The organism is Paraburkholderia sp. XV, from assembly GCF_020177535.1.
Lineage (GTDB): Bacteria > Pseudomonadota > Gammaproteobacteria > Burkholderiales > Burkholderiaceae > Paraburkholderia > Paraburkholderia caribensis.
Genome location: NZ_JAGUUD010000040.1, coordinates 1 through 57,671 on the forward strand (window position 1 = coordinate 1; position 57,671 = coordinate 57,671).

General features: G+C 61.6%; 43 protein-coding genes and 1 pseudogene (1 of these 44 running past the window's edge). 18 read left to right on the forward strand and 26 right to left on the reverse strand.

Features of this window, described 5'->3' with window-relative positions; genetic code table 11:
• Positions 1-100 precede the first annotated feature (100 nt).
• Positions 101-511, reverse strand: coding sequence for a cupin domain-containing protein (locus tag KFO72_RS19735; RefSeq protein WP_060610300.1), 411 nt, complete (start codon positions 509-511; stop codon positions 101-103).
• Between the two features lie 187 nt (positions 512-698).
• Here KFO72_RS19735 and KFO72_RS19740 point away from each other — a divergent pair, with 187 nt between their 5' ends.
• Positions 699-1,295, forward strand: coding sequence for a hypothetical protein (locus KFO72_RS19740; protein WP_060610297.1), 597 nt, complete (start codon positions 699-701; stop codon positions 1,293-1,295).
• Positions 1,296-1,303: 8 nt separating this feature from the next.
• On the opposite strand, the gene KFO72_RS19745 is transcribed toward KFO72_RS19740, so the two are convergent.
• Positions 1,304-2,245 carry a pseudouridine-5'-phosphate glycosidase gene (locus tag KFO72_RS19745; RefSeq protein WP_225032810.1) on the reverse strand — a complete coding sequence of 314 codons (942 nt, stop codon included), beginning with the start codon at positions 2,243-2,245 and terminating at the stop codon, positions 1,304-1,306.
• Positions 2,246-2,475: 230 nt separating this feature from the next.
• On the opposite strand from KFO72_RS19745, the gene KFO72_RS19750 reads away from it, so the two are divergent.
• From KFO72_RS19750 to KFO72_RS19760, 3 genes are all read left to right on the forward strand, one after another.
• Positions 2,476-5,220, forward strand: coding sequence for an MGH1-like glycoside hydrolase domain-containing protein (locus KFO72_RS19750; RefSeq protein ID WP_225032811.1), 2,745 nt, complete (start codon positions 2,476-2,478; stop codon positions 5,218-5,220).
• A gap of 66 nt (positions 5,221-5,286) precedes the next feature.
• Positions 5,287-5,838, forward strand: a complete 552-nt coding sequence (locus KFO72_RS19755; protein WP_225032812.1) for a thioredoxin family protein — start codon at positions 5,287-5,289, stop codon at positions 5,836-5,838.
• A 95-nt stretch (positions 5,839-5,933) separates the two neighbouring features.
• Positions 5,934-6,935, forward strand: coding sequence for a helix-turn-helix domain-containing GNAT family N-acetyltransferase (locus tag KFO72_RS19760; protein WP_225032813.1), 1,002 nt, complete (start codon positions 5,934-5,936; stop codon positions 6,933-6,935).
• Here the strand turns inward: KFO72_RS19760 and KFO72_RS19765 are convergent.
• The 7 genes from KFO72_RS19765 to KFO72_RS19795 form a co-directional block, all read right to left on the reverse strand.
• A complete protein-coding gene (locus KFO72_RS19765; RefSeq protein WP_054931774.1) occupies positions 6,922-7,536 on the reverse strand; it encodes an HAD-IA family hydrolase in 615 nt (204 codons plus the stop codon). The two genes, KFO72_RS19760 and KFO72_RS19765, sit on opposite strands and share 14 nt — an antisense overlap.
• Positions 7,537-7,659: 123 nt before the next feature.
• Positions 7,660-8,463, reverse strand: a complete 804-nt coding sequence (gene hpaH / locus KFO72_RS19770; protein ID WP_225032814.1) for a 2-oxo-hept-4-ene-1,7-dioate hydratase — start codon at positions 8,461-8,463, stop codon at positions 7,660-7,662.
• A gap of 33 nt (positions 8,464-8,496) precedes the next feature.
• Positions 8,497-8,895 carry a 5-carboxymethyl-2-hydroxymuconate Delta-isomerase gene (locus tag KFO72_RS19775; RefSeq protein WP_224099868.1) on the reverse strand — a complete coding sequence of 133 codons (399 nt, stop codon included), beginning with the start codon at positions 8,893-8,895 and terminating at the stop codon, positions 8,497-8,499.
• A gap of 20 nt (positions 8,896-8,915) precedes the next feature.
• A complete protein-coding gene (gene hpaD / locus KFO72_RS19780) occupies positions 8,916-9,779 on the reverse strand; it encodes a 3,4-dihydroxyphenylacetate 2,3-dioxygenase (protein WP_225032815.1) in 864 nt (287 codons plus the stop codon).
• 52 nt (positions 9,780-9,831) lie between these two features.
• Positions 9,832-11,289 carry a 5-carboxymethyl-2-hydroxymuconate semialdehyde dehydrogenase gene (gene hpaE / locus KFO72_RS19785; RefSeq protein ID WP_225032816.1) on the reverse strand — a complete coding sequence of 486 codons (1,458 nt, stop codon included), beginning with the start codon at positions 11,287-11,289 and terminating at the stop codon, positions 9,832-9,834.
• Positions 11,290-11,305: 16 nt separating this feature from the next.
• Complete coding sequence (locus tag KFO72_RS19790) at positions 11,306-12,064, reverse strand: fumarylacetoacetate hydrolase family protein (protein WP_225032817.1); 759 nt, start codon at positions 12,062-12,064, stop codon at positions 11,306-11,308.
• On the reverse strand, positions 12,061-12,825 hold the full coding sequence (locus tag KFO72_RS19795) for a fumarylacetoacetate hydrolase family protein (protein WP_062917708.1): 765 nt from the start codon (positions 12,823-12,825) through the stop codon (positions 12,061-12,063). The genes KFO72_RS19790 and KFO72_RS19795 overlap by 4 nt, the downstream gene beginning before the upstream one ends.
• 333 nt (positions 12,826-13,158) lie before the next feature.
• Here KFO72_RS19795 and KFO72_RS19800 point away from each other — a divergent pair, with 333 nt between their 5' ends.
• On the forward strand, positions 13,159-13,575 hold the full coding sequence (locus KFO72_RS19800) for a heme-binding protein (RefSeq protein WP_054931768.1): 417 nt from the start codon (positions 13,159-13,161) through the stop codon (positions 13,573-13,575).
• 56 nt (positions 13,576-13,631) lie between these two features.
• Positions 13,632-15,812, forward strand: a complete 2,181-nt coding sequence (locus KFO72_RS19805; protein WP_225032818.1) for a malate synthase G — start codon at positions 13,632-13,634, stop codon at positions 15,810-15,812.
• Between the two features lie 74 nt (positions 15,813-15,886).
• On the opposite strand, the gene KFO72_RS19810 is transcribed toward KFO72_RS19805, so the two are convergent.
• The 3 genes from KFO72_RS19810 to KFO72_RS19820 all read right to left on the reverse strand — a co-directional run bounded on the left by KFO72_RS19810 (position 15,887) and on the right by KFO72_RS19820 (position 19,521).
• Positions 15,887-17,326, reverse strand: coding sequence for an MFS transporter (locus KFO72_RS19810; RefSeq protein WP_062917706.1), 1,440 nt, complete (start codon positions 17,324-17,326; stop codon positions 15,887-15,889).
• 96 nt (positions 17,327-17,422) lie between these two features.
• On the reverse strand, positions 17,423-18,574 hold the full coding sequence (locus KFO72_RS19815; protein WP_225032819.1) for a CaiB/BaiF CoA transferase family protein: 1,152 nt from the start codon (positions 18,572-18,574) through the stop codon (positions 17,423-17,425).
• A gap of 8 nt (positions 18,575-18,582) precedes the next feature.
• Positions 18,583-19,521, reverse strand: a complete 939-nt coding sequence (locus tag KFO72_RS19820; protein WP_054931764.1) for a hydroxymethylglutaryl-CoA lyase — start codon at positions 19,519-19,521, stop codon at positions 18,583-18,585.
• 191 nt (positions 19,522-19,712) lie between these two features.
• On the opposite strand from KFO72_RS19820, the gene KFO72_RS19825 reads away from it, so the two are divergent.
• Positions 19,713-20,630, forward strand: a complete 918-nt coding sequence (locus tag KFO72_RS19825; RefSeq protein WP_054931763.1) for a LysR family transcriptional regulator — start codon at positions 19,713-19,715, stop codon at positions 20,628-20,630.
• An 8-nt stretch (positions 20,631-20,638) separates the two neighbouring features.
• On the opposite strand, the gene mdtD is transcribed toward KFO72_RS19825, so the two are convergent.
• Positions 20,639-22,027 carry a multidrug transporter subunit MdtD gene (gene mdtD / locus KFO72_RS19830; RefSeq protein WP_412101788.1) on the reverse strand — a complete coding sequence of 463 codons (1,389 nt, stop codon included), beginning with the start codon at positions 22,025-22,027 and terminating at the stop codon, positions 20,639-20,641.
• Between the two features lie 209 nt (positions 22,028-22,236).
• Between mdtD and KFO72_RS19835 the strand changes: the two genes are divergently transcribed.
• Both KFO72_RS19835 and KFO72_RS19840 read left to right on the forward strand, forming a co-directional pair.
• Positions 22,237-22,482 carry a hypothetical protein gene (locus tag KFO72_RS19835; RefSeq protein ID WP_225032820.1) on the forward strand — a complete coding sequence of 82 codons (246 nt, stop codon included), beginning with the start codon at positions 22,237-22,239 and terminating at the stop codon, positions 22,480-22,482.
• Between the two features lie 446 nt (positions 22,483-22,928).
• The gene (locus KFO72_RS19840; protein ID WP_225032821.1) at positions 22,929-23,798 is read left to right on the forward strand and encodes a hypothetical protein; all 870 of its coding nucleotides are present in this window, start codon (positions 22,929-22,931) and stop codon (positions 23,796-23,798) included.
• Between the two features lie 145 nt (positions 23,799-23,943).
• Here the strand turns inward: KFO72_RS19840 and KFO72_RS19845 are convergent, their stop codons facing one another.
• The 4 genes from KFO72_RS19845 to KFO72_RS19860 form a co-directional block, all read right to left on the reverse strand.
• Entirely contained in the window at positions 23,944-25,698 is a 1,755-nt protein-coding gene (locus KFO72_RS19845; protein ID WP_225032822.1) for a ShlB/FhaC/HecB family hemolysin secretion/activation protein, read from the reverse strand.
• 65 nt (positions 25,699-25,763) lie between these two features.
• Positions 25,764-26,159, reverse strand: coding sequence for a hypothetical protein (locus KFO72_RS19850; RefSeq protein WP_225032823.1), 396 nt, complete (start codon positions 26,157-26,159; stop codon positions 25,764-25,766).
• A gap of 431 nt (positions 26,160-26,590) precedes the next feature.
• The gene (locus KFO72_RS19855) at positions 26,591-26,875 is read right to left on the reverse strand and encodes a hypothetical protein (RefSeq protein ID WP_225032824.1); all 285 of its coding nucleotides are present in this window, start codon (positions 26,873-26,875) and stop codon (positions 26,591-26,593) included.
• Entirely contained in the window at positions 26,872-36,468 is a 9,597-nt protein-coding gene (locus KFO72_RS19860; protein WP_225032825.1) for a hemagglutinin repeat-containing protein, read from the reverse strand. Before KFO72_RS19860 ends, KFO72_RS19855 begins: the two co-directional genes overlap by 4 nt.
• Before the next feature lie 142 nt (positions 36,469-36,610).
• Here KFO72_RS19860 and KFO72_RS19865 point away from each other — a divergent pair.
• A pseudogene (locus tag KFO72_RS19865) lies at positions 36,611-36,763 on the forward strand (LysR family transcriptional regulator); the annotation flags it as partial.
• An 18-nt stretch (positions 36,764-36,781) separates the two neighbouring features.
• Here the strand turns inward: KFO72_RS19865 and KFO72_RS19870 are convergent.
• Both KFO72_RS19870 and KFO72_RS19875 read right to left on the reverse strand, forming a co-directional pair.
• A complete protein-coding gene (locus KFO72_RS19870; protein WP_054931756.1) occupies positions 36,782-37,471 on the reverse strand; it encodes an HAD family hydrolase in 690 nt (229 codons plus the stop codon).
• A gap of 415 nt (positions 37,472-37,886) precedes the next feature.
• The gene (locus KFO72_RS19875; protein ID WP_225032826.1) at positions 37,887-38,942 is read right to left on the reverse strand and encodes an AraC family transcriptional regulator; all 1,056 of its coding nucleotides are present in this window, start codon (positions 38,940-38,942) and stop codon (positions 37,887-37,889) included.
• 167 nt (positions 38,943-39,109) lie between these two features.
• On the opposite strand from KFO72_RS19875, the gene KFO72_RS19880 reads away from it, so the two are divergent.
• The 4 genes from KFO72_RS19880 (at position 39,110) to KFO72_RS19895 (ending at position 41,826) form a co-directional block, all read left to right on the forward strand.
• Complete coding sequence (locus tag KFO72_RS19880; RefSeq protein WP_225032827.1) at positions 39,110-39,544, forward strand: GFA family protein; 435 nt, start codon at positions 39,110-39,112, stop codon at positions 39,542-39,544.
• 149 nt (positions 39,545-39,693) lie between these two features.
• Positions 39,694-40,527, forward strand: coding sequence for a class I SAM-dependent methyltransferase (locus KFO72_RS19885; protein WP_225032828.1), 834 nt, complete (start codon positions 39,694-39,696; stop codon positions 40,525-40,527).
• Between the two features lie 306 nt (positions 40,528-40,833).
• Positions 40,834-40,968, forward strand: coding sequence for a DUF3563 family protein (locus tag KFO72_RS19890; protein ID WP_082433877.1), 135 nt, complete (start codon positions 40,834-40,836; stop codon positions 40,966-40,968).
• A gap of 48 nt (positions 40,969-41,016) precedes the next feature.
• A complete protein-coding gene (locus KFO72_RS19895; RefSeq protein WP_054931754.1) occupies positions 41,017-41,826 on the forward strand; it encodes an alpha/beta fold hydrolase in 810 nt (269 codons plus the stop codon).
• Positions 41,827-41,934: 108 nt separating this feature from the next.
• Here the strand turns inward: KFO72_RS19895 and KFO72_RS19900 are convergent, their stop codons facing one another.
• Entirely contained in the window at positions 41,935-42,885 is a 951-nt protein-coding gene (locus KFO72_RS19900; RefSeq protein ID WP_225032829.1) for a hypothetical protein, read from the reverse strand.
• A gap of 125 nt (positions 42,886-43,010) precedes the next feature.
• Between KFO72_RS19900 and KFO72_RS19905 the strand changes: the two genes are divergently transcribed.
• The 4 genes from KFO72_RS19905 (at position 43,011) to KFO72_RS19920 (ending at position 49,809) form a co-directional block, all read left to right on the forward strand.
• Positions 43,011-43,856 carry a M15 family metallopeptidase gene (locus KFO72_RS19905; RefSeq protein WP_225032830.1) on the forward strand — a complete coding sequence of 282 codons (846 nt, stop codon included), beginning with the start codon at positions 43,011-43,013 and terminating at the stop codon, positions 43,854-43,856.
• 166 nt (positions 43,857-44,022) lie between these two features.
• Complete coding sequence (gene tssM / locus KFO72_RS19910; RefSeq protein WP_225032831.1) at positions 44,023-47,871, forward strand: type VI secretion system membrane subunit TssM; 3,849 nt, start codon at positions 44,023-44,025, stop codon at positions 47,869-47,871.
• On the forward strand, positions 47,868-48,857 hold the full coding sequence (gene tagF, locus KFO72_RS19915) for a type VI secretion system-associated protein TagF (protein WP_054931750.1): 990 nt from the start codon (positions 47,868-47,870) through the stop codon (positions 48,855-48,857). The genes tssM and tagF overlap by 4 nt, the downstream gene beginning before the upstream one ends.
• A gap of 4 nt (positions 48,858-48,861) precedes the next feature.
• Positions 48,862-49,809, forward strand: a complete 948-nt coding sequence (locus KFO72_RS19920; RefSeq protein ID WP_225032832.1) for an OmpA family protein — start codon at positions 48,862-48,864, stop codon at positions 49,807-49,809.
• Positions 49,810-49,822: 13 nt separating this feature from the next.
• Here the strand turns inward: KFO72_RS19920 and tssA are convergent, their stop codons facing one another.
• The 6 genes from tssA to KFO72_RS19950 form a co-directional block, all read right to left on the reverse strand.
• Complete coding sequence (tssA, locus tag KFO72_RS19925) at positions 49,823-50,962, reverse strand: type VI secretion system protein TssA (protein ID WP_225032833.1); 1,140 nt, start codon at positions 50,960-50,962, stop codon at positions 49,823-49,825.
• 14 nt (positions 50,963-50,976) lie between these two features.
• Positions 50,977-53,631 (reverse strand): type VI secretion system ATPase TssH, encoded by a 2,655-nt coding sequence (gene tssH, locus KFO72_RS19930; protein ID WP_225032834.1) that lies wholly within the window; start codon positions 53,629-53,631, stop codon positions 50,977-50,979.
• A gap of 46 nt (positions 53,632-53,677) precedes the next feature.
• Positions 53,678-54,763, reverse strand: a complete 1,086-nt coding sequence (gene tssG / locus KFO72_RS19935; protein WP_054931746.1) for a type VI secretion system baseplate subunit TssG — start codon at positions 54,761-54,763, stop codon at positions 53,678-53,680.
• A complete protein-coding gene (gene tssF / locus KFO72_RS19940) occupies positions 54,727-56,565 on the reverse strand; it encodes a type VI secretion system baseplate subunit TssF (RefSeq protein WP_054931745.1) in 1,839 nt (612 codons plus the stop codon). The genes tssG and tssF overlap by 37 nt, the downstream gene beginning before the upstream one ends.
• 55 nt (positions 56,566-56,620) lie before the next feature.
• Complete coding sequence (tssE, locus tag KFO72_RS19945; protein WP_225032835.1) at positions 56,621-57,100, reverse strand: type VI secretion system baseplate subunit TssE; 480 nt, start codon at positions 57,098-57,100, stop codon at positions 56,621-56,623.
• A gap of 75 nt (positions 57,101-57,175) precedes the next feature.
• On the reverse strand, positions 57,176-57,671 hold the 3' portion of the coding sequence (locus KFO72_RS19950) for an Hcp family type VI secretion system effector (protein WP_035995719.1). 8 nt of this gene lie beyond the right edge of the window; only the last 496 of its 504 coding nucleotides appear in the window; its start codon lies beyond the right edge, outside the window; the stop codon is at positions 57,176-57,178.

Genomic DNA, 57,671 nt, shown 5'->3' on the forward strand with positions numbered 1-57,671 from the left:
GCCCCGCACAGGGGCGACGCCTGAAGCACGCTAACGAATCGCGGATGCCAGCGAAAAAGCAAAAGCAAAAGCAAGGCAAAAGCAAAAGCAAAAGCAAACATCACCCCCCAACCTCATACGGCAAAACCTGCTCCATCTCATCAGCCCGATTCCGCGCCACGACGGCGCGCGCCGGCATCGTCATGCTGAGATTAAAAGGCTGATGCGGCACCCCCGGCGGAATAAACAGAAAGTCCCCTGCTTCCGCGATAATCGCCTGACGCAGGCCAGGCCCATACCGCGTCTCCACGCGCCCTTCCAGCACATAAATTCCCGTTTCATAACCGCAGTGAATGTGCGGCTCGGCATGGCCGCCGGGCGGAACGACGACAAGATGCATCGACAGGCCCTGCGCGCCCGCCGTCGTCGACGAAATACCGACGAAGTACGGCAAGCGCTGCATCGTGGCAATTTCCCTGTCGGGACGCACGACCACGAGTTGCGCGACTTCGCTTTGTGAATCGTCTTCCATATGCGACTTCCCCCATTCAATGGGACGCTGAATACCGAGCGATTCTACGCCGGAGCATCACGAGAAAAAGCACCCCAGCCCGCACTTCATGAAGCGCTCACTGAACATGCTGCCGGCAACGCCAGATACCTGTTGCCGATGTATAAGATTCGAAAATCAAACGACGACCTCCGCGGAGCCATTGAACATGAATAAACGTCAGTTCCTGACCAGCGCCGCTGCCATCGGCGTCAGCATCACGCCAGCACTCGGCGCTACGAATGCGAAAACGGCCGCATGCGCTGCGGCTCCCGCAATACTCACCGTGTCCGGTGCGATCAAGCGCACGAATCGCGGCGCGCTCGACCCGGCATTCGATCCACTGATGGCCAGGCATCTCGTCAAATTCACATCGGCCTATACATTCGACTATCCGTCTATCACCAGCCTGCCCACCGTCACCATCAAGCCAACCATCGAATACGACGCGAAGCAGCACACGCTAACCGGCCCATTGCTCGCCAATGTACTCGAGCAGGCCGGCGCGCCCAGCGCTGGCGACACCAGGATTTCGTTGCGCGCCGTCGACGGCTACGCGGTGCTGACCACGCTCGACAACATCCGCGCATGGCGCTTCATCGTCGCGACGCATATGGACGGCAAGCCAATGCCCCTGGGCGGCCTCGGTCCGCTATGGGCGATCTACGATGCCGACAAGATTCCGGAACTCGCCGCAAAGCCGCTCAAGGATCGCTTCGTATTGTCGCCGTGGGGCCTTTACCAGATCCAGGTATCCGAGACGTAACGGCATGTTCATGCCGCTGTGCGTCCTTGATTGGCCAACGCGAGTGCCAGCCGCGCGCCGACCTCGGCATTGTGCTTCACCAGCGCGATATTGGTTGCAAGGCTGCGCCCGCCCGTCAGCGCCTTGATGCGCGCCAGCAGAAACGGCGTCACGGCCTTTCCAGTGATCCCTTGCGCAGCCGCTTCTTCCAGCGCCTGCCGGGTCAACGTGTCGATCTCGTCGGACGGCATCGCAGCCGCTTCGGGCACGGGCGTGCTCAACACCACGCCGCCCGCGAGACCCAGGTCCCACTTCGTGCGAATGAAGCGTGCCTGGGCTGCCGCATCGTCGAGTCTGAAATCCGCGCGAAAGCCGCTGTCGCGTGTATAGAACGCAGCGAAATTGTCCTGCTCGCAACTGAGCACGGGCACGCCATGCGTTTCCAGATATTCCAGTGTCAGCCCAATGTCGAGAATCGATTTCGCGCCCGCGCACACGACGGCAACCGACGTTTTCGCCAGTTCCTGCAAGTCCGCTGATATGTCGAAGGTTTCCGGTGCGCCGCGATGCACGCCGCCAATGCCACCCGTGACGAACACTTCGATCCCCGCCAGCGCCGCACATATCATCGTGCCCGCCACCGTCGTCGCGCCGAGTCCACCGCTTGCCAGCACGGCCGGCAGATCGCGGCGGCTGACCTTGTGCACGTTGTCGGAGCGCGCAATCAGTTCGAGTTCGTCGTCCGACAGTCCAATGCGGATACGCCCGCCGATCAGCGCGATGGTCGCGGGCTGCGCGCCGGAATCGCGGATCACCGCCTCGACTTCACGCGCCGTGCGCACGTTCTGCGGGTACGGCATGCCATGAGCGATGATCGTCGACTCGAGCGCCACGATCTGGCGGCCAGCCGCCTGCGCGGCCGCCACGGGGGCGCTGAACGTCAACCACGAGCGTGCGAGCTTCGCATCCATATCGACAGGTTCCGCAATGTGTTGCGCTCAAGTATGCAGCAGAATGCTCGCGCGAAATGACAACGCTGTACCGCGACGGCCCTCAACGGATAGCTACGCCCTTCGATCGCCATGCAGCGCGTTGGCGCATATCATCATGATTCCGTTCGCGCACGCCACGCTCAGGACGGAAAAGCACAGACGTTCATATCCGGAACGGGTCGGACGATCGATGTCGGCCGGGAGGTGCCATGCAGCCTGCAAGCGCAATCAATCTGCTCCAGTCGAAGGAAGGTTCGCGTCTTCATGGACCGGACCTCGCGCGTTGGCGCCGCTGGGGACCTTATCTGAGCGACCGTCAATGGGGCACCGTGCGCGAGGACTACAGCGAATACGGCACCGCATGGGACTACTTTCCGCACGACCATGCGCGCAGCCGGATGTATCGCTGGGGCGAGGACGGCATCGCCGGCTTCGGCAACGATCCGCTCGACTGGTGCGTGTCGCTCGCACTCTGGAACGAACGCGACCCCATCATCAAGGAACGACTGTTCGGCCTGACGAACGCGCAGGGCAATCACGGCGAGGACGTGAAGGAGCTCTACTTCTATCTGGACGGCACACCGACGCACTCGTACATGAAGATGCTCTACAAGTATCCTCACGACGCGTATCCGTACCAGGACCTGATCGACGAAAACGCGCGGCGCGGCGCCGGCCAACCCGAATATGAAGTGCTCGATACGGGCGTGTTCGACGACGACGGGTACTTCGACGTCTGGGTCGAATATGCGAAGCACACACACGACGATATCGTCATGCGCGTGACTGTCGAAAACCGCTCGGACCTACCCGGCACGCTGCATGTGCTGCCGCAGTTCTGGGCGCGCAACCGCTGGGCGTGGTCGGGCAAGCCCGGCAAGCCGTCGCTCACGCTGGAGCCGAATGCGGCAGAAGGCGCGCGGATCATCGCACGCCATCCCGCACTCGACACGATGATCGTAACGGCAACCGCGCAGCAGCCCATCGAATGGATCTTCTGCGAAAACGAAACCAACGTCCGCCGCATTTTCGGCATCGACGGCGAAGGGCCGTTCAAGGACGGCTTCAACGACTATCTCGTCGATGGCAACGAACGCGCGATCCGCCGCGACAAGGGCACGCGCGCCGCCGCGCATACGGTTCTCCAGCTTGGCCCGCACGAACAGTCGGTACTGTATCTGCGCTGGCGTCCCGAATCCGTTGCCGAGGCCGCGCCGCTCGACATGCCGGCGCTCTTTGCACGCCGCCAGGCTGAGACCGACGAATTCTATGCGGCGCTTCAGCACGACATCGCCGATGCCGACGCGCGTCTCGTGCAACGTCAGGCGCTCGCCGGGATGTTGTGGTCGAAGCAGTACTATCAGTTCGACGTGACGCGCTGGCACGACGGCGATCCCGGCCAGCCTGTGCCGCCGAAAGGCCGCAGGCGTGGCCGCAATGCGGACTGGCGACACATGTGCAACGGCGACATCGTGTCGATGCCCGACAAATGGGAGTACCCGTGGTATGCATCATGGGACCTCGCGTTTCATGCTGTCGCGTTCGCGATCGTCGACCCCGACTTTGCGAAGAAGCAATTGCAACTGCTCGTGAAAGAGCGCTACATGCATCCGAACGGGCAACTGCCCGCCTACGAGTGGGCATTCGGCGACGCGAATCCGCCCGTGCATGCGTGGGCAACGTGGCGTGTCTACGAACTCGACCGCGAGATCACGGGTGTCGGCGATCACGAGTTTCTCGAAGTGATGTTCCATAAGCTGCTGCTCAACTTCTCGTGGTGGGTCAACCGCAAGGACGCCGACGACCGCAACATCTTTCAGGGAGGGTTTCTCGGGCTCGACAATATCGGCATCTTCGATCGCTCGTCGCCGCTGCCCACGGGCGGCCGCATCGATCAGGCAGACGGCACCGCGTGGATGGCCTCCTATGCACTCGATCTGATGCAAATCGGACTCGAACTCGCGATGACGAACCCGGCGTACGTCGAAATCGCGGTGAAGTTCTTCGAGCACTTTCTGTATATCGCGGAAGCCGTCAGTTGCGGCGAAGGTTGCAATACAGGACTGTGGGACGGTCACGATGAATTTTTCTATGACGTGCTGCATCTTCCCGATGGAACGCGCGTGCCGATGCGCATCCGGTCGATCGTCGGATTGATTCCGCTTTTCGCGGTGCATGTACTCGACGAGCAGATACATGGTCATTTGCCGGGATTGCGCGAGCGGCTCGCATGGTTTCTCGATCACCGGCCGAATCTGGCCAAACTCGTCTCGCGCTGGACAGAATCCGGCAAAGGCAACACATCCCTGCTCTCGCTATTGCGCGGACACAGAATGAAATCGCTGCTCAAGCGCGCGCTCGATGAAAACGAATTTCTCTCGCCCTTTGGCGTGAGGGCGCTCTCGCGTGTTCATCTTCATGAACCGTATGTTTTCGATCACGACGGCGTGCATGTCTGCATCGAATATCAACCTGCCGAATCGGATTCGCGCGTGTTCGGCGGCAATTCGAACTGGCGCGGCCCCGTATGGATGCCCGTCAACTATCTGCTGATCGAATCGCTATACGAATTCCATCGCTACTATGGCGACGAGTTCCGCATCGAGCATCCGACAGGATCGGGGCACAGTTCTTCGCTCAGCGAAGTCGCCGACGATCTCGCGCGGCGTGTCACGACACTGTTCATGAAGAACGAGCGAGGCGTGCGGCCCGTGATGGCCGCGTATCCGATGCTGCAGGCCGACCCGCGTTCACAGGACCTGATTCTCTTCCATGAGTACTTTCACGGCGACAACGGACGTGGTGTGGGCGCTTCGCATCAGACGGGGTGGACGGGACTCGTTGCGCTGCTGTTGCAACCGCGCATGATGAGGCTGTCCCACGTCGCGCCCGATGCAATGCCCGTCGCAACGCAAATGAAGGAAGACACGATGGCGGCCGCAATGGGACGTTAGCGCGTTGGCGTTATAACTACGGCAAGCAACAAGGTTCTTCGACATTTCGAATCAAGGAGTGAGTGGATGGCTACCGAATCGCCTCCAGGTGAACTGGGTACTGCAGCGCCCGCGTTCCTGCTGCCCGCTACCGACGGCCGCACCTATGAACTCGCCGACGTGCGTGGGCCGAAGGGACTCGTCGTGATCTTCATGTGCAACCATTGTCCGTACGTGCAAGCGGCGTTGCCGCGTATCGTGCGCGACGCGCGCGATCTCGCGACACTGGGAATCGGCACCGTCGGAATCAACTCGAACGACAGCATGACCTATCCAGAAGATTCGTTCGAACGCATGGTGGCGCTTTCGGCCGACTGGCAGTTGCCCTTCCCCTATCTGTTCGACGAAACGCAGCAGGTCGCGCGCGCCTGCGATGCCGTCTGCACGCCGGAGTTCTATGGCTTCGATGCCGGACTGCGGCTGCGATATCGCGGCAGACTGGACGCCTCCCGCAAAGACCCGCTTCCCGATGCGCGACGCGACCTGTTCGAGGCGATGCAGCAGATCGGCCAGACGGGTGCCGCACCCGACACGCAGTATCCGGCATTCGGCTGTTCGATCAAGTGGAAGATGGAGTGAGCCGGCAGCCTCCGCTAACGCACGTCAATATCCAGACTTGCAAAAGTTGCGCTTCGCAACTATAGTAGTTGCGAAGCGCAACTACAGCACAAATCATGGACATCGTCGACACACCCATCCAGTCGCGTGAGTCAACCATCCTGGAACTGCGCGAGTTCTCGCGCAAACTCGTGCGCGAACTGGGTTTCATGCGTTCCACGCTGGCCGACAGCGATCTCGCGCCGTCGGCGGTGCACGCCATTCTTGAAATCGGCGCAACGCCGGGCATTCAGGCACGCGATCTCGCTCATCTTCTGCGGCTCGACAAGTCGAACGCGAGCAGACAGGTCGCCAAACTGGAAACGTCCGGGCTGATCGAACGCATGGCGTCGAGCGATGATGCACGCTCGTCGGAGCTTTATCTGACCAAAGCGGGTCAACAACTGCGCAAAAAGATCGACAAGTTCGCGACGGATCAGGTGTCGAGCGCGCTACGCAAGCTTGCGCCATCCGATCAGCAGTCGTTGGTGCGCGCACTCTCGCTGTACGCAAGCGCGCTCGAGCAGGACAACGATGCCAAAGAGGCGCAGCAGGCAACTGCATCCGGCCTGCAAATCGTCGAAGGCTATCAGCCCGGTTGCATTGGCGACATCGCGAGTCTTCACGCGCGCTATTACTCACAGCATTCCGGCTTTGGCGCGTACTTCGAGAAACTCGTTGCAACAGGGTTGGCCGAGTTTGCGGAGTCGCTTCCCGATCCCAGCCGACAACTGTGGCTCGTGTCCGACAACGGGCGAGCGCTGGCATCCATCGCCATCGACGGAAACGCGAAGAGCCGCGTTGCGCATTTGCGCTGGTTCATCGTCGACGATTCGCTGCGCGGTTTGGGCATCGGCAGGCAGTTGATGACGCGCGCCATGGCGTTCGTCGACGAACGCTTCGACGAAACGTATTTGTGGACGTTCAAGGGCCTCGATGCCGCGCGTCACTTGTACGAAGCGTTCGGCTTCCAGCTAGCCGAGGAGGCCGAGGGCACGCAATGGGGAGAGGCTGTCGTCGAGCAGCGCTTCATCCGGCGCAAATCGCCGGCTGGACAATCCCGCGCTAAAGCAGATTGAAGCGCGTCAGTTCTTCCGCCAACGCGCGGGCAGTGGTGAACTTGCAGGCGCGTAGCCCCGCGTCGAGGGCGCCCGTGACATTGGCATCGGAGTCGTCGATGAAGAGCGTCGCGTCGGCATCGATACCAAGCTGACGAACGCAGCCCAGATAAGCCTGGGCGGCGGGTTTCGCCGCCCCGAACGCCGCCGACGGATAAACGTGCGCGCCAAACAGCCGCGCGACGGGCGGATTGAGATAGCCGATATGGTCGGTGACGAGCCGGCAGTTGTTGGTCAGCACGGCGATCGGATGGCGATCGGCCACCTGAGCGGCGAGCGCTAACGTTTCCGTGTCCGGCGTGATCGACGCGTGCCGCGCCGTCAGCCAGTCGTCGCGGCTGACGGCGCAACCCAGCATGTCTCCAAGCTCGCGAAGATACGCGTCGTCGGTAATCTCACCGGCATCGGCACGCGCTTCGAGGCCCGACTCCCAGATGGCGTGGCGCACGGCTTCGGGCGGCTTGCCCGTCAACTGGGCCATGCGTTGCGTGCGCGCCGCGCGATCGTAATGCGACAACACGCCTTCCATATCGAATAGCACGAGCTTGATCGATGACCTCATGGTGCCGGCTCCACACAATGAGCGCATTCCGCCGTGTTGCGTCGAACGCGCGACCTTCCGATTGTGCCTTGATGTGCGGCTGCCTGGTAGTTTTCAAAAAATGCCGCGATGCACGGGGCCGCGCTAGACGAAATTCAACGCAATGCCGCCAAGCGGACCGTAATCGACATGAAACGTATCGCCCGCGCGCGCAGCAATGGGACTTGTGAATGAGCCGCTGAGAATCACGTCGTTCGCGTTCAGCATTTCGTCATAAGGGGCGATCTTGTTCGCGAGCCACGCAACGCCCGTCGCCGGATGATTGAGCACGGCAGCGGCAAGACCGCTCTCTTCGACGGCACCGTTCCTGTAAAGCAACGCGCCGACCCAACGCAGGTCGACATCCATCGGACGCACGGGACGACCGCCCATCACGATGCCGGCATTCGCCGCAAAGTCGGAAATCGTATCGAACACCTTGCGAGGTGCCTTGGTCTCGCGGTCCAACTGCTCGATGCGCGCGTCGATGATCTCGACAGCGGGCGTCACATAGGCCGTCGCGTCGAGCACGTCGGTGAGTGTCACGCCGGGCCCTTTGAGCGGACGCGCGAGAATGAACGCCAGTTCCACTTCGACACGCGGCGCGATGAAGCGATCGGCGCGAATGTCCTGTCCGGCTTCGATGAACATGGAGTCGAGAAGCGGCGCGTAGTCCGGTTCGTCGATCTGCGACGACCGCTGCATGGCGCGCGACGTCAAGCCTATCTTGCGGCCTTTGATCACATGCCCTTCCGCCAGCTTCATCTTCACCCATTCGCGCTGGATTGCGTAACCGTCCTCGATTGTCATCTCGGGATAGGCAGCGGAAAAGTGCCGCAACTGCGTACGCGTTTTCTCGGCCTGATCGAGTTTCCCGGCGAGTTCGCGGATAGTCGTCTGATCTAACATGTCGAGTTCCCGATGGTCGCGCGCAGCCCTTTATCAGCTCTTTAGCCGGGCGTGCAGATTGTTGTGCTTCCAGGTACCGGCTTCGCTGAACTCGTTGATCTCCAGCGAAAGCGCCAGCCCGTATTGCTCGAAGGCATCGGCAAAATGCTGCTTGATGATGTCGAATAGCGCGTCGCCTGTGGCCGTCTTTGCATTCTCGGAGCGGCCCGCGCCGATCTTCAGGTTCGCGTGCAAAAACGCGGCATCCGGCCTGCCGTCCGCGATGCAGTACTGTTCGCAGCGCACCGCGCGCACGCGTATGCCACCGGGTGGATACACACGTTGATCGTTCTCGCGTTGCGCATCGAGGCATTGCGCAAGCTTGCGGCAAAGCGCTCCAATGCTGTCTTCGCTCGCCAGATTGGCGCTGTATTCGAGCGTGAGATGTGGCACGTCAACTCTCCATTGATCGATCAGGCGGGCAGCGGCGTAACGGGGAAAATTGCATTGATCTGCCCCGTGCCCGAACTGCCGAAATAAGGCGTCACCACTTCGACCTTGCCTTCATAACGATCCCAGCCGAGCGCACCTAGCAACATCGCCGTGTCGTGCATGCCGCCTTCGCCCCAGCATTTTTCATTGTAGAGCGGCAGCATGCCGCAAAACGCTTTCCAGTCGCCCTGTTCCCATAACGACACCACGTGCCGGTCAGTCTGTTCGAGAAACGGGTCCCACACCTTGTGCATGAACTGCTCGGCCGTGCCGTTGTTCGCGAAGTGATGACTCAGCGAGCCGCTCGCGAGAATCGCAACCGTGCCTTCATAGCGTTCCTCGATGGCCTTGCGCACGGCGAGCCCGAAGCGCGCGCTGGTTGGCAGGTCGTGCCACATGCACCACCCTGCAATCGATATGGTCCTGAAGCGCTGGTCTGCATTCATGTATCGCATCGGGACCAGCGTGCCGTATTCGAGTTCGAGCGAGGTTTCGCTATGGGCGCGGCTTTTCACGCCCATTTCGTTCGCGACTTCGGCAATCAGCTTGCCTAGCTGCACATTGCCGGGATAAGCATAGGCCATGTTATTGATGAAATGCGGCAGTTCGTTACTCGTATAAACGCCTTCGAATTTCGGCGCGCAGTTGATGTGGTATTCGCTATTCACCAGCCAGTGAACGTCGAACACGATGATCGTATCGACGCCAAGCTCGCGGCAACGCCGGCCGATTTCATGATGCCCGTCGATCGCTGCCTGGCGGCAGCCTTTATGCGGCCCATCCAGTTCCGACAGATACATCGAAGGCACGTGGGTCACTTTGGCGGCCAGTGCGAGCTTGCCCATCGTGTTCTCCTTTCAGAAACCAATGCCTGGAATCGCGTGTCGTGCGGAAAGCTCAGACGCCCCAGCGCGGAATGTGATGCGAGCCGAGCGATACGCAGATGTTCTTCGGTTCGAGAAACACTTCATCACTCCATGTGCCGCCCTCACGTCCCACGCCCGATGCCTTCGTGCCGCCAAACGGCTGGCGCAGATCGCGCACGTTCTGGCTGTTCACGAAGCACATGCCAGCCTCGATCGCGGCTGCGACGCGATGCGCGCGGCCCGTGTTTTCCGTCCACACGTAGCTGGAAAGGCCATATGAAATATCGTTGGCGAGGCGAATCGCTTCGGCTTCGTCATTGAATGGAATCAGGCACGCGACGGGTCCGAAGATCTCTTCCTGCGCGATTCGCATGCGGTTGTCGACGTCGACGAATACGGTCGGCGTGACGAAATTGCCGCGCTTCAATGCATCGGGCAGCGCTGGCGCATCGAGCCCGCCGCACGCGAGCGTCGCGCCTTCTTTCGGACCCAGCTCGATATAGCTGCGCACTTTCGCCAGATGCGCCTGACTGATCATCGGGCCGATGATCGTCTGCTCGCTGAGGGGATCGCCCACGCTCAGACGCTTCGCGCGTTCGATAAAGCGTTCCGCGAACCTCGCGTAAATCGACTTCTGCACGAGAATGCGCGAACCCGCCGTGCAGCGTTCGCCATTGTTCGAGAAGATCATGAACACGGCGGCATCGAGCGCGCGTTCGAAATCCGCGTCGTCGAAAATCACGAATGGCGACTTGCCGCCCAGTTCCATCGAGAACTTCTTCAAGCCCGCTGTCTTGACGATCCGGTTGCCCGTGGCGGTGGAACCGGTAAAGGAAATTGCGTGCACGTCGGGATGCGCGACGAGCGGCTCGCCCGCGTCCTTGCCATAGCCGTGCACGATGTTCAGCACGCCCGCAGGAATGCCCGCCTCCAGCGCAAGATTGCCCAGCATCGACGCCGTCAGCGGCGACAGCTCGCTCATCTTCAGCACGGCCGTATTGCCGAATGCGAGGCATGGCGCCACTTTCCATGTCGCCGTCATGAACGGCACATTCCACGGCGAGATCAGCGCGCACACGCCGACGGGATGAAACAGCGTGTAGTTCAGATGCGAATCGGTCGGATACGTGTGGCCGTCGACGCGCGTGCACATCTCGGCAAAGTACGTGAAATTGTCGGCGGCACGCGGCACCAGCTGCTTGCGCGTTTGCGAAATGGTTTGCCCCGTGTCGCGCGTTTCCGTATCGGAGAGTTCGGGCACGTTCTTCGCGATCAGTTCACCAAGCTTGCGCACGAGCCTGGCGCGCTCGCTAGCGGGCTTTGCGGCCCACGCGGGAAACGCGTCTTTCGCGGCGCGCACTGCGGCCTCGACATCCTCCGCCGTACCGCTCGCGACTTCGGCGAGTACTTCCTGGGTGGCCGGGTTCACCGTTTCGAAGTAATCGCGCGCGGCCTTCGGTTTGCCGTTGATCAGATGTTCGATTCGCATGACGGTTCCTGAATGATCAGTCGCGGTTGAAGTCCGCGTCGGAAGCGATCGCGTTGACGAGACGGCCCAGGCCGTCTATTTCGCAGACGACTTCATCGCCCGCATTCACATTGACGACGCCCTCGGGCGTTCCCGTCAGAATGATTTCGCCGGGCGCGAGCGTCATGAAACTGCTGAGGTATTCGATCAGCGCGGGAATGCTGGTCACGAGATCCCGCGTGTTGCCCTTCTGATGCAGCGTGCCGTTCACATACGTGCGCAATTCGAGTTGCGCGACATCGTCGATATCCGCGGCATCGACGAACCAGGGGCCGAGTACCGTGCCGCCGTCGCGATTCTTCACGCGCAGATTCGGCCGATAGTAATTCTCCAGGTAGTCGCGAATCGCGTAGTCGTTCGCGATCATGTAGCCCGCCACGTATTGCATCGCTTCGTCGCGGGTCACCTCTTTCGCTGGCCGGCCAATGACGACGGCCAGCTCGCACTCGTAGTGCATGAACGTCACATCCGCAGGACGCCGCGTGACGCCGCGATGACCGATCACGCTGCCCGCGCCCTTGAGAAACACGAGCGGCTCTTCCTGTTTCGAGAACTGCAGTTCCTTTGCGTGCTCCGCGTAATTCAGTCCGAGCGCGAAGATCGTGCCGGGTTGAACGGGCGCGAGCCACACGACTTCATCTTCGCGGCACACGCGGCCATCGGCGAGACACACGCCGCGTTCATGCGGATACGCTTCATGAATCGCGCCTGCGTAGGCAACACGGCCGCGCATCATTGTCCGCCTCCCTCTTTCGCGGTCATCGAGAAACACAACGGCGGCCAGTCGCCAATTGCAACGCCGATCTCGTCGCCCACATGGGCGATCGGCGCGCCGTGCGGGGCGCCCAATGTCAGCACGTCGCCGGGGGCGAGCGTCATGAAGTCGGTCACGTCGGCAATCAGACGCGCAACGTCGCGAATCGACGTGGACGTGTTCGCGACGAACGGCTCTGTTCCTTCGATACTGATCGCGACACGCAGCGCATCGGGATCGCTCACATGCCGGCGCGCGACGACAGCAGGGCCGATCACACAAAAGCCATCGCGTGCGCGGAATCTCACCGAGGGGCGATACACGCTTTCGTGAGGCACGCAAAGGTCGGCCACGACCGTATAGCCCGCGACGTAATCCAGTGCGTTCCCGACGCGGACACGGCATGCCGTGCGCCCGATCACGACACCAAGCGAGCCGCCCACCTGCACGCCTTGCTCATCGTCCGGCACCACGACGCGGGCACGATGACCGGCAAAGGTATTGCGCGGCTTCACGTACAGCACGGGCGCTTTCGGCGGCGCTTTGTAGGGCGCCGCGTTGACCGCGCCGCCGAGTGCATCGAGCGCGGCGCGGTCGTTCAGCAGCGTTCCGTAAACCGTCCCGTCGACAGGCGGCCTGCACGCCGCCCCACTCGCAAGCAATGCGCTCACGGCCCGCGCATCGACATCGCGTGCAAACGGCTCGGCTGCGAGATGAATCCGGTGATCGTCGAGTGCGAACATGGGTTGCCTGCATCCGCTATTCACTAATATCTTAGTAGTATTCGCGCCGTGCCGTCTGCGGTCAAGCGCATCGACTTGCAGCGCGGGTTTTCCCTGGCGCAGCGCCTGCCAGTGCTTCGAGCCGAAAAAGAAACAGAAAAAACTGGTATGACCAGTGTTCCACCGGGTCGACAAGTCGCCAGGAACCCGGAACAATGGGCACCAAGTCATATATAAGACTGGACCTCGCGTGCACGTTTGCAGTGCGCGCGCGCACGTCGGCTGACATGTGCATGCGCGGCTTGCGGCCAGTCTGTCGGTGGAATTCATTTCAATCGTTTCAGGAATCGCAACATGCAGACAAAATCCGTGCTGACGGTCGCAGAGTCGACGAAAATCATCGAAGCGGCGCGCGCCGAAGCCGAACGTAACCAGTGGGCCGTCACGATCGCCGTGGTGGACGACGGCGGCCATCTGCTGTCGCTGCTGCGCCTCGACAACTGCGCGCCCGTCGGCGCCTACATCGCGACGGATAAGGCCCGCACCGCCGCGCTCGGCCGCCGCGAATCGAAGCAGTACGAGGACATGATCAACAACGGCCGCACTGCATTCCTGAGCGCGCCGCTGTCGGGCACGCTGGAAGGCGGCGTGCCCGTTGTCGTAGATGGCCAGGTGATCGGCGCCGTCGGTGTTTCCGGCGTCAAGGCCGATCAGGATGCGCAAGTGGCAAAGGCCGGTGCCGCGGCCGTTGCCAGCCACGCGAACGGCTGAATGCCGCGCTGACAAAAATAATTTGCCCCCCGAATTTGCCCCTCTTGGAACAGCCCATGACTCAATTGACCCAACGCGGCGGATTGCAGGTCGCCGCGAACCTCGAACAGTTCATCGAAAAGGAAGCCCTGCCTGGCACCGGTGTCGATAGCGCCGCGTTCTGGGCCGGTTTCGATGCCCTCGTGCACGATCTCGCGCCGAAGAACCGCGCGCTGCTCGCCGAACGCGACCGCCTGCAGGCCGAACTGGACAAGTGGCATCGCGCGAATCCGGGGCCCGTGCGTGACCTGCGCGCGTATCGCGGCTTCCTCGAAAGCATCGGCTATATCGTGCCGACGCCGGCCGGCGTAAAAGCGACGACCGACAACGTCGACCGCGAAATCGCCGAACAGGCGGGCCCGCAGCTCGTCGTGCCGCTATCGAACCAGCGTTACGCGCTGAACGCGGCGAACGCGCGCTGGGGCAGCCTGTACGACGCGCTGTACGGCACCGACGCCATCGACGAAACCGACGGCGCCGAACGTACCGCGAAGTTCAACCCGGTGCGCGGCGCGCGTGTGATCGCGTTCGCGCGCCAGTTTCTCGACGACGCCGCGCCGCTCGCGAATGCCTCGCACAAGGACGCGACCGGCTATCGCGTCGAGAACGGCAAGCTGAGCATCGCACTGAAGAATGGCACGGCCGCACTGGAGGACGAGGCGCAATTCATCGGCTATCGGGGCGACGCGAATGCACCGACGGCCGTGCTGCTCAAGCACAACGGCCTGCACTTCGAAATCCAGATCGACGCGAACGATCCGATCGGCAAGACCGACCCCGCGCACGTGAAGGACGTGCTGATGGAAGCGGCCGTGAGCACGATCATCGATTGCGAAGACTCGGTCGCCGCCGTCGATGCCGACGACAAAGTACTGCTCTATCGCAACTGGCTCGGCCTGATGGTCGGCAACCTGACGGAAGAAGTCACGAAGGGCGGCAAGACGTTCACGCGGCGTCTCAACGCGGACCGCGAATATCAAGGCGCAAACGGCCAGCCGGTGAAGCTGCATGGCCGCTCGCTGCTGTTCATCCGCAATGTCGGCCATCTGATGACGAACCCGGCCGTGCTCGACCGCGACGGCAATGAGATTCCCGAAGGCATTCTCGACGGCGTCGTCACCACGCTGTGCGCACTGCATGACCGCACGCACAAGCTCAATTCGCGCACGGGTTCGATCTACATCGTCAAGCCGAAGATGCATGGCCCCGCCGAAGTCGCGTTCGCGAGCGAGCTGTTCTCGCGTGTCGAGGATCTGCTCGGGCTCGCGCGCAACACGATCAAGATGGGCATCATGGACGAGGAGCGCCGCACCAGCGTGAACCTCGCTGCATGTATCGGCCAGGCGTCGGCGCGAGTCGCGTTCATCAACACGGGCTTCCTCGACCGCACGGGCGACGAGATGCACAGCTCGATGGAAGCGGGCCCGATGCTGCGCAAGGGCGATATGAAGTCGAGCAAGTGGATCGCCGCCTATGAGCGCAGCAACGTGCTCGTCGGCCTCGCTGCGGGCCTGCGCGGCCGCGCGCAGATCGGCAAGGGCATGTGGGCGATGCCCGACCTGATGAAGGCGATGCTCGAGCAGAAGATCGGCCATCCGAAAGCAGGGGCGAACACGGCATGGGTGCCCTCGCCCACGGCCGCGACGCTGCATGCGCTGCACTATCACCAGGTCGACGTGCAGGCGGTGCAGAAGGAACTGGAGCGCACGGATTTCGCCGCGGTGCGCGACGAACTGCTGGACGGGCTGCTGACGATTCCCGTCGTCGAGCGCGCGCAATGGAACGAGCAGGAGATCCGCAGCGAAGTCGAGAACAACGCGCAGGGCATTCTCGGCTATGTGGTGCGCTGGATCGATCAGGGCGTCGGTTGCTCGAAGGTGCCGGACATTCACAACGTCGGCCTGATGGAAGACCGCGCAACGCTGCGCATTTCGAGCCAGCACATCGCGAACTGGTTGCGCCATGGCGTCATCAAGGCGGAGTTCGTGCGCGAGACGATGGAGCGCATGGCAAAGGTCGTCGATCAGCAAAACGCAAGCGATCCGGGCTACAAGCCGATGGCGCCGAACTTCGACAGCTCGATCGCGTTCAAGGCGGCGTGCGCGCTGGTGTTCGAAGGTTGCGCGCAGCCCAGTGGTTATACGGAGCCGCTGCTGCACAAGTTCCGTTTGCAATTGAAGGCAGCGGGCAAAGCGTAACGTCACACGCTTATTCGCTGCACGAAGTTAAAACGCCGGCCGGGTCTCGAAAGACCCGGCCGGCGTTTCTGTTTTCAGTGGCATAGTTCTTCCAGCCGCTTGCCGTTCGTCTTCGGACCGAAACCGCCAATCGAGATCATCACCACGAGCATGCACGCCGTGATTCCGACGAACACGCCCGCCACGCCGAACTCGCGCAGCAGATGCGCGATCATGAAACCCGACATCATCGCGCCGACGCGGCTCGCGGAATAGACGATCCCATTCGCCCGGCAGCGGACGCGTGTCGGAAACAGTTCCGCCTGGTACGCGTGATAGCAAACGGAAATCGTCTGTCCCGCGAGGCTGATGAGCACGCCCAGCACGATCAGCGGCATGACTGTTTTCACCTGGCCGAACATCAATCCGAACACGACGACCGCAAACGCGGAGCCGACGATCAGCCATTTGCGCTGCACCTTGTCCGCGAACAGCATGGCGAGCAACGGCCCGCAAGGGAGCGCGATTGCGATGACAAACGAATACAACAGGCTCTTCGTCACCGTGATGCCCTGTCCGATCAGCAGCGTCGGCACCCAGTTCGCGAATCCGTAGTAACCGATCGCCTGACAGAAGTTGAAGACGATCAGCATGATCAGGCGCGAGCGGTACGGCGGCTGCCACAATTCCGCCAGCGAAGCGCGGCGATGCACAGGCTGCTCGACGATGGGGAGCGGCGCGGAGAGCGCGCGGCCCGTCTGCCTCACGGCCATCTCTTCCATTTTCCTGACCACGCGCTCGCCGCGCTCGACATGTCCGTGACTTGCCAGCCAACGCGGACTTTCCGGCACGGCCAGCCGGATGAACCACACGATCACCGCCCCAGCCGAGCCCAGCAGCACGACCCAGCGCCAGCCGTCGATACCCCCCAGCGTGATCGGCACGAGCCAGTACGAGAGGATCGCGGCGGCAGGCGCGGCGGCAAACATCACGGCCTGATTGAACGCCATCGCGCGGCCGCGCATATGCTGGGGTACGAGCTCGGTGATATAGCTGTCGATCGTCACGATCTCGATGCCAACGCCGATACCCGTAATAAAGCGCCACAAGATCAGCCCTTCCGGCGAGGTCTGAAACGCCATGATCGCAGAGCCGATCGAATACCACAACAGCGAAACGGTGAAGACCTTGCGCCGTCCAAATCGATCCGGCAACCAGCCGAAACAGAACGTGCCGACAAACAGGCCCGCGAAAGTCGATGCGATGAATCCAGCAATGCCTTGAAGGCCAAAGAACGATTCCGTCGTGGTCTTGAGCAACCCGCTCTTCGCCATGCCCGGCGCGATATAGCCGGTGAAAATCAGATCGTAGACTTCGAAGAAGCCACCAAGCGAGATCAGCAACACGAGCATCCAAAGATGCCGCGTGACAGGCAAGCGGTCCATCCGCGCCGACAACGACGCAGCGGCACGCAAATGGGGCTGTGTATCGGAAGGCGCAAACGGGGGATGGTCTGCTGTGATCGTGCGCTGCATGAATGTCTCCTGAAGTTCACCATCGGTCTGTAATTGCTTTGGATACCTGATGGTTTTCGATTCGTTCGTGTCTTTGCCTGCCCGGCCACTACGCGTTCAGGCGGCCGCTCTGCCTGTCAGCCGCGCGAGTATCTCCTGCGTATGCTCGCCGACCTTCGCCAGCGCCTGACGCACGCCGGGCCTGCGGCCGCCCATCGTCAGCGGAAGCAACACTACTTCCGTCGTGTCGCCGTCGTCGGTCTGCATCGGCACGAGGCCGCCGCTTTGCTTCAGATGCGGATCGTCGAACAGTTGATCGGGACGCACGATCGGCGCGTAAGGAATGCCCGCTGCTTCGAGCTTCGGCGCGAGTTCGTCGATGCGATGCTGTTTGAGGATGTCGCCAAGCCGCGCAAGCAGTTCTGGGCGCGCGGCGACGCGCATCGCGTTATCCGCGAATTGCGGCTCATCGGCGAGATCGGGCCGGGCGATCACGTCACAGAGCGTGACGAACTGCTTGTCGCTCACTGCGCCGATAAACAGTTGCTCGTCGTTCGCCAGCGTGAACACGTCATACACGCTCCACGCCGAGACGCGCGACGGCATCGGCGGCGGTGCTTCGCGCGTCATCGCGTATTGCTGCATGTGCTGGCCAGCGAGAAACACGCAGTTCTCAAACAGGGCGCTTTGCACTTCCTGACCGCGCCCGGTGAAATCGCGCTCGCGCAGCGCAGCCAGCACGCCGATCGCGCCGAACATGCCGCCCATGATGTCGTTGACGGACGTACCTGCACGCAACGGCCGCCCCACTGGCCCCGTCATATAAGAGAGCCCGCCCATCATCTGCACGACTTCATCCAGCGCGAGGCGTTTTTCATACGGCCCCGGCAGAAAGCCCTTGTGCGATACGTAAATCAAACGCGGAAATTTCTTCGACAAGATGTCGTAATCGAGCCCGAGTGTCGTCATCAGGCCGGGCCGGAAATTTTCGAGCATCACGTCGCACTGACCGATCAGTTCTTCAGCGGCTGCATGGCCTTCGGGCGTGTTGATATCGAGCACGACGCTCTTCTTGTTGCGATTGAACGTGCGGAAAAAGCCAATGCCCAGTCCCGGCAGCCTGCGCGTCTTGTCGCCGCCCGGCGGCTCGATCTTGATGACCTCCGCACCGAGATCCGCGAGGATCATCCCGCATGTCGGGCCCATGACCATGTGAGTGAATTCGATGACGCGCACGCCGTCGAGAGGCAGTCGAGTGGAAGCGTTCATGGCGGCCCTCAGGCAATAGCAGTGTGATTAGCAAAGGTTTTGGGCAAGCCCGCGAGCCACAACGAGCCGCGCAGCGTTTCGTCCGGCAGCCAGCGCGCGACCTTCGCACGCAACGCGAGAAGCCGTTCGATGTCGATGCCCGTTTCGATGCCCATGTCCGCGAGCATGAACGCGAGGTCTTCGCTCGACGCATTGCCGCTCGCGCCCGGCGCATGCGGACAGCCGCCGATACCCGCGAGCGTCGCATCGAAGCGCGCCACGCCCGCTTCCAAAGCCGCATATACGTTCGCGAGCGCGAGGCCGCGCGTGTCGTGGAAATGGCCGCAGCAGAAGCGCTCGCCCGCGATGCGCCGCGCCTTCTCGAACAGATCGCGCACGGCGGCCGGGCTCGCATAGCCGACGGTGTCCGCGATGCTCACGCAATCCGCGCCTGCATCGAGCAGCGCCTGCATGCAACGCAGCACGTCGGACGGATCGACGGCGCCCTGAATCGTGCAGCCGAACGCCGTGCCGATGCCGCCTTCGATCCGCGTCTTCGAACCCGCAGCGTCGCGCGCCGCCCGCATACGCGCGACGTCGGCGATCACTTCGTCAGGCGTCTTGCGCAGATTCGCGAGGCTGTGGGCGCGACTCGCGGAGAGCGGCACGAGCATCAGGTCGGCGCGTGAATCGATGGCGCGCTCGGCGCCTTTCAGGTTCGGCACGAGCACCGACACGCGCAAATCCGGCAGGGTCTTCGCGTACGCGACGAGTTCCGCCGTATCGGCCAGTTGCGGCAACAGACGCGCGGGCACGAACGAACCGACTTCGATTTCGCGCTGACCGGCGGCATACGCATCGGCGATCCATTCGATTTTCCGTTGCGTCGGAAGAATGGTCTGGATGCTTTGCAGGCCGTCGCGCAAGCCGACTTCGCGGATCACGACGCTCGATGGGAATGGGGGCATGGAAGGTGTCTCCAGTGTCGACAGGAGTTAGCGCTTCAGCGCTTACTCCTGTCCCATGCAACAAAGTTGCGTGCGTGCCGGTCGTGGTCATGCCGGCGTTGTGCTAACTTTAGACATTCCATCCGATACATAAAGCGCTATTTTGGAAGCGCCAGGTTTCCGGAACGGAAACCCACAAGGAGACGCAGCGCATGCGCGACATCGACCTGAAAACCTTGCGGCTCGTGGTGGCCGTGTGCGAGCACAAGAACATGGCGCGCGCAGCGCACGACCAGCACATCGAGCCTTCCGCCGTCAGCAAGCGGATCGCGCAACTGGAAAGCGATCTGGGCGTGCCGCTGTTCACGCGCTCGCGGCGTGGCGTGCAACCCACACCTGCCGGCGTCGCGCTGCTCGAACATGCGCGCAGCGTGCTGTTTACGATGGACCGGATTGCCAGCGACGTCGCCGCGTTCGGCAGCGGCCTGCGCGGCAGCGTGAGCGTATGCGCGTCGGCATCGGCGATTGCGGAAAGCCTGCTCGACGATGTCGCGTCGTTCATGAGCATGCCCGCGCATGAAAACATCCGCGTGCATGTCGAAGAGTGGCTGTCGCACGATCTCGTGCGGCGCTTGCGCGAAGGCGCCGCGTCCGTCGGTGTTTGCTGGGACAACGTGGATCTCGAAGGACTGAAGCATCGGCCGTATCGCGAGGACCGGCTCGCGCTCGCCGTGCATCCCGATCATCCGCTGGCGAAGCGCTCGACGCTCCGCTTCACCGAAACGCTCGGCTACGAGCACGTCGGACTGCCGCCGACGACATCCGTGCACATGATGTTGCAGCGCGCCGCGGCACGCGCGGGCGGCACGGTGTCTTACCGGGCCGTGGTATCGAATTTCGATGCTGCGTTTCGCGTGGTGGCCGCGAAGCTCGGCATCAGCGTGATTCCGCAGGTGGTCGGCGACACCTACGCGCGCATTCTCGACGTGCGCGTCATTCCGTTGACGGACGAATGGGCGAAGCGGAATTTCGTGGTCTGCTTTCGCGATTTCGAATCGCTACAGCCTGCTGCGCAGCGCATGGTGGATCATCTCGTCGAGCGCGCGCGGAGCGCGCACGCGCCACGATGAAATGCGCATCAGCGCGCCGTGCGCGCCGCGACGGCAGGCCGCGCAGGCGCAACATCGAGCCGCCGGAACACGAGCGCCGACAGCAGCGTGATCACGCCGACGCAAACGAAGCTCAGCATGAATCCCGTCGACGCCGAGCCCACGCCCGCCGAAAACAGGTTGACCAGCCCGCCGCCGATCGACACGCCCAGCGCGATCGCCAGCATCTGCACCATCGAAAACAGGCTGTTGCCGCTGCCTGCATCCGCATGCGACAGCCCCTTGAGGGTCACGCTGTTCATCGCGGCGAACTGCATCGAGTTGGCCGCGCCGAACACGGCGAGCAGCGCGATTTCCAGCAGCGGCGTCGACTGTTTCGACACGAGCGCGAACGCGATGATCGTCGAGCCGACAATCATCGTATTGACGAGCAGAAACGCCGAATAGCCGAAGCGCTTGATGAGCGGCGCGATCCATCGCTTCGACACGGTGCCGGCGATGGCGGCGGGCAGCATCATCAACCCCGAGCGCAGCGGCGAATAGCCGAGCTGCACCTGCATGAGCAGCGGCAGCATGAACGGCACCGCACTCGATCCGATCCGGCACAGCAGGTTGCCGATCAGGCCGACGCTGAAATTCGGTTCGCTGAATAGCGCGAGCCTGAACAGCGGCCGCGCGCTGGAGCGTGCATGCGGAATGTAAGCCAGCGCCGCGACGACGCCCGCCATCGCAAGACCCACCGACCATTCGACACGATAGGTGCTCATCGGCGGATCGATCGCGAGCGACAGCAGGATCATCGCAAGCGACAGTAGAGCGCAGCCGATGAAATCGAACGGCGGCGGGTGGCTTGCGTTGTCGTGCGGCAGAAAGCGCTGCACGGCGATCAGCCCGATTGCGCCGACGGGCACGTTGACGAGGAAAATCCAGTGCCACGAAATGGCTTGCGTGAGCCAGCCGCCCAGCGTCGGCCCGACGATCGGCCCGACCTGCCCCGCAATCGAAACGAAGGCAAGCGCCGATACGTACTGCTCGCCCGGCACGCTGCGCAACACGGCAAGCCGCCCGATAGGCAACAGCATCGAACCGCCGACGCCTTGCAGCACGCGCGCAACGACGAGTTGATCCAGCGTGTGCGCGCCCGCGCAGCACACCGAGCCGAGCACGAATACGAGAATCGCGGCGAGGTACACGCGGCGCGTGCCGAAGCGGTCGGCGAACCAGCCTGAGGCGGGTGTGAGAAGCGCCATCGTCAGCGAGTACGAGACGACGACGGGTTGCATGGCGAGCGGCGACGCGTGCAGGCTTTGCGCCATCGAAGGCAGAGCAGTGTTGACGATGGTCGTGTCGAGCGCCTGCATGAAGAATGCAGCGGCGACGATCCAGAGCAGTGCGGTGTGTGAGGAATCGCGGGTCATGATGATGTTCGGAGAGGCGCGGCGGAAGCCTAAAACATGGTGTTGCCATCACAGCGCCTCGGAAACGGGCGTTTCGCCGAACCGGCGATCGGGCCGATTCGTCCAGATCCAGATGCAGCGTTCATGGTATCGGTTTCACCGGCAATCGGGAAGTCACTGAAGGTGTTGATTGTCATCGCCGTACGCAGACACGCGATTTATCCCAATTCATGCCTTTGGAATATAAGCGTGTGGCAACAGCATGCCCTGACTTTGCTGCCTTCCAGAAAAATATGGCCGCACTTGGCCTGCCCGCACCGAAGAGTCTTTTCGAAACGGTGCAAACGGCAACTGCAAACGTCGCTGCAATGCTTGACGGATTTAAGTCGGTCGGTACGCGCGCGACCATGTCCGAAATCATCGGCGATCGCATTAACATTTACATGGCACGCGGCGTAGGCTTTTACCAACTCTAGACCAGACGACACGCACGTTCCCGCCGGCCCTTCCGCCGCAGAGACAGGCCAGGTGGTTTGCGCAATGCGAGCATTAGAGGAATATCGCAAGTCATTATTTTGTAAGCGCCGTGCTCGCGCGAAGAACAAGCAAAAGCCCGGACAATTCGATTCTTGATGTCATATCGCTCTTCCACATCTGAAAATCCAAGCCCCCTGAGCCGATAGCGAGTCTTACCGACTTTCTGTTTTGTTGCTCATTAGATGGATTAATACTCAAGTTTTCAGTTCTGCATCCGTTTACATCTATAGCGCGAGTCCGCCGTGTAACTCATGGCTGGCAAATACGCATTATCTTGTCCGGTGGCGATGTGAAAAGGGACAAGGACTGCTTCAGCGGTGGATTCGTGCTTTTCTACAATCTATAAACGGAGTGCGCGACGGAAGAGAGTCCGTCCGCATTGAACATGAACACGAAAATACAGACCCCGTTCCTGCTTTCCCTTATCGCAACTGTTGCACTGACCGCTTGTGGTGGCGGTGGCGGAGATTCCTCGACCGCAAGCAAATCGACGACGCCGGCTCCTACGTCGACACCCGCCAGCACGCCCTCGCCCACCCCCGTTGTGGACGGCGAATCGCTGCCCGATCTGGCGCATCCGCAAACGGGTTCAACAGCCGATGCGGGCAATGGACTCGAAGGCATCTGGTCCACATCCGGTACCAGTCACACGTACGCGACCATCGACCCGACAAATAATCTTCAATACGTCGATGGCATCGCGACTATTGCGACAACCGAGTTCTTCGGTTCGATTGTGCCAACGAGTACAACGTGGGTGCTCAATACCGGCGTCAAATATTCGGGGGGATTCTTCTACACGGCCTCATCGGGCAGCGGCGCGTTTGCGGCCAAACAGACGTTTAGCGGCAGTTACGTTGCAAACGGCAGCACGGTGAACCTCGCCTGGAACTACGACGCGGCGAATGCACTTGCAGTGACCCAATCAAGTGTCACCGGTACCTGGACAGAGACTAACACCTCGCTGACCGTGGACAATGCGGGTGCGGTATCCGGAACGATGTCGAACTGCCCTGTGTCAGGCACGCTTGTGCTGACAACGCCGTTGTCGAACAAGAACCTGTACACGTTTACGGTGACCGTAAGCGGGACGGCGAGCTCGTGTTCGGCTCCGTCGGGAACAACCTTTAATGGTCAGGCGGCAATCGTGTTCCTGCCGATTTCGGGTAGCAGCTTATACAGGCGGACAATTTTTTACGCGGCCAAGACAGCGGACAACTCCCGATATGCGATTGGGCAGGTGGCGAAGCCGTAAGGTTAGCGGCTATTTCACCTGAGTCCAGGATCAGGCTGTTGTTCTCTTCCACACAGTTGTTGGGAGTGAAAGTGTTCAACAGCCTGCCTGCCGTTGTCGAATCGGCTCCTGAAGGAGATCTGGTGCCGCCACTGGCGATATCTTTTCAGAATTGAGCTGTCATCTGAAATCCTACTGTTACGCGAGCCGTTGGAAACCCGTCCGGCTTGTAAATGGGCGTGCCCGCAAACAGATCGTACGCAAACCCGGCGACACGCGTTGGCAAGCTGCCGCGAATGCCGATGACTGCGCCCGCCAGTTGGGTCCCGGCGAGAAATGCCGTGTTCTGACCGTAGACGTGTCCATAGTCGATTCCGGCATAGAGTGCTTGCCCCGTCTGTCCAATCGCCCATTGCAGTTCATTGCGCCAGTAAAACCCCTTTTCCGCCGCGAGCATCGTCTCGCCATCGAAACCGCGAACCGTATAGCGGCTGCCGATAGTCAGGTCGTCGATATAGAACAAGGTGTCGTTCGTGAACTGGCCGTGCACTGTGCTCACGTAGCGCAAGTTCTGCTTTGCAACAGCGAAGGGTACGGAAAGATTCGCGTCGACCACGGCCATATGGAAGCGATACGTCGGACCATCAGGATACGGATCCGACGTCGCGCCCAGACCGCCGACGCCCTGACGATACGCAAGCGTGCCGTCGAATTGCGCAGCACCAAAGTAATGGCGATCAGTCAGGCCAGCTTCGATGAAGGTGTTGTCGCGCTTCTGCGTCGGAATGCTTGTGTCGTCGATAAAGCTTTCGCCGAAGCGCTTCGATAACTGAAGCTGCATGCCGAACACATCGTTCTGGCTGCGAGAGAGAACGCGCGCCAGCCTGAACGCTGCAGTCTGCGAATTGCCGCTCGACACAAACGTCTGGTTCACGCCGGCGATCTGCTCGTAGTAGGTATTGGTATTGCCCGAGAGCGTCGCTGTCCAGTAACCCCATGGCACGGAGTAAGAGCCATTGAATCCGTGCGAGCCCAAATGCTTGTCGCCCAACTCAAGATCCTGATTGGCGCTCAGTGCAAGCACGTCGTTAAGACCCAGCGGATTGTCGAGGCCAAGGCTCAGATTGCCCTGCAGTTTGCCCGTCGCGCGCGTGCCCGAGTTGTCGACGGATGCGACGACACTCCATGGCTTCGTGCGCTTCACGTCGATCACCACTTCGCTTTCTCCTGGCGATGAAGTTGGCTCGACCTTCATGTTAACGTCCTGACTCGCGACGCGCTTCATCTGTTCGAGGCCCTGTTCGAGATCGCGCAGATTCAGCATGTCGCCGTCGCGAGCGGGAAATGCTGATTTCCATGTGCCGCGCGTGTCCGGATTCGCGAAACGAAGATGACGGACGACTCCGGGTACGAGTGCGACTGCCAGCGTGCCTTTCGATACGTCCTGCTCGGGCAGTAACACGCGGGTCGTGACGTAACCGCGACTCAGGATGAGTTGCTGCACGCCCTTGGTGAGAATGTCGAAGCCCTGCTTTCCGATGCATTGGCCCGCGTAGTGATTGAGCCATTCCCGCGCGAATGCAAAGCGGTCGAGTGGCAACGCTGATGCGCCCTGCTTGCGGATCGCGTCGGGTAATGTGTCGGGCACGTCGAGCGCGAATGTATCGATGCGAAAGCATGGTGATTCGGTTGGAAGCATGGGAAAGCCGTCAGCTTTCGGTGCCGTCGAGCGCACTGCCGGCGCGTTGACCGCCTGGGCTCGCTGTTGTGCGTCGCGTTGCTGCTGCACCTGCTGGTTCTGTTCAGCGCTCGCGCGTGCGGCGGCAGCTGTGTCCGCAGGAGTTGGCGCCTGCTGCGCCTGGCCCGTTAGTGATATCAAGGCTGTGAGCGGGAGTGCCGCCAGCCTCTTCATGCTGTTCATTGTCTGTCTTCCGAGAATCATCCCTGCGTGCGGCGAAAGCCCCCGTTGCCGCTCCATGCAAGGTCCTACTTGTTACCTGCCCGACATTCACGCGCTACGCCCATCCGCACTGGTTCGTCGAGACCGTGATCATCAATTTGCCGAGCCTCGATTTCGCATTGACGCCCTTGCTGCGTTAGAAACACGTCATAGTCGCGGCCTGCTTCCGGTGTCAATACCACCGAGGAAGCGACGCATCGACGGGTCGTTCCATACTGACCCGAATACACTACCCATCCCATCGAATACGTAATCGATTGCCCTGCCGGAACCACGTATTCGCGTATGAATGTTTTTCCCGTCAGGCCCTGCACCCGCATCCATGGTCTCGGGCTCGGCGGCATGCCAATCAGCACGCTGCGGGTTGAGTACCGAAAGCTGCCAGCCATTCCGTCATCGACGCGTGTGCCATCGAACTTCATCCAGCTCTGGTAGCAATCGCCTGACCGAAATACTACGTAGGGTTGATTGTTCTCAGACGAAAACACACGCACGCGCGCTGAACTCGCCATTTCATACTTCGGCGATTCCACTTCTATTTGATGTGCCGGCTGTGGCAACAACGAACAGGCAGATAGACAACATGAGGTGACGAAAGTGGTAAAGCACGCCCGATACAAAAGTGTCATTTTCGAGATTCAGTTTTCAACGCTACGATCTATTGAGACTCTAATGCTTTCACCAATACTGCAGATCCGGCGGAGTATACGATGTTAAAGTCCAATCTGCTGTCCGGTGATAATACGATCACAACGTCATGCTCATTTTCGGCATCGACCGCTATAAACGCCCATGCCTTAATCATTCCTCTGACTGATTTCTAGACCCGTTCGGGATAGCGGCAGTCCATACTTTAATTTCGTGATGGCTTGTCGTCTTCGTCCTCGTTTACTTCGTAGGTCTTGCGAGCTTTCTCGTACTGGTTGTCGAATGGCTTCAGTCCGAGCGCTTCTGCACGAGATGCATACCCTCCAATTGCTGCGACCGGTATTCCCAGAACCACGAGAGCAATCGCCACAAAGGGAGGAAGGAAATCGACGGTCAGACCGCTGATCAGCATTGATATACCTATCGCAATCAAACAGATCCTTGCCCATTCGGCGATATTCCCATCAACGATAAATTTAATTTTTTTCATTGAAATTTTCCTTTCACTTTAGCCCACTGAGCGTTGATCCAGTCTTGAGCACTCTGCGCCGCGCCGCTGTTGCTGGTTATATTGCCAAGCTCGTTAAAAATCGGAGCAGCCATCGCATTGCGATTCGCTAATATTCCGGTAAATTGATTAATGACATTCGATACAGAATAGCCACCAAAGTTGGGGGCGGCCGCTTGTTGAACGCCATTCAGAAACCAGGAACCCGCTGACGCCCAAACCGCAATCGCCTCGGCAGAGGCCGAAGCAAGCGGAAATGGCATTCCTGCGGCAGATAGTGCTGTGGCCATTGCTGAGACCCGGTCCAACTGCGTCGCACCAAACCCGGCCGCATCAGCGACCTGCTGTGACGAAGGCGTCGCGTACGCGATCCCGCAATTCCCCTGCGGACAAATCGACCCTGCCGATGACCCCATCGAAATTCCCTGTGAACCATACTGCGATTGTGCGCCTTCTGGAGACGCCGTGTACTGTTGGACAAGTGGCACATCTGAGCCATTTGTGTTTTGCAAGATAAACCCTTGCAGCGTCGGATTTGCAGGGCCTGGCGTCTGCGCCCAGATGGTCTTCCCGGTATTCTGGTCGACGCCAGCCATTTTCCACGTCGAACCGTCGTCTGGCATATCACCTTTGACAGTTGTGGCCGCTCCACTCTCGGATGTTCCGTTCGCTTGATAACCCATCTGCGCAAGTTGATTGGCGATGTCCGTCGGCGTAACAGGAGAGCCGTCTGCGTTCGTCAGCCCCTTGGCGTTGGCCGCTGCTGCAAGTTGTTGCGATAACCCCTTTTCTGGTTGATGCAATTGCCGGTTATACATATCTGCATTCGAGGCGGTGAATGCGCCTGCACTTCCACCAACGGCCGCACCCGCCGCCGTCGCGATTACGTTCGCCAGCCCGTTCCCTAGCGCGTGGCCGAGCGTCCCTGGTGCGCCCATCGAATCGGCCAGATCATTCAACTGCCCTGAGAGCGCGGACGAGACACCTGCACCCGCTCCACCGCCAACCGCTCCCGTCAAGCTTCCCGAGCCCAGCCCACCAAGCAAGGCGCCGCCTGCCACATGCAGCAAGATCCGGTCGGTCCCGCCCTCACTCCAGTCTTTGGCTTCCTGCCCGTACTGTGCTGCCGTATCCGTCTCGCCCAGCAACGTAGCGGCTTTTTCGCCACTCTTCGCCTGATGCTCCTTGTAATCGCCATACGTGCCGATCGCCTGCGCCACTTGTGCGCCTGCAGCGTTCGCAGCATTCATGACGTCCTGCTGTTGCGATACGAGATCGTTCACATCAGGCAACTTCGACACCGCGCCGTTGAGATCGGTCATATCGCGGTTCAAAGAAGCGACATCCTGCTTCTGGTTTGGAGCATCGGTGATGACGACACTACCTGCCGCAATGCCGCTTCTCGTCGTCGCATGCTCGCTACCACTGTCCGACTGTGAAATCATCGGCGTGATACCAAGGCCGCCTCCGCCAAATGTCATTCCGCTACTAGAGGCGCTGTATTCGGAGTGATTCTGCATGTCCGACCAGCTCAGCGTTCCCGTCGTCAACGTGTTCTGCGACGCGTCCGCACCGCTCGCGATGTACGCGCCCTTCAGGTCGGTATTGCCTTTGACATTGATATCGAAACCGCCCGTCCCAGCCTGAATGCCCGCCTGTTCATTCACGGCCGCATAGCTCCCGTTTGCGCTACCGTGCTGGGTACTGAAACTTCCGCTGGCGCCACCGCCCTGGCTGATGCTGAACCCTCCGCCCGAACTCGACTGATGCGCGGAACTGGTTGTCGTGTCCTGCACGCTGGCGATATTGAGGTTACCGCCGATGTCGGCGCTCACCTGTTTGCCGTTCACATTTGCGCCGATGATGTTCGTATCGCCGCCGGACACAATCGTCACGCTGTTCGAGCCTTGTACATGCGTATTGGTCTGTGTCGCCGCGTCGCTGTTCGCGTCGCCATGTGCCTTCGACATCGATGCGGACACGCCCCAACCATTCGTGCCATACGACACACCGACACTGGCGCTGCTCGATTCATTCGTGCTGCGCGTCGTGTCTGTATTGGTCGTGTTGAGCAGGTTGACCTGATTCTTCGCCGCCAGCAACACGTCATTCGCGTTGACATTAGAACCAGCGATCGTGAGGTTGCCGCTTCCCGGCGTGCCATCACCCGTAGCAGAAAATGCCGCTGTCCCGCCCGCCATCACGCTCGATCCTGTGCGCGTCGTCTGGTCTTCAGTTGACGTGCTCTTGCTCTGGCTCGATCCGAAGCTCAACTGCACGCTGATATCGGGCTTCTGTCCGGGACTCAGCGCCTGGCCCGCAACGGCATTGCCGATCGCACCCGCTGCAGCGATCGAATGAAGCGCCTTGGCGCGTCCGTTTTCACTGTGCGACGCGGCCTGACTCTCGCTGATGGCCGTGTTGATCGCATTGCCGATGCTTCCCGCGAGCCCGAGCGTAAAGCCGGTGGTTTTCACCTCATGCGTTTCGTCGTGGTGCGTGGTGCCCGTTGCCGCATCGATGATCACGTTTGCGCCCGTGCCAACGATGTTCTGACCCGCGATCAAATCGCTGCCCGTGATATGCAGATCGTTGCCGGCCGACAGATGCAGACTGCCATCCGTACTGCCGATAAGGCTCGCGTTGTTCGTCAGGGCGCTATCGTGCGTCGTGTCCTTATGATCGTTCGAACCATATGAAATGCCCGCACCGCCCGAACTACCCAGTCCCGTTTTCAGATCCTCATGAAAGTGACTACCCTCGCTCGTATCCTGCGACGTCGTAACGGTGAGATCATGCCCCGCCGACAATGTCACGTCATGCGTCGCAGCGACCGTGGACCCCGTGATTGTCATGTCATGGCCAGCCGCACCCGTCACCGTATCGCCTGACACCGTCGAATCGTTCGCCACCACCTGATGTGAACTGGTTGAATCGGTCTCCTTCTCGCTGGACAGAAAGCCGGAATGATTGTTCTGCGACCAGCTTTGCGAATCGTGCGTCTCGCTGACGCTGCCAATCGTGACATCGCCCGTCGATACGAGTTTGACACCGCCGCCGCCCGCTTCCGTCGCAACGGATGACCCAAGAATCGACAGGTTGCCGTTGCCGCCCTGACCGGCCGCGAGCGTGATGTTGCCGCCCGCGCTGACGCTCGAACCCTGCACTGCCTCGTCATAGCTGGAACTTGTATGGTGCGACTGCTCGCCGCCCATCGATTGTTCGCTGCGCGTGTGCGTGTCCTTTGCGGCAGTCACCGTCAGGTTGCCGCCGGCCACCATCGCCACATCGCCGCCGGCCTTCAAGGTCGCATCGGTGAGCGTCGTATCCCTCGCTGATACCGTCGTCAGACTGCCACCGGCGACAATCGCGCTGCCCAGGTTCTGGGTGACCGCGTCGTGTCCGCCATTGAGCCCGTCGTTTGTCCTGACGTCCTGCGTGCTGGTCAGCGTGGTTGTACCCATGTTGAGATCACGGCCAGCAGCAATGGCCGCATTGCTGCCGGCCGTAATGGTCGCACCCGTCAGGTTCACATCACGACCAGCGATAACCGTCACGCTGCGTGTCGCCGAGATCGCGCCGACGGCATCGACACCCGTTCCCGTCACGCTTCCAGAGAAAGTGTCCGAGCCGAACGTCTTCGACACGCCATAAGTCTGCGTCTCATTGATGACATCGCGACCGGCCTGCACGACAACATCCGCGCCGCCAATGCGGCCGCTCGTGTTGCGCACATCCTGAACCGCCGACACGGTCGTCGTCCCGGCACTGCCGATCACGCCGCTATTCGTAATGTTATTGCCGATGATTGTGGTCGCCACATCGCTGACAATATGGCCACTGTTGTTCACATCGCCGCTTGCATTCAGGCTCACGCTGTTGCCGGCGACGAGCGCGCCGCTTGCCGAAAGGTCAACCGTATCCGACTGCGCAAGATACACCTGCGGCACGAGCACGCTCTGATGCGAACCGTCTGGCAATGTCACGTCTTGCGAGACGAGCCACACCATATCGGTTGTGAGTTGCGACATCTGTTCGGGCGTCAGCGCAACGCCCGCTGTCAGCCCGAATTCCTTCGCATACTTCACGCCGTTGTTCATCAACGCCGTGTATTCGTCGAGGTTGTCCGTATAACCGGTGAGGAAGGTGCGGCCAGTCAACTGCGTGATCTGGTTGCGCACGAGCGTCTCTTCGTACATACCGTCGCCCACACGCTTCTCGACCTTCGAAGGATCGAGGTCAAGCTGGTTGAGCATGTAATCGCTCGATACGAAGTTCGTGTACTGGGTGAAGCGCGGGTCCGTCGCGACGAGATAGGTCGCGCCGGGTGCCGTGTTGTATTTGTACAGGCCATTCGACGGCAGCTTCAGATTGGGAATGCCGCCTGACAGACCACCCACTGTTTGCGGCCGGATCGGACCACCCGTCACGCCGCCCGCCTGTGCACCGCTCAACGACTGTGGATTGGCAGACTGCCCGGCGACTGAACCCGTCTGCGTTCCATCGGCGCTGCCGCCTGTCACGCCCGAGCCGATCACCGTTTGACCCTGACGGTTCACCGACCCGATCGTGATGTTCTGTGCCGTGGTCTGCACGCCCTGATTCGACGTGGCGATCGCGGGCAACGACGCGACTGTCGTGGTGGATTGCGCGATGCCGTCGTCGATCGTCTTCGTGTCGCTGCTGCCGCCTGTTTTCTGATGCCAGTAGAACGTCGACTGCTCGTCCTGCGTGACGGTCTGCTGAAGAACGATGCCTGTATCGTTCACGGTGCCACCATTCGCACGACGGACGAGGCTACCGCCTGCGCTCATCGTCGACGACTGGTTGTTGATCGCGCCGCCGTCCGCGTTGATGCGGATCGCGCCTTGCGCCTGGATCGTCGCAGCATTGCCCGCACTCAACAACTGATCCGTCGTCGTGGTCGTGTGGACGGTGCGCGTCGTTTCGCTATAGTCGTGCGAGTCAGGACCGAGGTCGAAACGCGTCTTCACCTGGTCCGGACGGATGTTTTTGTTCGGGTCGAAATCCGGCCAGAAGGTAATCGTGTACGAGTCGCCGTTGTCGGCGATGCTGTTGTACCACTGCGTCGGATTCGTCGCGATGTTGCGGGTTTGCGGAAGCGGGTGCTGAGTGCATACGTCATGAACGTTGCAGGTTTCCGTCGTCAGCGAATTGTCGCTATAGGTTTCCGTCAACGGTTGCGTGAGCGAGAACGTCTGCGCACTAGTGTTCAGGTTCGTAACCTGCGATTTGGGCACCGTCACGCTGATCGGCGTAGCGAGTTTGCCGACGATTTCCGCCTTCAGCGGCGCTTCGTCCTTGGTCCAGGTCCACTGGGAGAAAGTCGCGCTGCTATGGGTATTCAACAGATCGCCGATCGGAATACCCGCCGTCCAGATCGTCAGCGTCTGCGTGCCCGCATCCTGCGGCGTTCCCATCTGCGTCACCACACCCGTACGCACGTTATTCACCGTATGCGCGGCGATGTCGATGCTACCGTCGGCTTCGATACTCGCAGCGCTATTCGTCAGCACGTTCGTCTGGTTGGCGAGAAGACCAGAGCCGTCGCGGGCGCCATTGCGCGCGATCTCCAGGTTACCTGCGCTGTAGATCAGCGCGCCGTCTGCGTTGGTGACGGAGTTCGCCGCATAGACACGCACACTATTGACGCCCGCGATGACGGCAGCCGCACCCGTGTTCTGAACATCCGTTGCATTGACGGTCACGTCGTTGCCAATGACGGCACCCGTGTTCGCCAGCGTGGCGCTCGTCGTCGTCACCGAGTTGCCTTCGATCCGCCCCACGTTGGAAATCGTCCCCGCAGCATTGACCGTCGTGGTCGACGAATTGATGTCGGCGCCTGCGGCGTTGACGACGTTCGCGCCTCTCACCGTCAATGCGCCGTTTGCGGCGAGCGTACCTGTGTTGGTCAGCGTGCCCGTCGCATTGACGGCCATATTGCCGTCGGCGTGCAGGTTGTTCGCGGCCGTGTTCACATAATCGCCCGCGACATTCAGCGTCAGGTCGCGACCAGCAACGATATTGCCGTTGCCACTGATCGCGCCACCCGCCACGATGTCGCGGTTAGCGCGAATAGCACCGCCCGCATTAGCGAGCGAAGCGACTGCAAGCGATGCATCGGCGCCCCCGAGAATCGAGCCGCCATTATTGGTGACGGTTGCGCCCGCCTGGTTGATCGTGAGCGCCGTGCCGCCATAGATCGTGCCGCCCGCGTTATTGATGCTTTGCGTCACGTTGAGATTCGCCGCGCCGCTCGCGACGACGTTCGCACCGGCATCGTTCGATAGCGTCTGCGCGTTCAGCGTGAGATCGCCGTTGCCGCCGAGCGTGCCACCCGTATTCGTCACGCCCGTCGATGACGTCACCGACATCGCGCCATCGCCCGCATTCGTGAGCTTGCCGGCCGTGTTGTCGACGCTCGCCGCGCTGACGCTCACCGTACCGTGCGCGCCATTGGCCGATAGCGCCCCGTGCGCGTTCGATAGCTGGCCGCCCGCGTCGATCGTCAGGTTGCCAGCCGTTTGTACCGAGCCGCCTGCGCTGTCGACACCGCCGGATGTCTCGAGCGTCAAGCCGTCATTGCCGTAGAGCGCGCCACCGCGATTCGCGATGCCTGTCGAGACAGTGAAGCGTGCCGCCTTCTGTGCGGACAGCGTACCCGCGCTGTTGTCGAGGCTTGCGGCCGTCATCGTCAGTGCGCCGTTCGTGACCATCTTGCCCGACGCGTTAGTCACAGCAGCCGCCGCATCAATGGTCAACGCACCCGCGCCCGCGTGCTGGATTGTGCCGCTGTCGTTGATGATGCGATTGGCTAATACGCTCAGATTGCCGCCATTCGATGCAATCGTGCCGCCTGTATTGTCGAGCGCGCCAGCGGCGCGAATGGTCTGGTCGCCGGTTCCATATTGCGTGAGCTTGCCGCCGCGATTGGTCAAATCGCCCGACGCCGACACACTCAGCGCATCGCCGTCGATACTACCGTTCGTGTTGTTGATCGACGCAGCCGCGACGTTCGTCGTCGAACCTGAAAGCGTGCCGCCCGTGTTGTCGAGCGTACCTGTCGCCGTCGTGTCGAGCGTGCCGCCTGCCGTGATGTTGCCCGCAACATTGTCGAGCGACTGTGCGTGCACCTTCGCGTCGCCCGCAGCTCTGAGTTGACCGTGATTCGAGAGCGCGCCTGCCGTAACACCGAGTGCCCCGTTCGTCCCGATTACGCCGCCCGTATCGCCCGACGCAGTCGTGCCCGTTGCATTCACGAGCGCACCCGACGTCGTCAGGTTCATCCCGTCCCCGCTCAGCGACACGATGCGACCGGCGCTGTTGTCGAGCGACGCGGTGTCGAGACTCGCTCGTCCTGCTGCCTGCACGGTGCCTTGCTGGTTGCTCAGCGCGCCGCCGGATCTCAGTTCGAGCGCGCCATTGGAGACGATTCTGCCCGCCCGGTTCGAGACGTCGCCCGACGTCGTGATGCCGAGCGCACCATTGCCCGCATGCTGGATCGAGCCGCTATCGTTGACGACGCTATTCGCCGCGACCGTCAAGCTGTTTGCATTCGATGAGACTGCGCCGCCCGTGTTGTCGAAAGCGCCGCCCGCGTGAATTGTCTGGTCCGTGGTGCCGTATTGTGTGAGCTTGCCACCACGATTCGTCAGATTGCCGGCGGCCGACACGCTCAACGCATCGCCGTCGATGCTGCCGTTCGTGTTGTCGATGGATGCGGCGGATATACGGGTTGTCGTACTGGAAAGCGTGCCGCCGGTATTATCCAGCGCGCCCGCCGCAGACGCATCGAGCGCGCCGCCGGCAGTGATATTGCCGGCGTGGTTATCGATTGACTGCGCCTGAACGTTTGCGTCGCTCGCCGCATTGAGTTGCCCCTGGTTCGACAGCGCTCCCGCCGATATCTGCAAGGCACCGTTCGTACCGATCACGCCACCAGAAGCGCCCGACGCTGTCGTCCCCGTCGCGTTGACCAATGCACCCGTGGTGGTCAGCGACATGCCATCGCCATTCAGCGACACGAGCCGGCCAGCGGTGTTGTCAATCGAACCCGCATTGACAGATGCACGCGCGGCCGACTGAATGACGCCAGTACGATTGGCGAGTCCGTGCGATGCGCTCAGATCGAGCGTCGACTGCGAGACGATCTGCCCGCCGACGTTCGAGACATCCGACGCGGCGAGTTGCATTGCGCCGCCGCTCGACAGCTTGCCCTGCGCAACGGACAGCGTACCGGCTGCGTTTGCGCTCAACGCGCCGCCTGCCACTGTCGTCGTGCCTGACAGGTCGATATCAGAACCGCTCGCATTGAGCGCGAGATTGCCGCTGCCAGCAACTGTGCCATCGCCGTTCACGCCTGCGCCTAGCGTACCGCCTGACTTGATGCTCGCTGCACTGAGGGACGCGCTTTGTTGCGCCGCGAGCGTCCCGCTGTTCGTGAGCGCGCCCGACGTGCTGGCACTGATGTTCTGCTGTGCGTATGTCGTGCCGCTGTTGTCGATGCCGTCCCGCGCATTCGCGCTGATGTTGCCCGTCGCGTTGGTTTGTCCGGCGAGCACCAGCTTGCCTTGTGTGGTCAGAACCAGATCGCCCGCCTGCGCGGCAAGCACACCCTTGTTCGACACGCCGACGCCGTTCTCCGTGCCGACCAGCACGATACGGTTCGCGTACATGCCGCCGAGACTGCTCACATCGATCGACACACCCGGCGCCGGGCCGTCGCCCGCGATGGGCGTGGCGTTGAGCGTATCGTGATCGACGCTGTTTGCGCCCGTCACGACATTGAGGTTCTTTGCATAGATCGCGGCGTTCGCCTGCACCGCGCGTGAAATCAGATCGACCTGGTCGACGTTCGACGCATTCAGGCCCGCACCCTGAATGCTGATGCTGCCGCCCGTTACGTTAAAGCCCGTCAGCGACCCATCGGGACCGTAGTTCGGCGTGCCTGTCGTCAGAATCGCGCGCGACGTGTTGATGAATCCGCCGCCATTCACCGATATTCCCGAGCCGTTCGCGATGACGACTTCAGCCCGGTTGCCCGCGACTTCGACATAACCGTTGATCTGGCTGGCCGCGCGGCTATTGACCTGGTTGACGATGATCTTCGCGGACTGGTTCGCCCCGAAGTTCGGGTTGCCGTTGATGTAGCCCGCCTGCTGCGTGTTGACGATGGTGGGCGAGTTGTTCAGGACCACGCCCGCCTTCGGCACATCGAACTGCGTATAACCGTTGATCGATACACCCGCTGCCGAAGGGCGCGTGACGTTGACCTGCTGGATGCCGTTCGCGGTCTGGATGACAGTCGGACGATGTGCGCCCGCGTTCGGATCGGCCACGACCTGCGCAAAGGCCGTCGCCAGCCCGAAAACGGTCAGGCCCGTTGCCGCCAGGACGGAGCGCAGTACCGCGCCGACAGCGGCGCGCGTCGCTGCCGACACGTCGCCCGTCGTTTCGCCCTGATTCTTTTTTCCCGTCGCAGCGGCGGTTTCCTCAACTGCGACGAGCATTCCCCGGATCCGGCTGAATACCAGCCGGTAAGCTCTCTTGTTCATTTTTTTACGCGCTGCCGTAGTGCTAAAAGCGCGCGTAATGTATCAGATACATTTAGTAACAACTGTCAAACCATGCAAGGTTGATGCGAGGGCGCAACATTCCATGCAAAGCGCATGATGGGCAAAGCCGTGTCCGCGCGCGGGACGCGCGCCGCCCATGAACAGCGCGAGCCTGCCCGCATTACCCGACGTCGTATTCATCGCGCTGGCGGAGAAGCGGCTCAGTCAGCCGCCGGGCACGCTCCTGGAATTGCTGCCAGGCAGCGATCCGAGCGGCAAATGGATGAGTGAATAGCTGGCGCTTCCGCTTCGCCTATCGACGCCCCTCTGCCGTCAATGCATCGAAGTCGATCGACGTCAGCTCGCCGATTCTTTCGATCGTAATGTCGGGGTCGGGATACTTCGCGATCTCTCTGGCATCGAGCGCATAGTGGCCCTGGCGCGGGAAGATCGTCGTCAGGCGGTCGCCCCATTGCTCCTTCATCGCGGTGAGGATGCGCAGTTTGTCGTCGACCATCACGTAGTGGCGTGCCGGATAATGCGCGATCACGTCGTCGAGCATCAGTTCCTTGTGAATGTAGATCAGCACGCGCCCTTCCACTTCGTCCCACAGGCCCGAGCGCGAAACCTTGCGTGGCTGGAACACGACGTCGCCATCGGAAAGGATCGCCGTCTTGCCGAACTCGCTCGCATAGCGCAGCGCATCGAGCGCACCGGGAAATACGCGGTTGGCAAACGGATAATCGATCAGATAGCACGACATCAACAATAGCTGCGTGTCGTCGTCGTGCACGGTGCGATAGCGCTGCAACGCGCCGAGATAATCCGCATAGCCGAGCTCGCTGCGTAGATCCTCGAAGATCTGCCAGTAGCGCGCGCTATTTTCTTCGCCGAACTGCCGCGTCATGTGCGTGCGCAGGTCAGTCAGCACGTGATCGTTGTCGAGCAGCGTGTTATCGACGTCGAACAGAAAGACGACGTCGTTGTTTGATGGTGTGTTCATGCACGTTACCTCGCCTCGGTCGTCTGTGCCCGTCGAGCACGGTGGACGGCGCCGCGCCCGGGCGCAGATGCGCGCCGCGACACGTCGTCGTTTGCGCTAAGAGCCGCGAAGCGCGATGAAGTTCGCGACGGCCGGTATGCGCGATCAGCGCAAAGACTAGCACTGTCGATCGACGCGCGCCGCCGATGGTGCGTGCACGCGTTGCGCGGCCGCCCTTTGCCGGGTCGGCGCTTGCATGTTCAAGGAAAGGCGTATATCGCCGTGCGCCTGTAGACAGACGTTGCGCGGAAGGCGTCGGGGGCGCCGGCGGCGGCAGACAGTTAGTTGCGAATTAACGGACCACACGGTTGCCCCCGCCGATGAGCGTCCTCACCCGTGGTGAACCGCCGCCAGCCGCGCGTTCACGCAACCGCCGTCAGTCCGTCACCAGGCGCTCATCAGACGAAACGCCGCCGATCCGAGTATTGGTGTTTGCATCGATCGAATCGCGGCTGCCATCCAGACCCTTGCTGCGTCGCCAGCTGGCCGGCGGCATGCCGAACTCCCGCTTGAACGCGCGATTAAACGCCGCCTCCGATTCATACCCGACCTGCTCGGCCACTGCCGCCAGCGTCTGGTTCCCGTCCCGCAACGCCTGCGCTGCGACCTGCAGACGCCATCGCGCAAGGTACTGCATGGGCGGCTGGCCCAGCAGTTCCGCGAAGCGCTGCGCCAGCGCCGAACGCGAGAGGCCGACCTTGCGCGCGAGCTCTTCGACCGTCCAGCCATAGGCGGGTTGCGCGTGCAGCATGGCGAGCGCGCGGCCAACGAAACGATCGCCCACGCCCGCCAGCCAACCCTTGCGATCCGCCGGCAGCGCCTCGATGCAACGTTGCACCGCCTTCACGAAAAGCAACTCCGAAAGCCGCGCCAGCACGATTGCGCTGCCGACGCGCCAGTCGGCCGCTTCGTTGGCCGCGAGCTTCAACGACGATTCGAGCCACGCCGATTGCGGATCGTTGCGCATGTCGACCTTGAAGAGTCGTGGCAATGCCGAAAGGACCGGATTCGTCAACGAATCGTCGCAGGCGAGAAAGCCGCAGATGATCCGCGTGTGCGCGCCACCGCCGCCGTAGTTCAACGTCATGACTTCACCCGGCGAGGTACTCAGATACTTCGACATCAACTCGTCTGAAGGCGCGGGCTCGACGTCGAGTGAACTGCCCATCAGATGCGCTTCGCCTTGCGGCACGACAAGAAGTTCGCCCGCATCGACACGAATCGCAGAAGCAGGATCGTCAACGAGGGCAGCCCGGCAACTGCCTTCAGTGATGAGGTGATAGGACACGATGCGTTCGGCGCGCGGCAGAAACGTGGCGCACAGCTCCGATGTGACTTCCCCGACGACACACCAGGGTGCGGTTAAGTCGGCGTTTAGATACACCGCCCCTCCGAGACGCACCACGCGAAGAACATCCGAGAAAGCATCCATGACAGCGCCCATCAGTTTCGGCGTCCTGCGCAAAACATCTGGACGCCTGGTCATTCCTCGAACCAGCTTGCGTGCCGATACTGGCACTCACGCAATTCTGCAACAAAGAACGGTGAAGCGCTCATGAAATGTCGAACGAGCGGCCACCGCTTTATCCGGAGACAAACATGAGTCACGCGGATATCTATCGAGGCCAGTGCTTTTGCGGCGCCGTGCAGTTCACGTTGATTGGCAAGCCTGCGGGAATGGGCTATTGCCATTGCGAGTCGTGCCGCCGCTGGTCGGCCAGCCCGATCAATGCATTCACGCTGTGGAGCCCCGACGCTCTGTGCGTCACACATGGTGCCGACGACATCAGCACGTACAACAAGACACCGCACAGCTATCGCAAGTGGTGCAGGTTGTGCGGTGGACATCTCTTCGCGGTGCATCCGGGACTCGGCCTGATCGATGTCTATGCCGCGGTTGTAGACGACTTCCCCTATGCAGCGGGTGTGCACGTTCACTACCCCGAGTCCGTGCTCCCCATGAACGATGGCCTGCCAAAATTCAGGGACCTGCCTGGCGAAATGGGCGGCTCGGGCATCTCCGCCGTCGAGTAAACGTCGCGTAGCTGTCGCGTCTTCCAGATCAAGTCCGACTTGCCCGTTCGCCGCGCGGGCACGCTCGCAGCAGGCATTCGCGGCGCCATCCGACACGCAGCAAAGCCATGCCATTGCGCATCGCTGCCCTGGCCTTTCAGGAGTTCTTCATGTCCGCTGTTGATTCCGCTCTCGCACCCGTTGCAGACTTCGCCGCCGTCAAGGTTCGCCAGCAGGCGGCCTGGTCGACGGGCAACTATGCCGTTGTCGGCACCACACTGCAAATCGTTGGAGAGAACCTCTGCGAAGCGCTCGATATGCGTGCCGGTAGTCGCGTGCTCGACGTTGCCGCCGGTAACGGCAACGCGACGCTCGCCGCTGCGCGCCGCTATTGCGACGTCACATCGACCGATTACGTCGCCTCGCTGCTCGATGCCGGCCGTGCGCGCGCGCAAGCCGAAGGGCTTGCCGTGCAGTTCCAGGAAGCGGACGCTGAAGCGCTCCCCTTCGCGGATGCCTCGTTCGACATCGTGATGTCGACCTTCGGCGTGATGTTCACACCAGACCAGCAGAAAGCGGCCGCCGAACTCGCGCGTGTTTGCAAACCGGGCGGACGGATCGGTCTCGCGAACTGGACACCGGAGAGTTTCATCGGACAGCTATTCAAGACGATCGGCAAGCACATCCCGCCGCCGGCAGGCGTGAAGTCGCCAGCACTCTGGGGCACGAAGTCACACCTCGAAGCGCTTTTCGGCGCCGACGCCCGGAACATCATCGCAGCGAGCCGCGATTTCACGTTCCGCTACCGGTCGCCTGAGCATTTCGTCGACGTGTTCCGCACCTTCTACGGGCCGATGAACAAGGCGTTTGCCGCACTCGAAGGCGAGCCGCAGGCGGCGTTTCTGCGCGACCTGATGACACTGATCGAGAGCCGTAACCGTTCGAACGACGCGACGCTCGTCCTGCCGAGCGAGTATCTCGAAGTCGTAGTGGAACGCGCGTGAGTGGAGTCTGACGCCGGGCGTCCCGTCGATTCATCCGGACACCGCTTTTCCTGTATCGACTGACTTCGCTGCGCTTCGCGCGCGGCGAAGTCCCGCGATGCGCCGCGGCACGGCACACGTGTCTGTTTCAGTCCAACTTCCACTCAAGGTCTGTCGGCCGCGCGACGACGCTTCCGCCCGCCTTGAACCCGCAGAGGCAGCTGAAAGGTCCACCAGACAAGGCTTGCAGCAATGTGGCATGGACTCTGCGAGTACACGGCATTCATGCCGCTACGCAATCGGTCACACGATCGAACAGAGGACATCATGCTCATCTATCTATTCCAGTTGTTGAGAAAGGCACTCGACCGTGCTGAACATAGCCGCCGTGACGCGTACCTTGCAGCCGCGGTCGACATCGTCGAACTCGAACGCCGCATGCATGCGAGCGAATATGACTGAGGCACACGCGCCGACGTCCCGATCCAACTTTCGAACTGTCTGAACAACATGGACATCACAGTCGCATCGCAATCCTCTTCATCCGTCACATCGGTGATCGCACTGCATTGCTCCGGCTCGGGAGCGGCGCAATGGCGCAAACTCGGCGAAGCCCTTGGCGCGCGTCACGCGTTCGTCGCGCCCGAGCACTACGGCTGCGACAGCACGGGGCCGTGGAGCGGCGAGCGCGCGTTCACGCTCGCCGACGAGGCCGCGAAGACACTGGGCATCATCGACGCATCGCGCGGCAAGGTGCATCTCGTCGGCCACTCGTATGGCGGTGGCGTGGCGTTGCGCGCGGCCGTCGAGCGGCCCGAGCGTATCGCGAGTCTGACGCTATACGAGCCCTCGGCGTTTCATCTGCTCAAGACGATGGGCTCATACGGAGCCCACGCGCTGGCGGAAATCGTCGCGATCTCGAAGCGCACCGCCGATGGCGTGAACTGTGGCGACTATCGGGGCGCGGCTGCTTCATTCGTCGATTACTGGGGCGGCCGGGGCGCATGGGAAGCATTGCGCCCCTCGGTGCAGGACGCGCTCACGCGCTGGGCGCCGAAGGCGCCACTCGACTTTCGCGCGCTGCTCGACGAACGCACGCCCGCCAGCGCGTACACCGGTTTGCGTGTTCCGGCGCTGATCATGCGCGGCCAGCACGCGCCCATTCCGACCCGCGCCATTGCCGAGCGATTGCCGATGTTGCTGCCGGCGGCGCGCCTTGCGATCGTCGAAGGCGCAGGACACATGGGCCCCGTCACGCACGCCGACAAGGTCAATGCGGCCATCGTGCGGCATATTGCGGAGGCAGATGCGATCGCTTGATCATGCCGACGTCGACGCCGATATCGATATCGATCTCGAGCTGCCGCGACCTCAAATACAAAGCGGCGCACGCGGCGCCGCTTCACACGACACAAGAAACATTCACGCTCAGGGCTGCCGTGCCTGCGCCGCTGCCGGACAATGCGGGTCCTTGCCCCAATGTCCATCGCAAACGCGCCAGCGGCACAGTTGCTCTTCGAAGAAACCGTGCTGGCCACATTCGTTGATGCGTTCGGCGAGCGTCGCTGTGGGATTGCCAGCCGCGCCCACTTTCTTCGCCGCGGCCTGAGCATCGGCGGGCTGGTCGGATCGGGTCGAAGCGGGCTTGGTGCGCGCGACGAGCGCGGCGAGCAGATCGGCATCGGAATCGTCCTTCGATTCCTGCTTGCCGTTCGGCTTCTTCGCGCGCGACGCCACGGCCGCTTTGCTTTCCTTCGAATGGCGCTCTTCCGCGAGTTGCCGCTTATCGTGTTTACCGTGCGCCGCTTTCGATGCCGTGTCGGCATGCTTCGAGCTCGCGGCACTGGCGGGCTTCGCAGTATCGTCGGTGTTCGTGCCTGACACGATTGCCGCTGATGCATGCTCGTCCGATCCGCCCGCACCATCCGCCAACGCACGCGACAACCGGCTGCCGTCGTCATTCGATGCCTGTGCGCGCGGCATATCCTTGCCCGCATCGTCAGCGGCGACGATGGTAGCGGGCGCCGCAGCCGGCACGGCGGAAGCCGACACACTCGCCGTCACACCGCTCGCGAGCCGGACGCTCGACGCCACGACAGTGGACGCTCCATTCGCCGCATCCTTCTGCGCGGCGGCCGCTGCAACCTTCTCCGCCGAAGCACGATGGTGCAACTGATAGGCACCCACACCACCCGCGGCGATCACCAGCGCCGCCACGACGAGGGGCAGTGCGCGCGAACGCTTCGGCTTCTGGTTCGCGGAAGGATCGACGCGTCCTTCGAGATTGGCAAGAATGCGCGAACCACCCGCTTGCCCATCTTTAGCCGGCTCGGATAGCAGACTGGGTGGGACTTTTGAGTTCGATTCAGGCGCACTCATTCACTGTCTCTTGGAAACTGGTTAATATTCGAGAGGAAAATGTGTAAAAGCCCCTCCTCGGGGCACGCCTGATTCTAAGATCAAGCATTACAAAAAACAATTGCCGCGAATTTCCGGGGTTTCCTTTGATTGCCGTCGCACTCGTCGTCTATTTCGCCATTGCTGTTTTGCTTGCGGCAATCGTCCTATTGCCGCCAGTCCGTTTAACAATTCTTGGCGGCATAGCAGTTTGGCATGCGCGATTCATGCGGCGCGCATCAAATAACGCACTGAAAGCTAAAGCGCAATTAAGCTATTCGGCAAAAATGTCTCAAGCGACAATTGCCGATATGCAAAACTTACTGGCACGCCGGCGCTTGCTGATTTTAACCACCACAGGTATTCTTGCGACGCCGCCATTAGTAGCCGTCGCATTACGCGGCAAACAGTTATTCCAGTTCGATGACGTTTCCAGGTCACCGGACGAAAAAATCGCCCAATTGCTCAATGGCGAACAGCTGGTGCCGCCTCCGCCGCTGCCGCCCGAAGCCTTTGCGACACAAGAGGTCGAGCAGATCCGGCCCGCGCTGAAAGACGCGAGCCGCGACTGGAATATGCTCGATGCCGATTTCCGGACGCGTCTGTTGCTCGTTTATAAAATCATGCGTGAGCAACATGGCTATGAGATGGCGTTACTGGAAGGTTACCGGAGTCCGGAAAGGCAAAACCGCCTTGCGCAAATGGGTAGCAATGTCACAAACGCAGCCGCATTCCAAAGCTATCATCAATACGGTCTCGCTGCCGACAATGCCTTTTTGCGCGACGGCAAGATCGTCATTTCCGAAAAAGATCCGTGGGCCATGCAAGGCTACCAGTTATACGGACAAGTCGCCGAGCAAGTGGGGCTGACATGGGGCGGGCGATGGAAAATGAAGGACCTCGGACACGTCGAATATCACAAGCCCGGTTTCGTGCTCGGCCGCAATCGATAAAATGTTAAATCGCACTTTTTACCCGCCATCCAACACATGAATTGCGGCATTTCCAATCTTACTCAAGACGCATTGAAACGATCGGTCGAATGATCGTTAAAGGCTGATTAAGCCGCATTAGACGTCTTTTCACACGCTATTCCTATCATCAAGACCTGACAGGCTTATGCAACGCTTCCTCAACGGGTTGACCTCCAGACGCACGCTGACCGTCATCGGCGTGCTCGCGCTAGCGGCCGTGCTATTCGCCGGCGCGGACTTCTTCCAGATCGATCCCGTTTGGCCGGCCATTGCGGTCGGCGCGCTGATTGCGCTATTGCTCGTCACGTGGCTCGTCAGACGCCTCCGTATTCGCCGCGCGAACAGCAAGCTCGGCGAGATGCTCGAACAACAGGCGCAAGCAGGCAGCGAAGCGACGGTCGCCGCGCCCGCTCGTGGCGCGGATCTCGACGTGCTGCGCACGCGTCTCGTCGACGCCGTGAAGACGATCAAGACGTCGAAGATCGGGCAAACCTCGGGCGGCTCGGCGCTCTACGAATTGCCCTGGTACATCGTGATCGGCAATCCCGCAGCGGGCAAGAGCAGCGCGGTGCTGAACTCGGGCCTGCAATTTCCGTTTGCCGACAAGAACGACGCCGTCGTGCATGGCATTGGCGGCACGCGAAACTGCGACTGGTTCTTCACCACGGAAGGCATACTGCTCGACACGGCGGGCCGCTATTCGGTGCATGAAGAAGACCGCACCGAATGGCTCGGCTTTCTTGGCCTGCTCAAACGTTTTCGTCCGAAGGCGCCCATCAACGGGATCATCGTCACCGCGAGCATTGCGGAACTGACGGGCAACAAGCCGGAATTCGCGATCAACCTCGCGAAGAATCTGCGGCAGCGCGTGCAGGAACTGACCGACAAGCTCGAAGTATTCGCCCCCGTCTACGTGATGTTCACGAAGGCGGATCTGATCACCGGCTTCACGGAATTTTTCAGCGGCGGCGAGCGTCACGAGTACGACCGCGCGTGGGGCGCCACCCTGCCCTACCAGCCCGACGAGAAGCGCGATGTGGTCGCGCAGTTCGACGAGCACTTCGAAGAGCTCTACGAAGGCCTGAAAGAAATCAGCGTGGCGCAACTGTCGATCAGCCGCGGCAACAAGCTCTCGCCCGGACAATTGAGCTTCCCGCTCGAATTCTCGACGATCAAGCCATCGCTGCGCGCGTTCATCGCCACGCTGTTCGAGAACAACCCGTTCCAGCACAAACCGATTTTTCGCGGCTTCTATTTCACGAGCGCGCTGCAGGAAGGCGAGACGAACAGCGCCGCCGCGCAGCGCATCGCCAATCGCTTCGGCCTCAGCCCGGACGCATTGCCGAAGCCTCAGAGCACCTTTTCGAAGAACGGCTTCTTCCTGCGCGACCTCTTTTCAAAGGTCATTTTCGCGGACCGTCAAACGGTGCGGCAGTTCGCCAGTCCCGCCAAGACCCGTTTGCGTTATGCGACGTTCTTCAGCTTCGTCGTGATTTTGGCGCTTGCGCTGGGCGGCTGGACCTGGTCGACGATCGGCAACCAGCAGCTCACCGCCAACGTGCAAGCCGACCTCGACAACGTCACGCGCATGCAGCAGGGCCGCAACGATCTGCAATCGCGCCTGCAAGCGATGGACGTGCTCGAAGACCGCATCGAGCAACTCGAACAGTTCCGCCGCGAGCGGCCGCTTTCCGTCTCGCTTGGCCTGTATCAGGGCGACCGTCTCGAACAGCGCCTGCTGACCGAGTACTACAACGGCATCAGGCAGATCATGCTGGCGCCCGTGTCGCAGAGCCTCGCGTCGTTCCTGAAGGACGTGGATGCGCATCCCGAGCAGCTCGCGCCGATGACGCACGCGCCCGACTCCGGCGCTATTCCCGTGTCCGCGCACACGGCGATGACGTCGGCGAGTCAGGGCGGCCTCTACAGCGATGCGTCGCCGGCCAACGTCGAGGATGCGTACAACGCGCTGAAGACCTATTTGATGCTCTCCGACAAGCGCCACGTTGAAACCGCGCATCTCACCGATCAGGTCGCACGCTTCTGGCGCGGCTGGCTCGAACAGAATCGCGGCAACATGCCGCGCGACGAGATGATCAAGAGCGCCGAACGGATGATCACGTTCTATCTGTCACGCGTGAGCGACGACGACTGGCCGATGATCGACGCGAATCTGTCGCTGGTCGACCAGACGCGCGACAACCTGCGCCGCGTGGTGCGCGGCATGCCCGCCCGCCAGCGCGTGTATGAAGAGATCAAGGCGCGCGCGTCGACGCGCTTCGCGCCGATGACGATTGCGCGCATCGTCGGTGAAAACAACACGGGGTTGATCGCAGGCAGCTATGCGATTCCGGGCACCTTCACGCGCGACGCGTGGTTCCAGTACGTGCAGCCCGCGATCCGCGACGCCGCGACGAAAGAGCTGCAGGCGAAGGACTGGGTGCTCAACACGTCCGCGCGTGACGACCTCACGCTCGAAGGCAGCCCCGAGCAGATCCAGAAGGCGCTGGTCGGCATGTATAAGACCGAGTATGCGCAGCACTGGCAGAAGTTCATGCAGGGCATTGCGGTGCAGAGTTTCGGCAACTTCAACCAGGCTGTCGAAGCCATGAACCGTCTCGGCGATCCGCAAGACTCGCCGATCCGCAAGGTGCTCGAAACCGCGTACGAGCAAACCTCGTGGGACAACCCGTCGCTGGCGAATGTCGCGTTGAAGAGCGCGCAAGGCGGCGTCGTGAACTGGGTCAAGCAATGGTTCTCGCGCACGCCCGCCTCGCAACTGAACGCGAACGTCGATATCAACGGCAAGCCTGTCGATCTCCCCATGGGCCCCGTCGGCGCGGATTTCGCGGGGCTCGCGCGCATTGCCGTGAAGAACGGCGACGTGTCGTTGCTGCGCGGCTATATGGACTCGCTGTCGAAGGTACGCACGCGCTTCAACGTGTTGAAGAACCAGGGCGATCCGGGTCCGGGCGCGCGTCAACTGATGCAGCAGACGCTCGACGGCAACGGCTCCGAACTCGCCGACTCGCTCAAGTACGTCGACGAACAGATGCTCACGGGCCTTACCGACGCGCAACGCAAGGCGCTGCGTCCGCTGCTCGTGCGTCCGCTGATGCAGGCGTATGCCGTGGTGATCCAGCCTGCCAGCGCCGAAGTCAACAAGGTCTGGAACGCGCAGGTGTACCAGCCGTTCCAGGCGTCGCTGGCGAGCAAGTATCCGTTTGCGGGCGACGCGAAGGTCGAGGCTGGCGCGAGCGAGATCGCGCAGATCTTCGGGCCCGATGGCGCCGTCGCGAAGTTCGTCGGCAGCACGCTCGGACCGCTCGCGGTGCGGCGCGGCGACACGCTCACGGCGCGCACGTGGGGCGACATGGGCCTCGCGCTGGCGCCCGACTTCACCAACGGCTTCGCGCGCTGGGTCGCGCCGCTTGCAGGCGGCGCGGCGGGCGGCGCACAGGGTGCATCGGAACCGCAGACGGTGTTCCAGATCCTGCCGCAGCCGAGCAGCGGCACGACGGAGTACACGGTGGCCATCGACGGCCAGCAACTGCGCTATCGCAACACGCCGCCGCAATGGACCAACTTCGTGTGGCCGAATCCTTCCGGCTCGCCGGGCGCGACGCTGTCGGCCACGACCTTCGACGGCCGCACCGTGCAACTCGTCAACGAGCCAGGACGCTATGGCCTCGAAAAGCTCATCAACACCGCGCAACGCTCGCGCCGCCCGGACGGCACCTTCGATCTCACGTGGACGCAAGGCAGCGTGAGCGTGTCGGTGAGCATGCGGATCATCAGCACGTCGCAGGCGACGGCAAGCGGCGACGCGCCTCAACAACAATCTCTGCGCGGCCTGAAACTGCCTTCATCGATTGCCGATGTGGGTGCGCCCACAGGCGCTGCGGCGACGGCCTCGACGGCCTCGACGCCCGCGGCCACGTCGCCGACGGCGACGGCAGCCGTTGCCGCCACCAACAACGGGAGCGCGCAATGAGCCAGACCGTGCAGGCGCAGATCGCCTATTTCGGCAAGATTCCGTCGCGCGGCGACTTCGTGAAGAGCGCGCACAATCCGCAGTTGCTGCAAACGCTCGACCGCTGGATCGCGCAAGCCATGGAACTGCTTGCGGAAGATCCGCGCTGGAAGATCGTCTATGAAAGCGCGAAGCCGATGCACTTCGCGTTTCTCGGCTCGCGCAGCAAGCTCGCCATCGCGGGTCATATGGTCGCGAGCCAGGATCAATCGGCGCGGCGCTTTCCGTTTCTCGCGGCCACGGCGCTCGAAGTGGACCGGCCGCTGGCGTTCTTCGCGCGCAGCCCGCTCGCCTTTGCACGGCTATGGTCGCGCGTTGCCACGCAGATGAAACCGCTGCTCGATTCGACGGAACCGGCGGGCGCATTGCAGGCGCTCGGCGAAACGCAAGTGCCGATCGAAATTGCGGGGCCGGGCAATCCGCATGACGGCACGTTCAACGACTTCGTCGAACATCAAACGCTGTCCGGTCTCGAACAGATGCTGCTCGCAAGCGGACACCCGGTGCGGCTGCGCGGCGCGATGCTCGCGCTCGGTTCGCTGCTGCGCCCCGTGATGACGAGCGGAACATCGCACCTCGAACGCGGTCTCACGTTGCCGTTGCCGAGTGATCCGTTCTATCGTTCGCTGGTCGCCGCGTTCTGGCTCGAACTGATCGCGCCGTTCGTCGCGCATGCCGATTTCGAACTCGCCATTTTCATGGGCACCATCGCGCAACGGGAACGCCTCGTGATCGGCTTCAATGGCGCATCGGCGAAAACGCTGCACAGTGTCGTCGATCCGCAGGCGTACGCACAGCACAACATCGACATCGACGATCCCGAATGGATCGACGAACACGCACAAAACGACCATGGCATCAGCAAGCTCGTCAGTTACCTCGATCAACCGCAACTCTCGCTGCGTGTCAGCATCGACACGTTTCGCGAAGCGTTTGCAGGAGCCTGAGACCATGACGACGCGAATCAGGCGCAACGTGATCGCGGCGGCACTGCTTGCCGTAACGTCAAGCGGTGCAGCACTCGCCGACAATGCCGGCCCGGCGAACGTCACGCCCGTCGACAACAGCGGCGTCAAGATTCACACCACGGTTCTGCCTGCGCCCACCCCTGCCCCCGTGCCGAACGTGTCCGCAACCGCGTCCGCATCTGCAAGTCCTGTCGCGACGGGCGCCGTCAGATCCGCGCCGCCCGCGGCGAACGCGGTGCCGGGCCAGGTCGTCGTCGGCGGCAAGCTGCCCGATGAAGCCACCAAGGCAGCCGTGCTCGCACGCTTGCGCGACACGTATGGCGCGGCGAACGTCGTCGATCAGATCGAAATCGGCGACGTTGCGACGCCGCCAAACTGGAGCGCGAACGTACAGAAGCTGATCGGGCCGGAGTTGAAGCAGATCAGCAAGGGGCAACTGAAGATCGACGGCACGTCGATCGAAGTGAAAGGCGAAGTGCGCAACGAGGCGCAGCGTCAGCAGCTTGCAAGCGACATGGCGAACGCGTTGAACCCGACCTACACGATCCGCAACGCGTTGCGCGTCAGCGCCTCGGAACAGGGTCTGCTCGATCAGACGCTAGCCAATCGCACCATCGAATTCGAAACGGGCAGCGCGACATTGACGCCGCAAGGCCGCGCGATTCTCGATCAGATGTCGGCTGTGCTCACCAGGATGACGACGAAGCAGGTCGAGATCATCGGGCACACGGACGCGTCCGGTAATCGCTCGACGAATGTCGCGCTGAGTCAGGCGCGTGCGGATGCCGTGAAGGGCTATCTGGTCACAAAGGGGATTTCACCGCAGCAACTGTCGACGCTCGGCGTCGGACCGGACCAGCCGATCGCCTCGAACGATACGGCCGATGGCCGCGCGCGCAATCGACGCATCGAATTCCGCGCGGGTTCGTAATGCGGCGTCTGGCCTAGTTATTCTCTTCGGGCTTCACGCCCAGCATCTCGCGGATATGCGACAGCGAGCCGTCGTCCTTGACGACGGTCGCGAGCCACTGATGCAAAGGCATATCGGCCCACTCCGCAGCCTTGTCGGCGAGATACGCGGCTGGGCTGTGCGGCTCCGTGTGACGAAAGAAGCGCGCGACCGCGCGCAATTGCGCCACCGCCTGCGCCCGGGTTTGAATGACGCCCGGCGTCGGATTCGGCAGGTTCGTGGTCGATATGGGCAACGGTAGCTCCTCCAGCGGTGCCGTCCTGAACGACGGCTCACTGCGCGCTTCGACAGCTTCGGGTTGGGCACGCGGCGCGGCCTGGCTTTGCACCGGCGTTTGCGTCGGCGGTAGCGTGTTCGCGCCTACGTCTTTTGCGAAACGCTCCGCAAGCCGATAAACCGCTTCATACGCATCCTTCGCCTGCCGGAAACTCGGCGCCGCATCGCCGGCGTGACGCTCCAGCTCGCTTTCGAGCGACAGCATCGCCGCCTCGAACGCGCGCAGACCGGCAAGCAGGACTGTATAGAAAGCGGGCTGCGTCGAGCGTTTCGACATCTCGATCTGTTCATTCGACGGCTTGCCGCGCGCGATATCGTTCGCATGGTCGGGGTCACGCCTGATCGCCTGCGCAACATGCGTGGCGACGTCCCAATCGAGCGTGCTGAACGAACTGCCGGGCGCCTGCGTGACGGGAAACGCGCGCAGCAATTCCGCCGTGCGCACCACCAGCCAGCCGATATTGCCGAGCCGGTACTCCGCATCGTCGCCATCCACGAGAGGATGCACGCTGCTCCAGTAGCGTTCGCACAAGCCCGCGAGCAGCGCATAGCCTTGCGTGAGACCGGCCACGCCTTCTTCGATCGCAAGCGCTTCCGTCAGCCATGCGGCAAGTCGCAGATCCTTCGTTCGGGTCAGAAGCAACGTCGTGCATTGCTCGATGACGAACGACCAGTCGGCCTCCTTGATCTCGGTGACCCATTCGCCCTGATCCAGCGACGCATCGTCGAAACGGCGCGCATGCTGGATCGCATCGAATTCCGACGAGAACAGTAAGTCGTCGCCGCATGGCGACGCGTCGCTGATCGGTTCAAGCAACGTGGTGAAATTGGTCGGCATGTTTCTGGTGAACCTCAGGCAACGGTATATTCGAACTCGCCCGCTTGCGTCGCGCGCGCGCCGATGCGCTTGACAGGCACGCCATCGGCGATGCGTTCGAGCACATGCTGCGCGATTTCGGGCAGCAATGTGCCGTTAAGAATGTGATCGACATTGCGTGCGCCCGAATCCACTTCGGTGCAGCGTGCGAGCACGGCTTCGACGAGCGACTCGTCCCATTCGAAGGCCGCCTTGTGATTGGTTTCGATGCGGTGCCGGATGCGCTCGAGCTTCAATTCGATGATCTCGACCAACACGTCGTCGGCAATCGGGTAATACGGCACGACCTTCATGCGGCCAAGAAAGGCTGGCTTGAACGCCTTGTACAACTGCGGGCGCAACATTTCGGCAAGTGATCCGGCATCGGGCATGTCCTCGTCGTTCTTGTTCAGGCACGCCTGCATCACCGCAGATGAACCGACATTCGACGTCAGGATGATCAGCGTATTACGAAAATCGATCTCGCGCCCTTCGGCGTCGTCCATCGTGCCTTTATCGAATACCTGGAAGAACATCTCCAGCACGTCCGGGTGCGCTTTTTCAACTTCATCGAGCAACAAGACGGAATAGGGATTGCGCCGCACTGCTTCCGTCAGCACGCCGCCTTCGCCGTAACCCACGTAGCCCGGCGGAGAACCCTTCAGCCCGGAAACGCTGTGGGCCTCCTGGTACTCGCTCATATTGATCGTGATCATCTTGCGCTCGCCGCCATACAGAACGTCGGCCAGCGCGAGCGCCGTCTCCGTCTTGCCGACACCCGATGGCCCGACGAACATGAATACGCCGCGCGGCTTGTTGGGATCTTCGAGATTGGCGCTTGCCGTGCGCACGCGTTGCGCAATCGCTTCGAGTGCATGATCCTGGCCGATCACGCGCGCGCTCAACAACGGCTGCAGATTCAGCACCGTGCGCAACTCATCCTTCACCATGCGGCCAAGCGGAATGCCCGTCCATGAAGCGACGATCTCAGCGACGACATGCGCGTCTACCTGCAACGGCACCATCGGTGCGGTCTTCTGCACCTCTGCCAGTTCGGCGACGCGACGTTCCAGCGTTTCGCGCGCGCTGGCGAGTTCGTCTTCGTGACAATTGCCGTCGCGCGCCGCGTCGATCCTTTCCCGCAACGCGACGATTTCACCGACGATCATGCGCTCCTTCTCATACCGCGCCCGATCGTGCGCAAGCCGTTCGACGTCGATCGCGTGCTGCTCGCGCAATGCCGCGAGGCGCTCATCGTGCGATGCGCCGCTCGCCGTCTCGCGCTCCAATGCCGCGATTTCGGCGTCGATGCGTTCCAGACGCTTGCTGGTATCGTCGATTGCGGCGGGCGTCGCACTTTGTGCAAGCGCGACCTTCGCGCAGGCCGTGTCGAGCACGCTGATCGCCTTGTCCGGCAACTGACGTCCGCTGATATAGCGATGTGACAGACGCACGGCTTCCGTGATCGCGTTGTCGAGAATGCGGACGTTGAAGTGCTTTTCCATCAACGAAGCCATGCCGCGCAACATCGCAGCGGCAAGCGTTTCATTCGGCTCTTCGATCTTCACGACCTGAAAGCGTCGCGCAAGCGCCGCATCCTTCTCGAAGTACTTTTTATACTCACTCCATGTCGTCGCGGCAATCGTGCGCAATTCGCCGCGCGCCAATGCCGGCTTCAGCAGATTCGCCGCATCGTTCTGTCCAGCCGTGCCGCCGGCGCCGATCATGGTATGCGCTTCATCAATAAAGAGAATGATGGGATGCGCGCTTTTCTTCACCTCGTCGATCACGCTTTTCAAGCGGTTCTCGAACTCGCCCTTGACGCTCGCACCCGCTTGCAGCAGCCCCATGTCGAGCACGTGCAGCGCGACGCCGCGTAGCGGCGGTGGTACGTCGTCGGCGGCGATGCGCAGTGCGAGCCCTTCGACCACGGCCGTTTTACCAACGCCCGCTTCGCCCGTCATGATCGGATTGTTCTGGCGGCGGCGCATCAGGATGTCGATGGCCTGACGAATCTCGGCTTCGCGGCCGATCACAGGGTCGATATGGCCATCGCGCGCGCGTTGCGTGAGGTTCGTCGTATAGGTATCGAGCGCTGGTGTCTTCGACGCGGCATTCGGGCGCGCAGAGTCTTCTGTCGAAGCCGCCTGTTCCGCAGTCGCCGACCCGATTTCGCTTTCACGCGAACCTTGCGTCAATTCATCGAAGCTGTGCTTCAATTCCGTCACGCGTACTTTCGCAAACAGCGGCGACATGCGCTGCGCGAATTGCGCGAGATCCGGCGCACTCAACAAGGCAAGCAACAGATGCCCTGAACGAATGCGCGCAATCTGCGAATCCAGCGACGCAATCAGCCACGCCTGCTCGAAGAGCGCAATCAGATGCACCGAGAAAACGGGCGTGCGTGTATTGCCCGTCTTCAGGCGTCCCAGTTCGCGTTCGAGATCGGCGCGCAATGCATGGATATCGATGTCGCTCGCGCGCACGACGAGTGGCACGTCTGTCGCGGCTTCATCGAGCAATGCGCCGAACAGGTGTTCGAGATCGACCTCATAGTGGCCGCGCGCCAGGCAGCGGCTCGCCGCTTGCTCCGCTGCCTCGCGGCACGTCGGGTTGAGTTTGGCGATCAGGGTCTTCAATGGCGTGCTCATGGCGTACTGTCCGATGTGTCGTGCGTGTCGTTGTTTTCGTTTGCCGTCAGTGGATCACGTGCAGTTCGTAACGTGCGTCTGCCCTGTCTTCGACGACTTCGTTCGTGCAGAGGAACGCGTCCCAGCCCAGCCGCGACCCTTTGCCGAGGATGCTGGGGCCGACGTCCTCATGACGCAGCTTCAGCTTCACTTCGTATTCGAGCGTGATGCCCGCCAGCAGCGTCAGCATCCGTTCGAGTGCGACCGCCCGTTCCGCGCCGGGCAGGAAGGCCTCGTAGTCCGCCTTCTTCAACGGGCCGATGACGAGCCGCACGCGCATGTCGCGCTGCCAGACGCGCGTGCCCGCCAGCGCCGTCGCGCCGAGCGTCGCGTTGACACTGCCCAGCACCGTCAGCTGGTCGCGCGGCACGTCATACCATTTGCCAACGAACTGATCGACCTGCACGGGCACGTTGAAGTACTCCGCGAGATTGCGCTGCAAGTACGCCGCCGATACAGGCCGATGACGCGCTGCCAGCGCGTAGCCCGCAATCGCTTCGTCGAACAGTGCGCCCTTGCCCGCTTGCAGGCTCGCGCGCGTATCCGCATCGCCCACACCCGCCAGCGACAACAACAGCGGCAAGTACCGCTCGTCGCGGTCGAGCTCGTAGTGAAACGGCAGACGGTACTTTTTCCACGCCGCGTAGAAGAGCGCCGTCGCGCGATTCGAGAACACGTCGAAGAATTCGCGCGCGGCGCGGTCTCGCGTCATCTGCTCGCGATCGAGCAACTGCTCCGTGTAGTTGAGCGGCAACGCGCCCTGCCCGCCGAGCAGGCCGAAGAACGCGGGCGTCAGATCGACCTTGCCGATCGCATCGTTCACGAGCGCAGCCGTGCGCTGCGCCTTGTCCTTGAGCGCATTGCCATCTTCGTCGTACGACATGGCGGCCTGGATCTCGCTCGGCGGAAACGCGAGCGACAGCGTGGTGCGAAACGTCATGCGCTGCGCGACGACATCGCCCGCACGCTGGGACGTTTGCTGCCCGAACCACTTTTCCAGCAAACGCACCGCCTGAAAGAACTCGAAGCGGTGCGGCTCGTCGAGCAGTTGTTCGACTACGCCAGGATCGATTCGCCGCTGCGCGGTTTGCATCGCAAGATCTCCTCGCCCGTGCGCTTCGACACGACGACCAGTTGCACAAAGCTGTTCAGATGCACGTACAGCCCAAAGAAGCGATCGATCACGCCGACAAACGAAGCGAGACTTGCGCCGACGAAGTGCTCCTCGTCGACCGTCAAACGCACTTCGATTCCGCGCACGAAGGTCGCAAACGGATTGCCGGGCAACCACTGCACGGCCGCGCGCTGATCGATTCCTGTCAAGCCGTCGACATGACGCGCCGACACCGCCGTTCGCCGCAGATCGTAGAGCGCGAGCATTTCCTTGAGCGCCGCCAGCCCGCTTCCCGCGAGCGATACATGATTGAGCGCGAGATGCGAAATCAGACGCCAATGCGCGGAACGCCCACGCTCGAAGCGCACGCTAGGCGTGGGTCTGCGCAACAGCGTGAGCGTGCTCGCCAGCGAGCCGCCTTCGAGAAACAGATCGCCCCCTTCGAGACCCGCCGCGAGTTGCGCGGGCAGATCGCGATTCGTGCACGTCAGGTCGACGCTGAGCGTGTCCGTTTGCGGCGCCGACGGCTCGAAGTCGATATCGACGATGGAGATTTCCGTCTCGTAGCCGGGGCTCTTTTGCGCGACCCAATCGTTGCGGCGCGCAAACCAGTAGTGGCCCGCGCGCGTCGCCTCGCCGTGATGCAGCGAATAGAACGGGCGAAATTCCGTCACCGATTCGCCATGCGCCTGCTGACGCACGAGGCGGACGGAGTCGATCGAATAGACTTCATACGCGAACGCCCGGCGGGCTTCCGCCACCACAGGGTATGAAACCGCCTGATGACTGATGCGGATCGGCTCGCCATGCTGTTTGAACAGATTGACGACGGGCGTGCAGAACAGGCGCAGATTTTGTGCGGACAACGCGTCCAGCAGGCGCGCGATATTCGAATCGCTGCGCACGTCTTTCAGCACGACGTGCAGCGTGATGCGATGGCAACGGCCACTGGCGCGCAACATGGCGGCCAGATCGAAATCGGCGAAACTGAATTTATCGGGAAACGCGAAATACTCGGTCAGCAGACGATAAGCCGGATGCGACTTCGCGGGATAGTCGATCAGTGCATCCTGTTCGTCGAAGCCGGCCTGTTCGACGGGCATGGCGCGCAGCGCTTTCCATACGCCATTGCGCTCGGGCTCGACGTACGCGGCCAGTGCATGCATGAAAAGGCAATCGGAAAGCGCGGCGACAAACGATTGTTCACCATGCAAATGGGCCCGCAATGTACTCAGCTTCAGCGCACCGAGATCGAGTTGCGGCGCGGTCGATTCAAGCGTGATCGAGAGCATGCCCGTCGCGTTCGCAGGGAGGACCGTCGCGCTCGGCGCCATCGCCACCGACGTGTACTTCGCTTCTGAAATACGAATGGGCGCGAGCACGACCTCGTACGCGGTTCGGAAACGGCATTGCACGCCTCGTATCGGGCGCGATTTGACTTCCGTGCCTCGCTCGATGGTCGCGGGCTGCGTCAGATTCCCAATGCCGCTCGACAAACCGAATTGCGCAACAGAACAGGAAGGAAAAGGCCGCAAATAATGCGGATAAAGCACTTCGAAAAGCGCTTCTGTGAATTCCGGGTAGTCGTCTTCGAGCTTCTTGTTGATGCGCGCGCCCAATAGCGCGAACGACTCGATCATCCGTTCGACGTGCGGGTCTTCGCAATGCTCGCCCGACATCGCGAGCCGCGCGGCGATCTTCGGATAGCGCTCGGCGAAATCTCGCGAATAGCGCCGCAAAAACGACAACTCGCGCTCGTAATACGGCAGCAGTTCTTCCATGACTCCATCCCCGAGCGAGATCGTTCCGCTTCGGCCTGCTCGCAGGCTCGCGGTATCACAGCTTCGCGCGTGCGCGCGTCACCGAGTATTGCAAGGTCGACGGATGCAGCATCGCGTCGAAACTCACCGGCTCTTCCGCCGGATGCACGACCAGCAAAGCCTGGATCGCAAAGTACAGCGCGTTGATCGACTGCTCGTTCAATTCGAGCGTCACGGCGACCTGTTGCAGGCGCGGTTCGTGCCGGCCGATCGCCTGCTGGATCGACTTGCAGATGAACATGCGGTCGTAATGGCTTGCCAGACTCAAACCGGAAAAATCGTTCAGCCCATAAGTGAGCACCGAACGCTGGCACTCGGGCAACGCGGCGAGGTCGGCTTCCGTCAACGCGATACGCGTGTTGAGGATCGCTTCGACGTCGCGCGCGACATTCGACTTCAGTTCTTCCAGCGACAACTGCCGCATCGCGGCGGGTGCCGGAAGATGCGGTTCGTCGTCGAACAGCTTGTCGAAGAAACTGGGTTCGAATCGCTTCATAAGTTTGCTTCGAGCAACCTCAACGAAACTGCGGCAATGGGTCCGCATGCACAGCGGCACGCGGACCCGCTGTCATCAGACTGCGTACGTCTTGTCGTTCTTCGTCAGGCTCCATGCGCCTTGCGCGTTGCCGCCCTGATTGCCGCCGATCTTCTGCTGCGTGTACTTCCATTGCACGGCGGCATACTTCAGCGAGAACGCCTCAGTGGGCAGACCTTCGCCGACCACGCTCGGCGTAATGCTCGAAATGATCACGTACTTCAGCTTCACTTCGAGATACTTGATGCGGTTGCCCTCGCCGTCCGAGCGCATGAAGTCGATCGTCACTTCGTCGAACGTCGTGCCGCCCGAAGCATGCTGGTAGAGCAGCGGACTCACGACGTCGATGTCTTTCGTGAACGCCATGTCGGCGTGTTCGCAGCGCTCCGACGTGTGCCCGCCAGCCGTCGATGCCGTCGCCGAACGCGGTTGCGTGATCGCATGCGTCCAGGAATCGATTTCGATCCAGCCCTGATGGTCCTTGTCGGCAGATTCGCCCTTGATTGCAGGATTGCCGAACTTTAAGTAGATA

Bases quoted from the DNA above. Each gene is read 5' to 3' on its own strand.
- KFO72_RS19760 (WP_225032813.1), top strand. From the start codon at position 5,934: ATGGACATCGTCGACACACCCATCCAGTCGCGTGAGTCAACCATCCTG.
- KFO72_RS19815 (WP_225032819.1), bottom strand. From the start codon at position 18,574: ATGAACGCTTCCACTCGACTGCCTCTCGACGGCGTGCGCGTCATCGAA.
- KFO72_RS19870 (WP_054931756.1), bottom strand. From the start codon at position 37,471: ATGAACACACCATCAAACAACGACGTCGTCTTTCTGTTCGACGTCGAT.
- tagF (WP_054931750.1), top strand. From the start codon at position 47,868: ATGAGCCAGACCGTGCAGGCGCAGATCGCCTATTTCGGCAAGATTCCG.
- KFO72_RS19750 (WP_225032811.1), top strand. From the start codon at position 2,476: ATGCAGCCTGCAAGCGCAATCAATCTGCTCCAGTCGAAGGAAGGTTCG.
- KFO72_RS19885 (WP_225032828.1), top strand. From the start codon at position 39,694: ATGTCCGCTGTTGATTCCGCTCTCGCACCCGTTGCAGACTTCGCCGCC.
- KFO72_RS19895 (WP_054931754.1), top strand. From the start codon at position 41,017: ATGGACATCACAGTCGCATCGCAATCCTCTTCATCCGTCACATCGGTG.
- tssA (WP_225032833.1), bottom strand. From the start codon at position 50,962: ATGCCGACCAATTTCACCACGTTGCTTGAACCGATCAGCGACGCGTCG.
- KFO72_RS19920 (WP_225032832.1), top strand. From the start codon at position 48,862: ATGACGACGCGAATCAGGCGCAACGTGATCGCGGCGGCACTGCTTGCC.
- KFO72_RS19875 (WP_225032826.1), bottom strand. From the start codon at position 38,942: ATGGATGCTTTCTCGGATGTTCTTCGCGTGGTGCGTCTCGGAGGGGCG.
- KFO72_RS19745 (WP_225032810.1), bottom strand. From the start codon at position 2,245: ATGGATGCGAAGCTCGCACGCTCGTGGTTGACGTTCAGCGCCCCCGTG.
- KFO72_RS19860 (WP_225032825.1), bottom strand. From the start codon at position 36,468: ATGAACAAGAGAGCTTACCGGCTGGTATTCAGCCGGATCCGGGGAATG.
- KFO72_RS19890 (WP_082433877.1), top strand. From the start codon at position 40,834: ATGCTCATCTATCTATTCCAGTTGTTGAGAAAGGCACTCGACCGTGCT.
- KFO72_RS19840 (WP_225032821.1), top strand. From the start codon at position 22,929: ATGAACACGAAAATACAGACCCCGTTCCTGCTTTCCCTTATCGCAACT.
- KFO72_RS19795 (WP_062917708.1), bottom strand. From the start codon at position 12,825: ATGTTCGCACTCGACGATCACCGGATTCATCTCGCAGCCGAGCCGTTT.
- KFO72_RS19805 (WP_225032818.1), top strand. From the start codon at position 13,632: ATGACTCAATTGACCCAACGCGGCGGATTGCAGGTCGCCGCGAACCTC.
- KFO72_RS19900 (WP_225032829.1), bottom strand. From the start codon at position 42,885: ATGAGTGCGCCTGAATCGAACTCAAAAGTCCCACCCAGTCTGCTATCC.
- tssM (WP_225032831.1), top strand. From the start codon at position 44,023: ATGCAACGCTTCCTCAACGGGTTGACCTCCAGACGCACGCTGACCGTC.
- KFO72_RS19790 (WP_225032817.1), bottom strand. From the start codon at position 12,064: ATGATGCGCGGCCGTGTTGCCTACGCAGGCGCGATTCATGAAGCGTAT.
- tssF (WP_054931745.1), bottom strand. From the start codon at position 56,565: ATGGAAGAACTGCTGCCGTATTACGAGCGCGAGTTGTCGTTTTTGCGG.
- KFO72_RS19765 (WP_054931774.1), bottom strand. From the start codon at position 7,536: ATGAGGTCATCGATCAAGCTCGTGCTATTCGATATGGAAGGCGTGTTG.
- hpaD (WP_225032815.1), bottom strand. From the start codon at position 9,779: ATGGGCAAGCTCGCACTGGCCGCCAAAGTGACCCACGTGCCTTCGATG.
- KFO72_RS19820 (WP_054931764.1), bottom strand. From the start codon at position 19,521: ATGCCCCCATTCCCATCGAGCGTCGTGATCCGCGAAGTCGGCTTGCGC.
- KFO72_RS19845 (WP_225032822.1), bottom strand. From the start codon at position 25,698: ATGAACAGCATGAAGAGGCTGGCGGCACTCCCGCTCACAGCCTTGATA.
- tssH (WP_225032834.1), bottom strand. From the start codon at position 53,631: ATGAGCACGCCATTGAAGACCCTGATCGCCAAACTCAACCCGACGTGC.
- hpaE (WP_225032816.1), bottom strand. From the start codon at position 11,289: ATGCGAATCGAACATCTGATCAACGGCAAACCGAAGGCCGCGCGCGAT.
- KFO72_RS19835 (WP_225032820.1), top strand. From the start codon at position 22,237: ATGCCTTTGGAATATAAGCGTGTGGCAACAGCATGCCCTGACTTTGCT.
- hpaH (WP_225032814.1), bottom strand. From the start codon at position 8,463: ATGTTAGATCAGACGACTATCCGCGAACTCGCCGGGAAACTCGATCAG.
- KFO72_RS19810 (WP_062917706.1), bottom strand. From the start codon at position 17,326: ATGCAGCGCACGATCACAGCAGACCATCCCCCGTTTGCGCCTTCCGAT.
- KFO72_RS19735 (WP_060610300.1), bottom strand. From the start codon at position 511: ATGGAAGACGATTCACAAAGCGAAGTCGCGCAACTCGTGGTCGTGCGT.
- mdtD (WP_412101788.1), bottom strand. From the start codon at position 22,027: ATGACCCGCGATTCCTCACACACCGCACTGCTCTGGATCGTCGCCGCT.
- KFO72_RS19800 (WP_054931768.1), top strand. From the start codon at position 13,159: ATGCAGACAAAATCCGTGCTGACGGTCGCAGAGTCGACGAAAATCATC.
- KFO72_RS19755 (WP_225032812.1), top strand. From the start codon at position 5,287: ATGGCTACCGAATCGCCTCCAGGTGAACTGGGTACTGCAGCGCCCGCG.
- KFO72_RS19850 (WP_225032823.1), bottom strand. From the start codon at position 26,159: ATGAAGTTCGATGGCACACGCGTCGATGACGGAATGGCTGGCAGCTTT.
- KFO72_RS19855 (WP_225032824.1), bottom strand. From the start codon at position 26,875: ATGAAAAAAATTAAATTTATCGTTGATGGGAATATCGCCGAATGGGCA.
- KFO72_RS19825 (WP_054931763.1), top strand. From the start codon at position 19,713: ATGCGCGACATCGACCTGAAAACCTTGCGGCTCGTGGTGGCCGTGTGC.
- KFO72_RS19880 (WP_225032827.1), top strand. From the start codon at position 39,110: ATGAGTCACGCGGATATCTATCGAGGCCAGTGCTTTTGCGGCGCCGTG.
- KFO72_RS19740 (WP_060610297.1), top strand. From the start codon at position 699: ATGAATAAACGTCAGTTCCTGACCAGCGCCGCTGCCATCGGCGTCAGC.
- tssG (WP_054931746.1), bottom strand. From the start codon at position 54,763: ATGCAAACCGCGCAGCGGCGAATCGATCCTGGCGTAGTCGAACAACTG.
- tssE (WP_225032835.1), bottom strand. From the start codon at position 57,100: ATGAAGCGATTCGAACCCAGTTTCTTCGACAAGCTGTTCGACGACGAA.